This is a genomic window from Neglectibacter caecimuris (assembly GCF_034335015.1).
Classification (GTDB): Bacteria; Bacillota; Clostridia; order Oscillospirales; family Acutalibacteraceae; genus Acutalibacter; species Acutalibacter caecimuris_A.
This window is the reverse complement of the sequence record NZ_JAWXXK010000003.1, coordinates 1-57,671: the sequence shown is the minus strand read 5'-3', so window position 1 is coordinate 57,671 and position 57,671 is coordinate 1. Positions and strand designations below refer to the sequence as shown.

48 protein-coding genes are annotated in these 57,671 nt (G+C 54.9%); 33 read left to right on the top strand and 15 right to left on the bottom strand.

Going from position 1 to position 57,671, the window contains the following annotated elements; all coding sequences use genetic code 11:
* Positions 1-310: 310 nt before the first annotated feature.
* From U8T64_RS03450 to U8T64_RS03410, 9 genes are all read left to right on the top strand, one after another.
* Entirely contained in the window at positions 311-2,293 is a 1,983-nt protein-coding gene (locus U8T64_RS03450) for a DNA gyrase/topoisomerase IV subunit B (RefSeq protein WP_322180987.1), read from the top strand.
* Positions 2,294-2,350: 57 nt separating this feature from the next.
* The gene (locus U8T64_RS03445) at positions 2,351-2,749 is read left to right on the top strand and encodes a GNAT family N-acetyltransferase (protein ID WP_322180985.1); all 399 of its coding nucleotides are present in this window, start codon (positions 2,351-2,353) and stop codon (positions 2,747-2,749) included.
* Positions 2,750-2,841: 92 nt separating this feature from the next.
* On the top strand, positions 2,842-3,447 hold the full coding sequence (locus U8T64_RS03440; RefSeq protein WP_322180983.1) for a DUF1349 domain-containing protein: 606 nt from the start codon (positions 2,842-2,844) through the stop codon (positions 3,445-3,447).
* A gap of 17 nt (positions 3,448-3,464) precedes the next feature.
* Positions 3,465-5,696 carry a DNA gyrase subunit A gene (locus U8T64_RS03435; protein WP_322180981.1) on the top strand — a complete coding sequence of 744 codons (2,232 nt, stop codon included), beginning with the start codon at positions 3,465-3,467 and terminating at the stop codon, positions 5,694-5,696.
* A 241-nt stretch (positions 5,697-5,937) separates the two neighbouring features.
* Positions 5,938-7,170 (top strand): aminopeptidase P family protein, encoded by a 1,233-nt coding sequence (locus U8T64_RS03430; RefSeq protein ID WP_322180979.1) that lies wholly within the window; start codon positions 5,938-5,940, stop codon positions 7,168-7,170.
* Positions 7,171-7,269: 99 nt separating this feature from the next.
* A complete protein-coding gene (locus U8T64_RS03425) occupies positions 7,270-8,478 on the top strand; it encodes an aminopeptidase (protein ID WP_322180977.1) in 1,209 nt (402 codons plus the stop codon).
* 79 nt (positions 8,479-8,557) lie between these two features.
* Positions 8,558-9,910, top strand: a complete 1,353-nt coding sequence (locus U8T64_RS03420) for a glycoside hydrolase family 27 protein (RefSeq protein ID WP_322180975.1) — start codon at positions 8,558-8,560, stop codon at positions 9,908-9,910.
* Positions 9,911-10,073: 163 nt separating this feature from the next.
* Positions 10,074-11,057, top strand: a complete 984-nt coding sequence (locus U8T64_RS03415) for an alanine racemase (RefSeq protein WP_322182009.1) — start codon at positions 10,074-10,076, stop codon at positions 11,055-11,057.
* Positions 11,058-11,151: 94 nt separating this feature from the next.
* Positions 11,152-11,616, top strand: coding sequence for a RidA family protein (locus U8T64_RS03410; RefSeq protein ID WP_322180973.1), 465 nt, complete (start codon positions 11,152-11,154; stop codon positions 11,614-11,616).
* Positions 11,617-12,103: 487 nt separating this feature from the next.
* Here U8T64_RS03410 and U8T64_RS03405 read toward each other — a convergent pair whose 3' ends face one another.
* On the bottom strand, positions 12,104-15,268 hold the full coding sequence (locus U8T64_RS03405; RefSeq protein WP_322180971.1) for a glycosyl hydrolase family 2 protein: 3,165 nt from the start codon (positions 15,266-15,268) through the stop codon (positions 12,104-12,106).
* Between the two features lie 439 nt (positions 15,269-15,707).
* Between U8T64_RS03405 and U8T64_RS03400 the strand changes: the two genes are divergently transcribed.
* A complete protein-coding gene (locus U8T64_RS03400; RefSeq protein ID WP_322180969.1) occupies positions 15,708-16,334 on the top strand; it encodes a matrixin family metalloprotease in 627 nt (208 codons plus the stop codon).
* A gap of 23 nt (positions 16,335-16,357) precedes the next feature.
* Positions 16,358-17,191, top strand: coding sequence for a hypothetical protein (locus U8T64_RS03395; RefSeq protein ID WP_322180967.1), 834 nt, complete (start codon positions 16,358-16,360; stop codon positions 17,189-17,191).
* A 110-nt stretch (positions 17,192-17,301) separates the two neighbouring features.
* On the opposite strand, the gene U8T64_RS03390 is transcribed toward U8T64_RS03395, so the two are convergent.
* From U8T64_RS03390 to U8T64_RS03380, 3 genes are all read right to left on the bottom strand, one after another.
* Positions 17,302-18,096 carry an ABC transporter ATP-binding protein gene (locus tag U8T64_RS03390; protein WP_322180965.1) on the bottom strand — a complete coding sequence of 265 codons (795 nt, stop codon included), beginning with the start codon at positions 18,094-18,096 and terminating at the stop codon, positions 17,302-17,304.
* Positions 18,089-19,042, bottom strand: coding sequence for an ABC transporter permease (locus U8T64_RS03385; protein ID WP_322180963.1), 954 nt, complete (start codon positions 19,040-19,042; stop codon positions 18,089-18,091). The genes U8T64_RS03390 and U8T64_RS03385 overlap by 8 nt, the downstream gene beginning before the upstream one ends.
* A 236-nt stretch (positions 19,043-19,278) precedes the next feature.
* The gene (locus U8T64_RS03380) at positions 19,279-20,322 is read right to left on the bottom strand and encodes an ABC transporter substrate-binding protein (RefSeq protein ID WP_322180961.1); all 1,044 of its coding nucleotides are present in this window, start codon (positions 20,320-20,322) and stop codon (positions 19,279-19,281) included.
* An 871-nt stretch (positions 20,323-21,193) separates the two neighbouring features.
* Between U8T64_RS03380 and U8T64_RS03375 the strand changes: the two genes are divergently transcribed.
* Positions 21,194-21,727, top strand: coding sequence for a QueT transporter family protein (locus tag U8T64_RS03375; RefSeq protein WP_322180959.1), 534 nt, complete (start codon positions 21,194-21,196; stop codon positions 21,725-21,727).
* 24 nt (positions 21,728-21,751) lie between these two features.
* Entirely contained in the window at positions 21,752-23,140 is a 1,389-nt protein-coding gene (locus tag U8T64_RS03370; protein WP_322180957.1) for a TrkH family potassium uptake protein, read from the top strand.
* Between the two features lie 187 nt (positions 23,141-23,327).
* Here U8T64_RS03370 and U8T64_RS03365 read toward each other — a convergent pair whose 3' ends face one another.
* The 3 genes from U8T64_RS03365 to U8T64_RS03355 all read right to left on the bottom strand — a co-directional run bounded on the left by U8T64_RS03365 (position 23,328) and on the right by U8T64_RS03355 (position 24,879).
* The gene (locus U8T64_RS03365; RefSeq protein WP_322180955.1) at positions 23,328-23,852 is read right to left on the bottom strand and encodes a VanZ family protein; all 525 of its coding nucleotides are present in this window, start codon (positions 23,850-23,852) and stop codon (positions 23,328-23,330) included.
* A 384-nt stretch (positions 23,853-24,236) separates the two neighbouring features.
* Complete coding sequence (locus tag U8T64_RS03360) at positions 24,237-24,416, bottom strand: hypothetical protein (protein WP_322180953.1); 180 nt, start codon at positions 24,414-24,416, stop codon at positions 24,237-24,239.
* 94 nt (positions 24,417-24,510) lie between these two features.
* Positions 24,511-24,879, bottom strand: a complete 369-nt coding sequence (locus U8T64_RS03355) for a metal-dependent transcriptional regulator (protein WP_322180951.1) — start codon at positions 24,877-24,879, stop codon at positions 24,511-24,513.
* A gap of 161 nt (positions 24,880-25,040) precedes the next feature.
* Here U8T64_RS03355 and U8T64_RS03350 point away from each other — a divergent pair, with 161 nt between their 5' ends.
* The 3 genes from U8T64_RS03350 (at position 25,041) to U8T64_RS03340 (ending at position 26,564) form a co-directional block, all read left to right on the top strand.
* Positions 25,041-25,454: a DUF3783 domain-containing protein gene (locus U8T64_RS03350; RefSeq protein WP_322180949.1), complete on the top strand. Its 414-nt coding sequence runs from the start codon at positions 25,041-25,043 to the stop codon at positions 25,452-25,454.
* A gap of 83 nt (positions 25,455-25,537) precedes the next feature.
* Complete coding sequence (locus tag U8T64_RS03345; RefSeq protein ID WP_322180947.1) at positions 25,538-26,239, top strand: transglycosylase domain-containing protein; 702 nt, start codon at positions 25,538-25,540, stop codon at positions 26,237-26,239.
* A 49-nt stretch (positions 26,240-26,288) separates the two neighbouring features.
* Complete coding sequence (locus tag U8T64_RS03340) at positions 26,289-26,564, top strand: DUF2087 domain-containing protein (RefSeq protein WP_322180945.1); 276 nt, start codon at positions 26,289-26,291, stop codon at positions 26,562-26,564.
* Positions 26,565-27,154: 590 nt separating this feature from the next.
* On the opposite strand, the gene U8T64_RS03335 is transcribed toward U8T64_RS03340, so the two are convergent.
* The 3 genes from U8T64_RS03335 to U8T64_RS03325 form a co-directional block, all read right to left on the bottom strand.
* Positions 27,155-27,325 carry a hypothetical protein gene (locus U8T64_RS03335; protein ID WP_322180943.1) on the bottom strand — a complete coding sequence of 57 codons (171 nt, stop codon included), beginning with the start codon at positions 27,323-27,325 and terminating at the stop codon, positions 27,155-27,157.
* 122 nt (positions 27,326-27,447) lie between these two features.
* The gene (locus U8T64_RS03330; protein WP_322180942.1) at positions 27,448-30,015 is read right to left on the bottom strand and encodes an alpha-L-rhamnosidase; all 2,568 of its coding nucleotides are present in this window, start codon (positions 30,013-30,015) and stop codon (positions 27,448-27,450) included.
* A gap of 45 nt (positions 30,016-30,060) precedes the next feature.
* Positions 30,061-30,438, bottom strand: coding sequence for a cytidine deaminase family protein (locus tag U8T64_RS03325; protein ID WP_322180941.1), 378 nt, complete (start codon positions 30,436-30,438; stop codon positions 30,061-30,063).
* 196 nt (positions 30,439-30,634) lie between these two features.
* On the opposite strand from U8T64_RS03325, the gene arfA reads away from it, so the two are divergent.
* Complete coding sequence (arfA, locus tag U8T64_RS03320) at positions 30,635-32,155, top strand: arabinosylfuranosidase ArfA (RefSeq protein ID WP_322180940.1); 1,521 nt, start codon at positions 30,635-30,637, stop codon at positions 32,153-32,155.
* A 163-nt stretch (positions 32,156-32,318) separates the two neighbouring features.
* Here the strand turns inward: arfA and U8T64_RS03315 are convergent, their stop codons facing one another.
* Entirely contained in the window at positions 32,319-34,130 is a 1,812-nt protein-coding gene (locus U8T64_RS03315) for an S-layer homology domain-containing protein (RefSeq protein WP_322180938.1), read from the bottom strand.
* Between the two features lie 405 nt (positions 34,131-34,535).
* Between U8T64_RS03315 and U8T64_RS03310 the strand changes: the two genes are divergently transcribed.
* From U8T64_RS03310 to U8T64_RS03285, 6 genes are all read left to right on the top strand, one after another.
* Positions 34,536-36,287 (top strand): S-layer homology domain-containing protein, encoded by a 1,752-nt coding sequence (locus tag U8T64_RS03310; protein WP_322180936.1) that lies wholly within the window; start codon positions 34,536-34,538, stop codon positions 36,285-36,287.
* Positions 36,288-36,832: 545 nt separating this feature from the next.
* On the top strand, positions 36,833-39,457 hold the full coding sequence (locus tag U8T64_RS03305) for a valine--tRNA ligase (protein ID WP_322180934.1): 2,625 nt from the start codon (positions 36,833-36,835) through the stop codon (positions 39,455-39,457).
* Between the two features lie 10 nt (positions 39,458-39,467).
* Positions 39,468-39,818 carry a VOC family protein gene (locus tag U8T64_RS03300; RefSeq protein WP_322180932.1) on the top strand — a complete coding sequence of 117 codons (351 nt, stop codon included), beginning with the start codon at positions 39,468-39,470 and terminating at the stop codon, positions 39,816-39,818.
* Positions 39,819-40,001: 183 nt separating this feature from the next.
* Positions 40,002-40,319, top strand: a complete 318-nt coding sequence (locus U8T64_RS03295) for an anti-sigma factor antagonist (RefSeq protein ID WP_322180930.1) — start codon at positions 40,002-40,004, stop codon at positions 40,317-40,319.
* Positions 40,320-40,323: 4 nt separating this feature from the next.
* The gene (gene spoIIAB, locus U8T64_RS03290; RefSeq protein WP_322182006.1) at positions 40,324-40,755 is read left to right on the top strand and encodes an anti-sigma F factor; all 432 of its coding nucleotides are present in this window, start codon (positions 40,324-40,326) and stop codon (positions 40,753-40,755) included.
* Positions 40,756-40,757: 2 nt separating this feature from the next.
* Positions 40,758-41,426: a sigma-70 family RNA polymerase sigma factor gene (locus U8T64_RS03285; RefSeq protein ID WP_322180928.1), complete on the top strand. Its 669-nt coding sequence runs from the start codon at positions 40,758-40,760 to the stop codon at positions 41,424-41,426.
* Between the two features lie 329 nt (positions 41,427-41,755).
* On the opposite strand, the gene U8T64_RS03280 is transcribed toward U8T64_RS03285, so the two are convergent.
* Positions 41,756-42,649: a LysR family transcriptional regulator gene (locus U8T64_RS03280; protein ID WP_322180926.1), complete on the bottom strand. Its 894-nt coding sequence runs from the start codon at positions 42,647-42,649 to the stop codon at positions 41,756-41,758.
* Positions 42,650-42,806: 157 nt separating this feature from the next.
* Here U8T64_RS03280 and U8T64_RS03275 point away from each other — a divergent pair, with 157 nt between their 5' ends.
* From U8T64_RS03275 to U8T64_RS03245, 7 genes are all read left to right on the top strand, one after another.
* Positions 42,807-43,049 (top strand): hypothetical protein, encoded by a 243-nt coding sequence (locus tag U8T64_RS03275; protein WP_322180925.1) that lies wholly within the window; start codon positions 42,807-42,809, stop codon positions 43,047-43,049.
* A 17-nt stretch (positions 43,050-43,066) separates the two neighbouring features.
* Positions 43,067-44,203, top strand: a complete 1,137-nt coding sequence (locus tag U8T64_RS03270; RefSeq protein ID WP_322180923.1) for an aldo/keto reductase — start codon at positions 43,067-43,069, stop codon at positions 44,201-44,203.
* 32 nt (positions 44,204-44,235) lie between these two features.
* A complete protein-coding gene (locus tag U8T64_RS03265; protein WP_322180921.1) occupies positions 44,236-45,849 on the top strand; it encodes an aldo/keto reductase in 1,614 nt (537 codons plus the stop codon).
* The gene (locus U8T64_RS03260) at positions 45,812-47,050 is read left to right on the top strand and encodes an MFS transporter (protein WP_322180919.1); all 1,239 of its coding nucleotides are present in this window, start codon (positions 45,812-45,814) and stop codon (positions 47,048-47,050) included. The genes U8T64_RS03265 and U8T64_RS03260 overlap by 38 nt, the downstream gene beginning before the upstream one ends.
* 103 nt (positions 47,051-47,153) lie before the next feature.
* The gene (locus U8T64_RS03255; RefSeq protein ID WP_322180917.1) at positions 47,154-48,143 is read left to right on the top strand and encodes a uroporphyrinogen decarboxylase family protein; all 990 of its coding nucleotides are present in this window, start codon (positions 47,154-47,156) and stop codon (positions 48,141-48,143) included.
* 150 nt (positions 48,144-48,293) lie between these two features.
* Positions 48,294-48,503 (top strand): 50S ribosomal protein L31, encoded by a 210-nt coding sequence (gene rpmE / locus U8T64_RS03250; RefSeq protein WP_322180916.1) that lies wholly within the window; start codon positions 48,294-48,296, stop codon positions 48,501-48,503.
* Positions 48,504-48,757: 254 nt separating this feature from the next.
* On the top strand, positions 48,758-49,384 hold the full coding sequence (locus U8T64_RS03245; protein WP_322180914.1) for an IMPACT family protein: 627 nt from the start codon (positions 48,758-48,760) through the stop codon (positions 49,382-49,384).
* A 322-nt stretch (positions 49,385-49,706) separates the two neighbouring features.
* Here U8T64_RS03245 and U8T64_RS03240 read toward each other — a convergent pair whose 3' ends face one another.
* The 3 genes from U8T64_RS03240 to U8T64_RS03230 are packed head-to-tail and all read right to left on the bottom strand — an operon-like array spanning position 49,707 to position 53,000.
* Positions 49,707-51,707, bottom strand: a complete 2,001-nt coding sequence (locus U8T64_RS03240; protein ID WP_322180911.1) for a hypothetical protein — start codon at positions 51,705-51,707, stop codon at positions 49,707-49,709.
* Positions 51,682-52,584: an ATP-binding cassette domain-containing protein gene (locus U8T64_RS03235; protein ID WP_322180909.1), complete on the bottom strand. Its 903-nt coding sequence runs from the start codon at positions 52,582-52,584 to the stop codon at positions 51,682-51,684. Before U8T64_RS03235 ends, U8T64_RS03240 begins: the two co-directional genes overlap by 26 nt.
* A complete protein-coding gene (locus tag U8T64_RS03230) occupies positions 52,581-53,000 on the bottom strand; it encodes a GntR family transcriptional regulator (protein WP_322180907.1) in 420 nt (139 codons plus the stop codon). Before U8T64_RS03230 ends, U8T64_RS03235 begins: the two co-directional genes overlap by 4 nt.
* 196 nt (positions 53,001-53,196) lie before the next feature.
* On the opposite strand from U8T64_RS03230, the gene U8T64_RS03225 reads away from it, so the two are divergent.
* From U8T64_RS03225 to rpoD, 3 genes are read left to right on the top strand one after another with little or no spacing between them, the layout of a single operon-like run.
* Positions 53,197-54,198: a deoxyguanosinetriphosphate triphosphohydrolase gene (locus U8T64_RS03225; protein ID WP_322182004.1), complete on the top strand. Its 1,002-nt coding sequence runs from the start codon at positions 53,197-53,199 to the stop codon at positions 54,196-54,198.
* A gap of 44 nt (positions 54,199-54,242) precedes the next feature.
* A complete protein-coding gene (gene dnaG / locus U8T64_RS03220; protein WP_322180905.1) occupies positions 54,243-56,000 on the top strand; it encodes a DNA primase in 1,758 nt (585 codons plus the stop codon).
* 57 nt (positions 56,001-56,057) lie between these two features.
* Complete coding sequence (rpoD, locus tag U8T64_RS03215) at positions 56,058-57,155, top strand: RNA polymerase sigma factor RpoD (RefSeq protein ID WP_322180903.1); 1,098 nt, start codon at positions 56,058-56,060, stop codon at positions 57,153-57,155.
* The last annotated feature ends 516 nt before the right edge of the window (positions 57,156-57,671 follow it).

The following is a 57,671-nucleotide window of genomic DNA, read 5'->3' as shown; positions in this document are numbered from 1 at the left end:
CTGCAAATTCCAATTTATCGTTCTGCCTATGGTCGGGTCAGAAACCGGTTTCCCGCACCAAGCTGCTTCACGAGTTGGTGCAGCGGCACGCTGCAAATTCCAATTTATCGTTCTGCCTATGGTCGGGTCAGAAACCGGTTTCCCGCATCAAGCAGCTTCACGAGTGGTCGCGGCGCCTCGCCGCAAAGTCTTGACAAAATCCGGAAAAATGGGTTACAATATATAGGTATGCGAAGCTTTGTGGACCACAAGAGATCCCCAAAAGAAAGCAGGGAAGAAGAAAGCTGAAGGAAAGGAAATCAGGCGCTTTATGGCAAAAAAACAGGATTACGGCAACGACAGCATTCAAAGCCTGAAGGGGGCGGACCGTGTCCGTCTGCGGCCCGCGGTCATTTTCGGCTCAGACGGTATCGACGGCTGCCAGCATTCCATTTTTGAAATACTCTCCAACTCCATCGACGAGGCCCGGCAGGGCTTCGGCAAGGAAATCACCATCACCCGGTTTTTGGATCATTCCGTTCAGGTGGAGGATCACGCCAGAGGCATTCCTGTGGATTACAATACCAAGGAAGAACGCTATAACTGGGAACTGGTGTTCTGTGAAATGTATGCCGGCGGCAAATACAATAACGATTCCGGCGAGAACTATGAGTATTCCCTGGGCCTCAACGGACTGGGCCTGTGCGCTACCCAGTACGCCTCCGAGTATATGGACGTGGATATCCGCCGGGACGGCTTCCGCTATACCCTGCATTTTGAGCGGGGCGAAAATGTGGGTGGCCTGCAAAAGGAGCCCTATGCCAAAAAGGATACCGGCTCCGTGATCAAATGGAAGCCTGACCTTCAGGTGTTTACCGATATCGCCGTAAATACGGAGTATTATCTGGATATTTTGAAGCGTCAGGCAGTGGTCAACGCCGGGATCCATTTTTATTTCCGCAATGAGACCACTCCGGGAAAGTTCGAGACCGCCGAATTCTGCTATGAAAACGGCATTCTCGATCATGCCAGGGAGTTGGCCGGGGAGGATTCCCTCACTCCGGTGCAGCTTTGGCAAAGTGAAAAAAAGGTGCAGGATCGGGAGGATCTTCCCGCCTATAACACAAAAATCAACGTGGCGGCGGCTTTTTCCAACCGTACCTGCGTAGCGGAATACTATCATAATTCCAGCTGGCTGGAGCACGGCGGCGCGCCGGACAAGGCGGTGCGAAGCGCCTTTGTAGGCCAGATCGACGCTTACCTGAAGCAGAACAACAAATACACCAAAAACGAAAGCAAGATCACCTTTCAGGACGTGGAGGACTGCCTGATCATTGTGATCTCCTCCTTTTCCACCCAAACCTCCTATGAAAACCAGACCAAGAAGGCCATCAACAACAAGGGCATTCAGGAGGCCATGACGGAGATGCTCCGCCACAATCTGGAGATCTATTTTCTGGAAAACCCCATGGACGCGGAGAAGATCGGCAACCAGGTGCTGGTCAATAAGCGCAGCCGGGAGGACGCGGAAAAGACCAGGCTGAACCTGAAAACAAAGCTCACCGGAAAAATGGATATCACCGGCAGGGTGGCAAAATTTGTGGATTGCCGCAGCCGGGACGTCAGCGAGCGGGAGCTCTTCATCGTGGAGGGCGATTCCGCTCTGGGCGCGGTGAAGCAAGCCAGAGATTCCAACTTTCAGGCCGTTATGCCCATTCGCGGTAAGATCTTAAACTGCCTGAAGGCGGATTACGACCGCATTTTCAAAAGCGAGATCATCACCGATCTCATCAAGGTGCTGGGCTGCGGCGTGCAGGTGAAAACCAAAGCCAATAAGAACCTGAACGCTTTCGATATGGAAAACCTGCGGTGGAGCAAGATCATCTTCTGCACCGACGCCGATGTGGACGGCTTCCAGATCCGGGTGCTGCTGCTGACCATGGTGTACCGCCTGGCTCCCGCTTTGATCGAGGCGGGCAAGGTGTATATTGTAGAATCGCCCCTGTATGAGATCACCACAAAGGACGAAACCTATTTTGCCTATGACGAAACCGAAAAGGCGGAGTTCCTGAAAAAGCTGGAGGGGCAGAAATATACCATTCAGCGCAGCAAGGGGCTGGGCGAGAACGAGCCGGATATGATGAATCTGACCACCATGAACCCCAAAACCCGGCGGCTCATTAAGGTGCTGCCCGGCGATGCCCAGTACGCGGCGGAAATGTTCGATATCATGCAGGGAGACAATATCCAGGGCCGTAAGGATTATATCGCCGAGCACGGCGGCGAGTATACCGATGAACTGGACGTCAGCTGAGCCGTTGTCAGTGGTAAGCGGTTAGTTGTCAGAAAGGAAAAAAGAATGGTCGAATATATGGAACAAAAAATCTCCGCTGAGGCCTTTAACGCCCTGACCGATTCGGTGGGCTGGGGAACAAGAGACGCGGCGGTGGTGGAGGAGGCCCTTGACCATACCCTTTACTCGGTCTGCGCCCTGGCGGACGGCAGGCCGGTGGGATATGCCAGGCTCATCGGCGACAAAACGATTTTCCTCTATGTGCAGGACGTAATGGTGCACCCTGATTTTCAGGGAAGAGGGATCGGTACGAGGCTTATGGAGCTGCTGGTTCAAAAGATTTTGGAGTATAAGGCTGCCAGCCCGGATTTAAGAGCCTATCTGGGCGCTTCCAGGGGGCGGGAAAGCTTTTATAGACGCTTTGGGTTTCTCACCCGCCGGGAAGCGGAGCTGGGAGAAGGCATGGTGCTGCTTTAGAAGCCGCCGATAAGCTCAGGCTGGCGGCGGCTTGCCTGTATATACTTCGCCATAGCGCACAGCTTTTCCAAAACAAAGGAGGGTCTGCAGAAATGCTTTTTACAGATTTTCAGTGGACGAGGGAGCCGGAAAGCTGCCGGATAGAAGGAGACAGCCTGGAAGTACTTACAAAGCCGCATACGGATTTATGGCAGCGTACCTATTATCACTTCCAAAATGACAACGCCCCTGTGTTTCAGATGGAAACGGAAGATCAATTTTTCAGCTTTGTGGTAAAAACGGACTTTTCCGAAAGCAATCACCGCTTTGACCAGTGCGGTATTGTCATGTATCTGGATAGCGAAAACTGGCTGAAGGCTTCCGTGGAGTACGAAAACGAGGAATATCAGCATTTGGGCAGCGTGGTGACCAATTTGGGATATTCCGACTGGGCGACTACCGCAATTCCCGCTTCCGTGAAATCCATGTGGTATCGGCTGAGCCGCAGGGAAGACGATTACTGTGTAGAGTGCTCATCGGACGGAATCAGCTTCAGCCAGATGCGGATCTGCCATATGCATAAAGGCGGCGGACTTATTCGCTTTGGCCTGTACGCCTGTTCTCCGGAGAATTCCTCCTTTCGGGCGGTGTTCTCCGAAATGCGGCTGCTGGAATGCCAATGGAAGGCCCATGACGGCCAGCCGCCGGATACGGACTGAGAAAAAGGAGAAAGACAATGCCGAAAAGAGAGAAGAAAAGCAGTGAAAAACAGCCGAAAATGAGGGGCTATATTGCCGGGGCGGGTGAGATCGTAGAGCAGGATGTGGGCGATACCGTCCGCAAAAATTTCATGCCCTATGCCATGAGCGTGATCTTAAGCCGGGCAATTCCGGAGATCGATGGCTTTAAGCCCTCCCACAGAAAGCTTCTGTACACCATGTACAAAATGGGGCTTTTGACCTCCGGCCGAACCAAAAGCGCCAATATTGTGGGTCAGACCATGAAGCTGAATCCCCATGGCGACAGCGCCATTTACGATACCATGGTGCGCCTGAGCCGGGGCTATGAAGCCCTTCTGCACCCTTTTGTGGATTCCAAGGGCAACTTCGGCAAGGCCTTCTCCCGGGATATGGCCTGGGCCGCCTCCCGGTATACGGAGGCAAAGCTGGACAGCATCTGTAAGGAGCTGTTTCAGGATATCGACAAAGACACGGTGGACTTCGCAGACAATTACGACAACACCATGAAGGAGCCCACCCTGCTGCCCGCCACCTTCCCCACGGTGCTGGTAAACGCCAACACCGGTATTGCGGTAGGTATGGCCAGCAATATCTGCCCCTTTAACCTTTCGGAGGTGTGCGCCACCACCATTGCCCTGATGCGGGATCCGGAGGCGGATCTGTTTCAAACCCTTCAGGCGCCGGATTTCCCCGGCGGCGGCCAGCTGATTTTCGACCGGGAGCAGATGGGGAAGATCTATGAAACCGGCAGAGGCAGCTTCCGGGTGCGCAGCCGCTATACCTATGACAAGGCAGAGGGCTGTATCGATGTGACGCAGATCCCCCCTTCCACCACAGTGGAGGCCATTGTGGAAAAGGTGGTGGAGCTGGTCAAGCAAAATAAACTCAAGGAGATCGCGGATATTCGGGACGAAACGGATCTGAATGGCCTGAAGATCACCATTGACCTGAAGCGGGGCGTAGACCCGGATAAGCTCATGCAGAAGCTTTTCCGGCTCACCACCCTGGAAGACAGCTTCGCCTGTAATTTCAACGTGCTTATCGGCAGCGTGCCCAAGGTGCTGGGCGTGCGGGGGCTTTTGGAGGAATGGACGGCCTTCCGGGTGGAGTGCGTTCGCCGCCGCACTTATTACGATCTGCAAAAAAAGAAGGAAAAGCTGCACCTGCTGCTGGGCCTGCAGGCCATTTTGCTGGATATTGACAAGGCGATCCGCATCGTTCGGGAAACGGAAGAGGAAAGCGAGGTTGTTCCCAACCTGATGATCGGCTTCGGCATCGACGAGGTGCAGGCCGAATACGTGGCGGAGATCCGTCTGCGCCACCTGAACCGGGAATATATCTTAAAGCGTACCGAGGAAACGGACGATCTGAAGCGGGAGATCGCCGAGCTGGAAAGCGTCCTGGGCTCCAAGGCTAAGGTGAAATCCATCATTATCCGGGAACTGGAGGAGGTAGCTAAAAAATACGGCAAGCCCCGCCGCACCATGATCCTCTACGCCGACGAGGTGGAGGAAGCGGAGCCGGAGGAGGAAGTGCCGGATTATCCCGTGAACCTGTTCTTTACGGAGGAAGGATATTTCAAAAAGATCACGCCTCTGTCCCTGCGCATGAGCGGCGAGCAGAAGCTGAAGGAGGGGGATCAGGTCACCCAGCAGCTGGAGGGCATGAACAACATGGATCTCCTGTTCTTCTCCGATCGCTCTCAGGTCTATAAAATAAAAGCATCCGATTTTTCGGACACCAAGGCAAGCGTTCTGGGCGAATATATTCCCGCCCGGGCCCAGATGGACGAGGGCGAGCGCGCCGTGTATCTGGCAGCCACCACCGATTACGCGGGCTTTGTGCTTTTCTTCTTTGAAAACGGCAAGGCCGCCAAGGTGGAAATGAGCGCATATGAAACAAAGACCAACCGGAAAAAGCTCATCAACGCCTACAGCGATAAATCGCCTCTGGTCAGCGCCCTGTATATCAGGGAGGATTGCGAGGTGCTGCTGACCGCTTCCTCCGGCAGAATGCTGCTGTTCCACACAGGACAGATCCTGCCGAAAACTACGAAAAACACCCAGGGCGTGCAGGCTATGAACCTGAAAAAAGGCCAGCGCCTGATTTCCGCCAAAGCCTATGAGGAAGGCATGCTGAAAAACCCCGCCCGGTATCAGAAAAAGCTTCCCGCCCTGGGCGCCTTGCCCAACGAAGAAGAGGCGGGAGAGCAGATGAGCCTGGGGTGAGATGAATGAGCAATGAGCAGTGAGCAGGGAGCAATTATAAAGGGCACAAGCGCTGCAAGCAACACAAGTGTTGCTGCAATGCTCGATAAAGATTGCCCGCTTACCTTCCACCTGTCATTCTGAGCCGTAGGCGAAGAATCTCGCCCTTAAACCCTGAATAAAAGCGCAAGGACGAGATTCTTCACTTCGTTCAGAATGACAGGTGAGAGGAGAAACCCCAAAACCAGAAAGGAAGAGAGCTGTGAATTACAAAGGCAGAAGAGAACGGGTTTTTGAGCAGATGGAGGAGCGGTCCGCGCTGGTGCTGTTCTCCGGCACGGAGCTCCATGTCAGCGCCGATGAGTATGCTCATTTTGAGGCGAACCGTAACTTTTTCTATCTTACCGGTCTGCGCCGGGAGCACATGATCTTGGTGATGGTGAAAAACGGCGCCGCCCCCAAGACTATGCTTTTTATCGAGGAAGCAGATCCCACTGCAGTGCGCTGGACGGGAAAGCGCGTCAGTGTAGAAGAGGCGAAGGAGCTCACAGGTATTGAGGAGATCCATTTTCTGGATTCCTTTGTGGGCCAGGTGAACCGCCTGATGGGCGGCGGCCTTACCACCCTTTATTTTGATTGCAACCGCTACCAGTGGGACGACCTGCCCGATTACAACGCTGTAAAGGCCAGAGAATTTGCGGCCAGGTACCCCGGCGTGCCGATCCGGGATATTTACCCCACCCTGGCAAAAATGCGCATGCAAAAGGACGAGGACGAGATCGCCGTCATGCGGGAGGCCATTGAGGTAACGGACAAGGCCCTGCAAAACGTCATGAGCCGCCTGAAGCCTGGCAAGAAAGAATATCAGGTGCAGGCGGATTTTGAGTATACCGTTCACTCCCTGGGGGCGGACGGCGTGGCGTTCCCCACTATTGCGGGCAGCGGGGCAAACGGCACCATGCTCCACTATGGGACCAACCGGGACACCTGTGAGGATAACACCTTGGTGCTGCTGGACCTGGGGGCCAAGGTGCGGGGCTACTGCGCCGATATTACCAGAACCTACCCGGTAAACGGCAAATATTCTCCCCGCCAGCGGCAGGTGTATGAAATCGTGCTGAAGGCTAACCGGGCGGTGGTTCAGGCAGCCAGGGCCGGGGTGCGCCTGAGCGAGCTGCAAAAGCTGTGCAGCGATGTGCTGGCCCAGGGCTGTATGGAGCTGGGTCTCATTGAGAAGCCTGAAGAAGTGCGGAAATACTACATGCACGGCGTTTCCCACCACCTGGGCATCGACGTGCACGATGTGACCGCCGGGCAGGATCTGCCCCTTTCCGCCGGCGCGGTGATCACCGATGAGCCCGGTCTTTATATCGACGAGTGGGAGATCGGCATTCGCATTGAGGACGACCTGCTGATCCGGGAGGACGGCTGCGAGGTCTTGTCTGAAGCGATCATTCGGGATCCCGATGAGATCGAAACGTTTATGAAGCAATAAGAACTTGTGCACAGGCTTCAGCGGCGCAGGTTTTGAACACTGCGCCCGGGAGAGTGTGGCTTTCCGGGCGCTTTTTCAAACAGGAAGGAGGAGTTTTTTATGACCTTGGAGGCAATGAAGCATAAATACGCCTATGCGCTGGCGCGGGTGGGCCTGAATGTGCAGAAGGGGCAGACTGTGCTGGTAGAGGCCAATATCGCGGGCTATGAATTTGTCCCGATCTTCGCGGAAGAGTGCTATAAGCTGGGCGCGGGCAATGTGGTGGTGCACTATCTGGACCTGGCAAATCAGAAAATCGCCGCTCAGTACCGCTCCGATGAGGAGATCCGCCGGGTAGAGCACTGGCAGGAGGAAATGCACCAGGTGTATCTGGACAAGGGTGCCTGCTATGTTCGCCTAGAAAGCGAGGACCCCAAGTTGATGGAGGAGATCAGCGAGAAGCACTCCAACGCGATCTTTGCCCATGTGGACGCCATTCGGAACATCATGCGCCGGGCAAGCCGGGAAAAGCATTGCCAGTGGCTGATCGCCATGATCCCCACCAGAAACTGGGCGGAGTACATTTTGGAGCAGACCGGAGAAGAAGCGGAAAAAGCTCTGTGGGAGCTGCTGTTCAAACTCTGCTACATCAACGAAACAAATGATGTGGTAAAAGCCTGGGAGGAAAAGGATAAGCTTACGGCGGAGCGCGCCCGCAAGGTGGACGCCCTGCGATTGACAAAGCTTCACTATACCGCCGGGAACGGCACGGATCTTGTGGTGGGGCTTACCCCCTGGTCCCGGTTCGGCCATGACGGCGCTTCCCTGCCCGAGGACAGGATTCCCTTCCACGCCAATATGCCTACGGAGGAGATCTGCACCACGCCGGATAAATTTGAAACCAGCGGTGTGGTATACGCTTCCAGGCCCCTGGTGTTAGGCGGCAAGAAGATAGAAAGCTTCGGCTTCCGCTTTGAAAAGGGAAAGGTGACCGAAGTGCTGGCGAAGGAAGGCAAGGAGATGCTGGAGGCGCTGATCCACACCGATGAGAACGCCGGGTACCTGGGAGAGGCCGCCCTGGTGGAATACCATTCCCCCATCAGCATGAGCGGGGTGGTATTCTACACCACCCTCATCGATGAAAACGCCAGCTGCCATTTGGCACTGGGTCGGGGTTTGGCAGCCGGGCCCGAAGAGGCCGCCGGCCGTTTTAACGATTCCACCATTCACGTGGATTTTATGATCGGCACCCCCGACCTGAAGATCACCGGTACAACAGAGGACGGCAGAGAGGTGGAGATCTTCCGAAACGGAGATTTCGCACTGTAAACCGCAAGCGGCCGGGAGCATTCAGACAAGGCATTCGGAATTTTCCGGAAAAGCAAACTGAGAGAAACGAGGGCTTTTTATGAAAAAAGATCGTTGCGCGCTAACTCCGCCTATGGGCTGGAACAGCTGGGACTGCTACGGCAACGCCGTCAACGAGGAGCAGCTTTTGGGAAACGCCAAATACATGGCGGAGCATATGAAGGAATATGGCTGGGAATATGTAGTTTGCGATATTCAGTGGTCTGAGCCCACAGCCGGAACGGAGCGCCCGGAATACGTGCCCTACGCCTGGCTCACCCTGGACGAATACGGCAGGCAGTTTCCCGCCCCGGAGCGGTTTCCCTCGGCGGCTGGCGGGAAGGGCTTTGCCCCCATTGCGGAGCAGGTCCACAGCCTGGGCCTGAAATTCGGAATCCATATCATGCGGGGCGTTCCCAGGCTGGCGGTGCACCGGCATCTTCCGGTAAAGGGAACGAATACCACCTGCGATAAGATCGCCTGCGACAATTCCGTTTCCCGGTGGAACACGGACATGTACGGGATCGACGGGTCAAAGGAGGGGGCCCAAGCCTATTACGATTCCATTTTTGAGCTGTACGCTTCCTGGGGAGTGGACTTTGTCAAGGTAGACGATATCTGCAACACCAACGCCTATCCTACCCGGCCCTATTCCGCCGAACAGGAAGTGGAAATGATCCGCCGTGCCATCGATCACTGTGGCAGGGAAATGGTGCTGAGCCTGTCTCCCGGCCCGGCGGTGATCGAAAAGGCCTGGCATCTCCGGCAGAACGCCAATATGTGGCGGATCACCGATGATTTTTGGGACGATTGGGAGCTGCTGCTGGCCATGTTTGAGCGGTGCGAGGTATGGGAGCGCCAGGTTTCCCCCGGCTGCTGGCCGGATTGCGATATGCTTCCCTTAGGCAGTATCCGCCTGAATCTCAAGGCCTTTGAAAAGGCCCATGGCAGGGAGTTTCAGGATGACTGGACGAAGTTTACCCCGGAAGAGCAGAAAACCATGATGTCCCTCTGGTGCGTTTTTCGCTCCCCATTGATCATGGGCGGCGAGCTGCGCAACAACGATGAGGCCACTCTGGCGCTGCTTACCAACAAGGAGATCCTGCGAATGCACCGCCGGGGCGAAAACGCCCACCAGGTGTATCGCACGGAAAAGGCCTGCGTCTGGAAAAGCCACGATAGGGAAGACGGCTCTGTCTATGTGGCCCTTTTCAACCTTGCGGAAACCGAGGCGGAGGTATCTGTCGGCTTTCCGGAGCTGGAGCTTTCCGGCGAGTATTCGACAAGGGCGCTGTGGGAGAAGCGCGACCTGGGAACCGTGCGTTCAGTGCTTTCCGCAAAGCTGCCTCCCCACGGCGCGGGGGTGTACCGGCTGCAAGCGGGCTTAAATGAGCAAGAGGAGAGAAAAGAATGAAAACAGCCTTTGAGCTGGTGCGCGGCGGAGAGCTTCTTCTGCCCGAAACGCCTGGTATTTTAGTAGACAGCCAGCTGGTACAAAAAAATATCCAACGTATGTAGTCCGCAGTATCAGCCTATGGCTGCAAGCTGCGGCCTCATTGCAAGACCCATAAAATGCCCTGCTTTGCCAGCAGCAGCTGGCTGCCGGAGCGGACGGGATCACCTGCGCCAAAGTCAGCGAAGCGGAAGTGATGGCACAAGGCGGCGTGGAGGATATTTTTATTGCCTATCCCATGGTGGGAGAATTTCGGCTTCAGAGGGCCCTTCAGCTGCAAAAAAAGCTTCGCCGCCTGATCTTGGCGGTAGATAGCAGGGAAGGCGCTCTGGCCTTAAACCGGGCGGCGGCAGAAGCGGGAACGGTCTGCGAGGTGCGTTTGGAGGTCGATACCGGCGCAAAGCGTACCGGCGTGCGCGGAGAACAGTACCTGGAGCTGGGAAAGCAGGTGGGCGCATTGCCGAACCTGCGCCTGACCGGTATTTACACCTTCAAAAGCCTGATCCTCCACGGAGCTCCAACGGAAGATAATGAAGCCGCCGGCCAGGAGGAAGGAACGCTCATGTGGGAAATGGCCCAGGCCCTGAGAGAAGCCGGGGTGCCCATCAAGGAAATCAGCGCGGGCTCTACGCCCACCGGCCTTTCTGTGGCGAAGACCGGTTTGGTAACAGAAGTGCGGCCAGGTACCTACATTTTCGGGGACTGGATGCTCACGAAGGAGCACTGCGCCGCTTTTGAAGAGATCGCGGTACGCCTGTACGCTACTGTGGTCAGTACCCCGGCCCCGGATTATGCCGTGATCGACGGCGGCACAAAAACCTTTCCCATGGATATCCCGCTGGATACGCCTCCCGCAAACTACCCCGGTTATGCCATTCCCATTGGTTCCAATGGATTGCCCGAAGAAAATTTGCGGCTGCGCCGCATGAACGAAGAGCACGGGATCATTACCGCCCAAAACGGCGTGACCGGCCTGCGTGTCGGCCAGCTGCTGGAGCTGGTTCCCGTCCATGTGTGCACGGCGATCAATCTGCAAAACAGCGTTTTTGTGTGGGAAAACGGCGAGCTTCAGCGGTTTCCCGTAGCAGCCAGGGGCATGAGCGTGTAAACGGTCTTTTCCTTGACTTCCACACCCTCGTGGCGTAAGATACGAACAGTACTAAAGGGTGTTTATCAATTCTGTAAAGTGAGGGATTTATACAATGAGCAAGGTGGAAGAAAAGCTTCAAAAGCTGGGAATGAGCCTGCCTCAGCCTCCCGCAAAGGGCGGCCTGTACGCTCCGGCAAAGCGCTTTGGCGGCAGTTTGCTCTATATTTCCGGCTGCGGGCCTTCTTTGGACGGTACGCCTGTCACGGGAAAGCTGGGAGAGGGTGTTACCGTGGAACAGGGCTATGATCACGCCAGAGACTGCATGCTCAATGTGCTGGCAGTACTGAAGCGGGAGATCGGCGATTTGGATCTGGTAAAAAGCGCGGTAAAGGTTATGACCTTTGTGGCCTCCACGCCCGATTTTACGCAGCAGCCTCAGGTAGCAAACGGCGGCACTCAGCTTTTAATGGATCTGTTCGGAGAAGAAGCGGGCGCGCCTTCCCGTTCCGCCGTTGGCATGAGCGTTTTACCCGGCAATATGCCTGTGGAAACGGAAGCGATTTTTGAATTACAATAAAAGAAGCTTTCCAGAAAGCCCTCCCACGGCGCGGGAGCGTACCGGCTGCAAAAGAAATGAGCAATTAAGAGAGCCAAGGGAACAGGCGCTGCAAGCAACACAGACGCTGTAACCGATGCCTGCTAAATTGGAATTTGGTGGTTATCCACTCACCTCCTTCCTGTCATTACTGAACAGAAAGCAAGGAAGCCTTGCTTTCCCGGTGAAGAATCTCGTCCTTTGTCCTTTTGCCTTGGAATTAAGGGCGAGATTTTTCGTCAAGAAAGCTATAGCTTTCTGTGTTCCTCAGAATGATAAAGGAGGGGCTTGTTCTTCTCAAACGACTAGCGACTAACAACTAGTTCGTTAATCCATAATTTATCGAACTTTGCCCTTCATTGCTAACGGCTCATTCCTCATTGCTCATGATATCCACCGTCTAGCATTTAAAAGTGCGCGCTGCAGTTTTTTCTGCAGCGCGCACTTGCTGTGGGTTCTCTTTGTCCTGTCAGCTCCGGTCCTCCATATGCCTTTGCTGCCCCGGCGTCATGCGCCGCCGTCCCTGCTTGTCCAGAAAAAAGGCGTTGTACAGTTCGGGGGATTTCAGGATCCCCATGGGCTTGAAGCGGTACTCGTAGCTCCATTGATCTCCCGCGCTGCGCCAGGAATTGGGGCTTTGATAAAAATAGATCCCCTGGGTGTGGTGCAGTTGCCCGAAGCCGTTTTGCCGGGTACCGTAAAGCCGCAGCTCCACGGTGTGCTCACCCGGCTGGGCCTCGATCTTTAACGCATAGGGAGAAAAGGCGATGTAGCCGGCATCTCTTCCGTCTACCAGCACTCTGATCAGTCCGCCCCGATATTGGGGAACCCGCAGGGTGAAGCTGTTTTCTGCGGAAACTATCCGGAACCGGTACAGCAGATTTCCGGTGTAGAAGGGAAGTCCCTGGGAAACGATATCGCCCCAGCCCAGCTCCCGTACCGGAGCGGTAAGCGTTTTCCGGCAGCCCTGTACGGATACGCCGAAATCTCCCAGAAGATAAAAAGCCTCCAAATTGGTACGTTTTCCAATGGGAACCCGTACCTCCAGCAGGTTTTCCCCGTAAACCAGTGGAGGAAGCGGAAGAGTTTCAATGCATTTATCCACGTACCAGCCTACGGGCTGCGGGGAAACAGGCTGGCCGTTCAGCGTGATCGCAGCGTGCTCCGGCTCTTCCAACCCCAGAAGCGCTCCCTCCAGGGCAAGCTCGCTCATAAAACGAAACCGCAGTGTTAAAAAGTCTGTGGGAGTTTCGGGGGAAAGCAGGTAAGGCTGTACGATCTCCTTGATCCTCGGCGGCAGCCCCAGCTTTTCCCGGGCCCCATTGTCGATGCGAAGAACCTCCTCCTCCGAATAGAATTCGCCTCCGTTTATGGAGAATTCCGCCAGATCCAAAAGCAGCAGGTTCGGCTCTTCCAATACAATCTTCACAGGCTCCAGCAGCACATCAGCGGCACCAAGATTCGTTTCCTGAGGCACCGCCTCGGAAAAGCGGCCCGGAGAAAGGCGAAGCAGCAGGCTGTCGTGCATATGCCATATGCGGCTGAACACGGTGTTTCCCCGCTCATAACGGGCGGGCAGTCTGCTGATTTTTCCGCTGAGCGTATCGAACAGCTCCAACGCGTATTCTCCCTGCAGCCGGAATTGAAGCCTGGGGGCGGGATCTACATCGGGGCTGACAGGTTTTTTGCCGCAGCAGAGGAAAAGCCACTTCTTTTCTTCGTCCTGCCGTAATTGAGATAAAAGGGTATCACAGCGTTCTCCGCTTTCCTTTCGGATCTCCAGGAACCGTTCGGACTCCAGCGCAGTCAGGATCGCCTGGGAATCAAAGGGAAGTCTCTCAGAGCGCTCATACAGCGGGCGGGCTTCCTCCGAGGGGCACGCGTCAATATGGTCAGGGCATTCTCCCAAAAACAGCAGTCGGCCGCCCTGCTGTTGAAAAGCCTCCAGCCTTTGCAGCGTAGAGCTTCGCAGCGTTCGAACCGGAGGAATGAGAATGGTTTGATAGGCCATTTCTCCGACCGCCAAGGGGAAGCCGCCCGCCGGGCACTGCCGGGGAAGAGCCGCCTCACACAGATAATCAAAATCGATCCCGCCAAACAGCAGCAGCTCTGCCAACTCCGCGAACTGCCGTTCCATAAGTCCGCGTGTCCCGGCGGTCTGATCCGCCGGCCCCCAGCAGAGCCAATAGGTTTCAATGGGGTGCAGAACGCCTACGGAGACAAGACCTTTTCCACGGGTCAGGGCGGTATTGATCCTGGCAAAATGTTCCTCAATCACAGAGAACTGCTCCCACCAGGGGGATTGATAGTGAATAGAGGCGGGATAATCCCGCTTTGCCTCGCCCTTCATGGTCATCCAGGAAAGGTGGGGGACCCGAAGGGTCACGCCCAGGGCGGCTTGCCAATCCCCCTGAAGCTTGTAGCCCCGGAAATCATAGTCCCAGCCCGTTACGCCGTACAGTTCGGAAAGCATACCCTCGGCCCCGTTTTGCCGCGCCATGGACTGCGCCTGCTTTGCCGTGGTGTACTCGTGAAAATCGCAGAGCATGTCGATGCCGGGCAGGCCGAATTCAGGGTAACAGCGCATGGCGTCTCCCACCGCCTGGGTCTGGCTTTCCAGAGTGGGCTCTCCCATGACGTGCCCGGAAAGCAAAAGCCCGTTTTTCCTGCACCAGTCGCCGATTTGGCGGCAATAGGAGGAAACGAACAGGTCTGAAACCAGGTTTTGAAACTGCCACCTGGTTTTGGAAAGCCTTCCCTCCGGCAATTCCCAAAGCAGCTCCGGCACGTGATCCAGCAGCTCTTCCCGGTAGCGTTCCCGGTATAGCTTGGGCAGCTCGGTGGTCCAGGAAAGAAAAACGTCCTTTTCCTCTGCCGCAAAGCGCAGTGTGTCCTTGGGCGCGAATTGGGGCTCGTCTGTAAAAATGGCCGGGATCACCCCGCCGAAATAGTCCCCCACCGTTTCCCGGTATTTCTCGTGGGTAGAGGAAAGAAATTCCCGAATCGCTTGGGGGTTCAGCGTATCCACATAGGCCTGATCGTTGAACCAGGGGTCCGCCGTGGCGTGCTCCTGGTAAGCGTACCAGACCGTGCCCCGGGCGTCATCCTCCGGGGAAAGCCTGCGGCCCGAAAGCAGGCGGCCAGCGGGATCCAGAACGATATCGTACCTCGCCAACAGAACTCCGTTATCCTGCCGCACGCTTTCCTGGCCCCGCCCCGGCTCCGGGCGCTCATTTCGGTGGGGCCTGTCCGGTGTATAGGGCCGGGTGGTCAGCAAAAGCGTTTTTCGGGCGTTCTCCGGTTTTCCCGCGGTGACCTGGCCCCCCGCCGTGCCGGAGGGCCAGCGGTCTTCATCGTAAAGCCAGGCGCGCAGCTGTTCCCGCTCTGCGGTCTGCACGCAGAACTTGATAAGCTCCATGAATTCCCGGCCGAGATAGGGGGTATCCATACCTGTGCGCACATGCATGTGAAAACCGCCCATTCCCATTTTTTTGAAAATCAGGATCTGCTCCTTCAGCTCCTCCTGAGAAAGCCTTCCGTTCCACGCCCAAAAGGGAGCGCCCCGGTATTCGCAGGAGGGGCTTTGAAACAGTTCCGGCGATAATTCACTTTCCTTGCTTTTGGGATACAGCATAAGGGTGCTCCCCGTCCTTCCGAAAAGTTTTTTCGTTCTGATTTTCCGATTATAGCATGCTTCTCCGGGGCTGTAAACAGGGTGTTGTGTAGCTATGCGGGAGAATTACCGGGAACCGGAATGAGGAAAAAGCGTCTTGACGCAGAGAAGCCCGTAAACTTTCTTTGCTTCGAAAGCAATATCACAAAATTGATAGAAACTATTAGAAATCAATATAATTAGAGCCGGAAGGGGTACCTCCCCCCCTGAATTGTCAAAAATCCGGGAAAAAGCCTGACGTGTGAAAGACTGCCCGGAACATCCCATAATAGTTGGAATAAGTATTTAGAATGGATGTATCAAAAAAATGGCAAGATTCTTTTTAACGCTTGACAGAACCGATATTGCGCACTAAAATAGACATAAAAGATAACTTCTTTTAGTATAAGAAGTGTTACATATGAAGAAAACAATTCTATCAAAAATTATAAAGGGTGTAAGCGGAATTCTTATCCTGTCTTTTCTATTGCTTATAGCGCCGAATTGTATGGCATATACAAGGAATTCGGAAAGAAATTACGTAAGCGGCGCTCTGCAGTTTATCCCTCATAAGGATTTTGGCGCAACATCGATCAGCCATATGAACGAAGCCTTGTATCAATGGAATAAAATCGGAAATAAGAAATATGCGCTGTTGCGTTCTCCTACAGAGAGGCATTCTACTACCGGCTTTTTTGCAGGCTGCTCATCCGGTGTATATAGCTTTAATAAGGACGGAAGGAACTATATCTATCGCGAATTTAGCACAACCTTTACCGCGCCGGGGTATACAAAATTCAGAATGAACGCTTCCGGAAAGGTGCTGGAAGCAGGTATCTGTATCAACGTATCCCGTCCTTTCGCAAACGGTGATTTACCGGATCGATATGATACCTGGACGGTGTTTATTCACGAAGCCGGTCATGCTTTGGGTTTAGATCATCCCGCCAATAACGCATACGCCGTAATGAATGTGTATGCTCCGGGAACTATTCTGCGATATCCCCAAACAGACGATAAAAACGGAATCAATGCCATTTATGTCTAGTCTTTCAGAAAGGAGTTCGAAATATGAAAAAGAGAAATATCATCATGGTCAGCGCGGCATTTTCGGCTGCTTGCTTAGCTGCAGGCTGGTTTGCTCTGAACGGTCAGGCCGTCTCCGAAAGCGCCGGGCACAAGACTGTTTATTCAACGGCTGAAGAGTCCGTTTCCATCTCAGAGTCCGTTTTGCGGGAGGTCAGTGTAATACGCGCCTATGAGGAGCCCTGGCCCATAGAAAAGCTGATGGAAAAATCCACGCTGGTCATCCGGGGAACAGTGGAGAGTGCCGATGTGTTGGAGATCAGCGGCGTGCGGGGCGGCACTCTTACCATGACGGAATATCAGGTCAAGGTATCTGAGGTTCTCCGCGGGGAAGAGAAGGCTTCTGTTTCAGTGCTGCGAATTGGAGATCCTGCTGATGAGCAGGTATTTTTTGAAGCGGAGCCTGTTTTGGAGCAGGGGAAGGAATATCTGCTTTTCCTGCAAAGCAGGGATCTAGGCGGCGATTTCAATTTCTTGGGAGACCATTACAGAGTATTGGGCGATAGGCAGGGCGTGTATGAAAGCAGCGCGGCTGTCCCGGCCAGAGAAGGCGAGGCTGCTTTTTCTAATCAAAAAGAGCTTGCGGCGGTTGGGACGGAAGAGGCGCCGGAAGCTGTTTCCTATACTCAGGTGCAGGAAGAGCTGAAACAAGTAAACGTGGAAACGCCTCCCGATCCGGATCTGTTCCGCAACGAGTATCTGGAGGCCTTAAAAGGAAATCTGGAAACAGGCTTCATCACAGAGGAAGAATACGCGGCGGCAACCGCGGAGCTCGATCAATACGCGGAGGTGATTTCCCGGCGGCCACTGTGGGAATAGAAGCATATAGAATATAAAAAGGAACATCTGCCCGGATCATCGATCCGGGCAGATATTCTCTTTATCAGTTATAAGGCAGTAGTTTTCGATATTGCCTTTCTAAACAGAAATTACCCCAGCAAAAGCTTATCGTCCGCTTCGTCGGAGCCGGTGGCCTGTCCGAATTTCTCCAGTAGCTCTTCCACGGTAAGCTTTTTCTTGTCCTCCCCGGAAATATCCAGGGCAATTTTGCCGTCGTACATCATAACGAGTCGGTTGCCGTGGGCAATGGCGTCCCGCATGTTGTGGGTGATCATCAGGGTGGTCAGGTGGTCCCGCTGTACGATCTGTTCCGTGGTTTCCAGCACCTTGGCGGCGGTTTTGGGATCCAGCGCCGCGGTATGCTCGTCCAGCAACAGAAGTTTCGGCTTTACTAAGCTTGCCATTAAAAGAGTAAGGGCCTGGCGCTGGCCGCCGGAAAGCAGGCCCACCTTGGAAGTCATGCGGTCTTCCAAACCCAGATCCAGCAGCTTCAGCATTTCCCGGTACTCTTCCCGGTCCTGCCGGGTGATGCCCCGCCGCAGAGTGCGCAGCTTGCCCCGCCGGGCGGCCAGGGCTAAATTTTCTTCGATCTGCATGGTGGCGGCGGTGCCCAGCATGGGGTCCTGGAAAACTCTGCCGATGTATTTGGCCCGCTTGTGCTCAGAAAGCCGGGTCACGTTAACGCCGCTGATCGTAATAGTGCCTCGGTCCACCGGAAATACACCGGCCACCGCATTTAATAAAGTGGATTTTCCCGCGCCGTTGCCACCGATCACCGTGACGAAATCGCCTTCCTTCAGCGTAAGGGAAACATTGTTTAGCGCGATCTTTTCATTGACAGTGCCGGAGTTAAATACCTTTGTCACTTGGGATAATTCAAGCATGCTCGCCCGCCCCTTTCTTTGCCGATTTCGAGAAGTATTTTCCCTTCCAATAGGGCACGGACAGGAATAGCGCCACCAGCAGGGCAGAGATCAGTTTCAGGTAGTTTGTATTGATGCCGCTGAGGCTGACCACGGCCTGAATGACCACATAATAGATCACCGCGCCAAGGGAAACACTGAGCAGACGAAGGGCAAAATTCCGGAAGATCCGGGAGAAAAGCACTTCTCCGATAATGACCGCCGCCAGCCCAATGACGATAGCGCCCTTGCCCATGCTGGAATCCGCAAAGCTCTGGAACTGGGAAAGCAGCGCGCCGGAAAGGGCCACCAGGCCGTTAGAAAGCATCAGCCCGATCACCTTTGCCACGTTGGTGTTGATCCCCTGTGCCCGGGACATGCTGGCGTTTGCTCCGGTAGCCCGAAGGGAGGCTCCCAGCTCTGTGCCGAAAAACCAGTACAGCAGGGCGATAATGACCGCCGTAAACAGCCCTACTACAAAGATGGGGTGCTGATAGAAGGGCCGTGTTCCCTTGGAAACGTCCTGAACGAACCGCAGAGAGACCAGCAGGCGATTCAGGCTGCTTTGATCGATCACATTGATGGCCACATTGGACTTCATGGACATGATGGCCAGATTCACTGACCACAGCCCGAGCTGGGTCAGAATTCCCGCCAGAATACCGGGAATACCGCAGAAGGTATGGAGCAGCCCGGTGACAAGCCCTGCCAAGAGCCCCGCCGCAAAGGCGGCAAGCATTGCCAGCCACAGATTTACCCCGGAGGCAAACAGCACCACGAAGGTGGCGCCGCCGGTACAGAAGGAGCCGTCTACCGTCAAATCGGCGATATCCAGCAGCTTGTAGGTAATGTACACGCCGATAGCCATGATCCCCCAGATCAACCCCTGGGAAACAGCCCCCGGCAAAGCGTTCAAAAAATCAGCCATAAGAAAAGGAACCCCCACAACAAAAAATAATACGAGCCTCCATTTTGGGCAAGAGAAATGGGGCGTAAAAAGTAGAATATGAAGCAGCAAAAGCGCTTTCTGCTCTTATGCCCTTTATTTGGAATCTAGTATCCAGCATCTAGAATTCAGCGTCCAGTATAGCATAAAACAGCGGAAAAGGGAAGTTCCTTTTCCGCTGTGCAGATATCTCATAGCTTGCGGCGCTGTTCGGGAGCTTATTCGGTGGCAATGGCCTCGTAGCCCTCGGGCGGCGTTACGCCCAGCTCATCACAGATGGCCTGGTTGTATTTGGGCGTAAAATTGGCGGCGTATTCTATGGGCATTTCGGAAACATTCGCCTCGCCCTTCAAAATTTTGATCGCCATTTTTCCGGTGGCCACGCCCAGGTCATAGTAGCTGATGGAAAGGGTAGCCACGCCGCAGCCCCTGGCAATGCCCTCCTCGCCGCAGAATACAGGGATCTTGGCGGGACGGCAGATGTTGTCGATAATGCCGGTGCTGGAGGCGCAGGTGTTGTCTGTGGGAACATACAGGATATCGCTGTTGTCGGCGGCGTTTTGTGTTACAGCGGCCATGTCGTTGGAATCGGAGAAGGGATACTGAGTACAGGTGTAGCCCAGGCCCTCCAGATAGCCCTGTACGGTATCTACCTGGTACTGGCTGTTATTCTCATTGGAGCAGTAAAGCAGGCCCACGGTTTTGGCGTTGGGGTACCAGTCCTTGATCATCTGCGCCTGCTGGTCCAGCGGGGCCAGGTCGGAGGTGCCGGATACGTTGCTTCCCACCGTGCCGGAGAAATTCTCAATCCCCAGGGCCACACCGTATTCGGTAACAGAGGTGCCCAAAACCGGAATATCGCTGGTGGCGGTGGCGGCAGCCTGCACGGCAGGGGTGGCGTTTGCCAAAATCAGATCCACCTTGGAGGTGACAAATTCATTGGCAATGGTGGCGCAGGTGGCGGAATCATTGGCGGCGTTCTGCTCGTCAAAGGTCACCTTGTCGCCGAATTCCTCCGTAAGGGTATCCCGGAAGCCCTTGGTGGCGGCGTCCAGCGCCTCATGGGGGGTCAGCTGACAGATACCCACCGTGTAGGTTTTGCCGTCTGTGTCAGGGGTTCCGGCAGTGCTTCCAACACTGGCGGTACTGCTGCCGGATCCGCTGGGGGCCTTGCCGGAATCACCGCCGCAGGCAGCCAGCGTCAGCAGCAAAAGGACACTCAAAGCTCCGGCAAGCAGCCGGAGGGAAAGCTTTCTGTTCATAGATTTCGATCCTCCTAATAAATAGTACGGGGCAAAAGGCGCAGCCGCGCCAAGCCACGCTTGTGCGATTTTGGTTTGTACAGCTTTACAGTGCTAAAGCGCAACCGCATTCCCTATTATAAGCAGGTTGTTCCAAAATGTCAAGCACAGTAGTGGCTGTGAGGAGTCAGTTATTAGGGCAATTAGGAATGAGCAATTAGCAATTAAGGGCAAGATTCTTCGTCAAGAAAGCGATAGCTTTCTGTGTTCCTCAGAATGACAAGAGGGCAGTTAGTACGATAAATTGGAATTTGGCGGCGAGGCGCCGCTGCCACTCGTGAAGCTGCTTGGTGCGGGAGGATAGCTTCCGGCCCGACCACAAGCAAGCAGGTAAATAGGAATTTGTAGGGCTAACGAACAGCAGAAACTTCTTGCCTCCCCTGAAAGGGGAGGGGGACCACCGTTAGGTGGTGGAGAGGTTCCAGCTCGCTATAAACCAGTATAAAATCTGCGTTTTTCAGCTTTCTGTCAGAACCCCTCAGTCACGGCTTCGCCGTGACAGCTCCCCTTTCAGGGGAGCCAGGAGTGACTGCTTACAATTTACCAAGCATTGGTTACAACGCTTGTGCCCTTTGCCTTTCATTTCTCATTCCTCACTGCATTCTAAATAGCGCTCCTCTTCCTCCTTGATTTTTTTTCAAAAAAGGAGTATTCTAACTGTTGCGGCGCGGGGTGCTTACTCTTGCCGCGGTCAGTCGCAAAATCCTGACCTTAAAAAATACTAGGGCTGGTTTTTGAAAGACGGGAAAAAGCCTTTTTCTCATTCTTGGGCGGGGAAAAGGGCCTTGCTTTGCTTTTTCAAAAGCGCAGTCCCGCAGAAAGGATCTTCTCTATGAAAACATCTAAACAAGTTCGGTTTCTCGCCCAGGGCGCTGTGATCGCGGCGCTCTATTCTGTCCTTACCTATGCGGCGGCAGCAGTGAATTTAGCCTATGGCCCGGTGCAGTTTCGATTTTCCGAAGCCTTAACGGTACTGCCGGTATTTACTCCCGCCGCCATTCCGGGCCTGGCGCTGGGCTGCTTTCTTTCCAATCTGGCAAGCCCCCTGGGGGTCGTGGATTGGATCTTCGGAACAGCGGCTACGCTTTTAGCGGCTTTTGGAACAAGAGCCGCCGCAAAGGTGGAGTGGAAGGGCCTTCCGCTTTTGGCCCCGCTGCCTCCGGTGCTTGCCAATACGGTCATTGTTGGGCTGGAGGTGGCCTGCCTGTCCGACGCGGGCTTTGCCTGGGCCAATTTCTCCTGGGCTGCGTTTGGAGCAGGAGCTTTATCGGTAGGGCTTGGAGAACTGGCGGTCTGCTACGTGCTGGGACTGCCGCTGTTGATTGCCCTGCGCAGAACCGGCGCGGCGGATAAGATTTTTGCCTGATCAAAGAAAAAGGAGCGAAACGGCATGAGAAAGCCTGTGGGAAAGGAAAAAAAGCTGGGAGAGCGGATCAGAAACGCAGCTCCGGTGCGCATCATTGTGGTCAGCTTTCTGTTGTTGATTCTTCTGGGAACGCTGCTGCTTACGCTGCCGTTTTCCTCTCAGGAGGGGGCCACCGATCCGTTAAACGCTTTTTTTACGGCCACCTCCGCCACCTGCGTGACAGGACTTTCCGTAGTGGATACCACCGCACACTGGTCGGCTTTTGGACAAGGCGTGATCCTGTTTTTGATCCAGCTGGGCGGCCTGGGTTTTTCCACCTTTGCCATTGGTTTTACCCTGTTGGTGCGCAGAAAGCTGGGCCTGCGGGAGCTCATGCTGGCCAGTGAGTCCACCGGCGGCAGTGCTTTAGACGCGGTATCGCTGATGAAGCTGATGCTGGGCTTTACCTTTTTCTGTGAAGCGCTGGGTGCCGGGCTTCTGATGCTTCGTTTTGTGCCGATGCTGGGAACAGAAGGAATTTGGCCCGCCGTGTTTGTGGCGGTGTCCGCCTACTGTAACGCGGGCTTTGATATTTTGGGAAACGTACCGGGAAATTCCAGCATGACCGCCTTTGCCGGAGACCCCCTTGTCAGCCTTACCGTGTCGGCGCTGATTATCATCGGCGGCCTGGGCTTTGTGGTGGTGCAGGATATTTACCAGTGCAAGCTCCTTTCCCGGTTTCAAAGGAAAGAGCCTGCCCGCCTGCGCTTTTTCTCCCAGATCTGTCTGCGGGGCACCGTGGTGCTGCTGGTGCTGGGCACCCTGAGCTTCCTGCTGCTGGAATACAACAACACCATGAAGGGCCTGAACTTCTTTGAAAAGCTGAATGCGGCCTTTTTTCAGTCCGCCAATACCAGAACGGCAGGCTTTGCCTCGGTAAATATTGCCGGAGAAAAAGATTTCACCAAGGTGCTCACCTGTATTCTCATGTTTATCGGCGGCTGCCCCGGTTCTACGGCGGGAGGCATCAAGATCAGCACCTTTGTGGTGTTGTTTGTGACTGTGCTTTCCACGATGCGAGGCAGGGAAGAGCCGGTGGTGCTCAAGCACCGGTTTTCCGTGAGCATGGTGCATAAGGCCCTGACTGTAATGCTGCTGGGCCTTTTGCTGGTATTTGTAGATGCCGGCGTTATCAGCAATATGAACCCGCCCATTCCGTTTTTGGACTGCCTGTTTGAAGCGACCTCCGCCTTTGCTACCGTGGGGCTTTCCGCCGGGGTGACGCCCAGGCTGGAGCCCATTTCCAAGCTGTTGCTATGCTTTACCATGTTCGTGGGCAGAGTGGGGCCCGTTTCCTTTGGGCTTTCAATTTTGATGCGCCGCCGGGGAGAAGGAGACTCCGTTTTGCCGGAGGGCCGCATGCTCATCGGCTGAGCCGTGTGTTTTTTGTGCAGACAAGGATAAAGATATCAACAGGGCGTGTTCCCACAAGCAGTGGAGAACACGCCCTGTCGCTGTCTCTTTTTCCCGAGACAGGTTTCTCAAGAGAACATTTATCAGGGGGATTTCACCCAAAAGATGAAATCCCCCTGATAAATGGAAATTACTGAAAAGCAGTCCGTTATTTTGTTTTTAAGCGTTCCAAGACCCAGAAAGTGATCGGCTTAAAAATAACATAAAGGCCATAGCCCAACGCTCCGCCGATCACATTCGTAATCAGGTCCGTGATGTCAGAGGAGCGGTCAAAGAACGGCTGTAAGAGTTCGATACCCAAGCTCATCAGGAAGCAGGAAAACACTGTCACGCCGAACTTGGCCCTTTTGTCCCGGGTTAGAGGAAATAGAAAGCCGAAGGGGAGAGTCATAATAACATTCAAGACCACTTGCCTGAAAAAATCCCCTCTGCCCAAAGAAACGTCAATAAACGGCACCAGATTCATAGGCTCATAGGGATGGTTTAACACAAATGGGATGGATGCGATCACCGGCATCATGGTAAAAAAGAGCACTAACGAGAGATAGGCGTACATGAGCGTATTGACAAGGAGGACACCTTTGCCCTGGGGCCTCCACTTTCTAAAAAAGATGAACGCATACAGCAGCGCCAACACCATAAAATCTATACAATGTTCTATCAAATATTTCATTGCGGCACTCCTTTCCACTTACGCCCCTTTCCGAATTCTCGTTTGTCGAATAGGCATGAGCAAAGTATACCATCATTGCAGACGGCTTTCAACCCTCTTTTATAAGCGCTGACAGTAGTAGCAAGCAATGTCCCGGTATATATTATCCGGTGCAGCTCCGCCCGATGCACAAGCCGCCGGTGGCGTCTGCTCACCTGTCCATACTAGGCAGAGAGGGCTGACAAAGAGAACGGAGTGCCCAGGTTATCCCCGGACGCTCCCGCTTCAGTTCCCTCCTGCTGGTAAATCACCACACCTCCGGCCTGTGTCATTTTGCCATAAACGAACCTCAGTCAACATAATAGTAGTGGTCTGGTTTTATACATTACCTCTCACGAATTTGTTCTAAACAGCTTTCCAGTACCGCATGAGCACCGCCGCAACTTCGGCACGGGAGGTCAGGCCCTTCGGATCAAGGCGCGCGTTCTCCATGATCGCCTCCTCGGAATACTCTGTAAAAATCACACCTGTTACAATGGAGTTTGTGATACGCACATCGGAAGCGGATATCATTCTGTTTACCACACTGCGCCGCCACCGTTCAGCATCCAGTATCTAAAATCTAAAAGGGCGCATTGCAGTTTTTTCTGCAATGCGCCCTCTTTGAAAAGTGCATGCCTTAGCATTTCCCAGCGTGCTTTTTAATGGCCTGAAAGGTCTCTTCACTGATCACATGCTCGATCCGGCAGGCGTCTTCAGCCGCGGTGCGGGGCGCCACTCCCAGACCGATCAGCCACTCTGTGAACAGGGTATGCCTTTCGTAAACACTTTCGGCGATTTGACGGCCCTTTTCCGTCAGGGAGATCTGCCCGTTTTCGTCCACGGTGATACAGCCCTGCTCCCGCAGATTTTTCATGGCTACGCTGACGCTGGGCTTGCTGAATTCCAGCTCCGCCGCGACATCAATGGAGCGTACAGAGCCGTTTCTTTGATTCAAGATCAAAATAGTTTCCAGGTAATTTTCCGCAGATTCCTGTATTCTGGGCATAGCAAGGCTCCCTCTTTTCCGAAACGATGTTTTCTACTTTTGAAAGGTTCACTGTGCTTATTATAGCTTTTCAGAATGGGGATTGCAAGGCACGCGCTGCCGGGACCTTGCAAAAACCATGAAAAAGTGGTATTCTTGCCGGGAGAAAGGTGGTTTTCCTCATGACGGCCCCAACGGTACTTCTTTATAATTTAGATTCGGAAAAGGGCAGAAGGATCAAGCTTTTGTGTCTTGCTATGAAGCTGCGTGTGAGAAACGTTTCTCCGGCTGAATACGGAATTCCCTTAAAACAGCTGCTGCAGGGCGGGGGAGAAAAGGCTTCTTCGGAAAGCACAGGCTTTTCTGAAGAGATGCTGGTACTGGCCCATCTGTCCAACGGACAGTTGGACGATTTTTTGCGTGGCTTTCGCCGGAAAAAGATCGCGCCGGTGGCCTTGAAGGCCGTTCTCACCCCGTCAAATTCCGCCTGGGACTCCCTTACGCTGCGGCAAGAGCTTTTACGGGAACGGGAAGCAACAGAGAAACAGTCTGCGGCGCAAGCTTTCAAAAATGAAAGTCCCGCTGGAAATTCGTAAGAAATACCGCCGGGATTTCGCAAGGACTTTTTTCTACGATGAGGACAGTCAGCCGCTGGGCTGCCGGGAAGGAGAGAGGTTCTGTGAAAAAATTTCTGAAGTTACTTCGCAATTTATTGATAATTCTCTTTGTGGCAGGGCTGTGTACCGTTGGCGTTTTGGTGTTCCAGGGGTATCAGCTGTACAGGGACGCTGTGGAAAAAACGCCCTTAGAGGCACGGGTTGCCGAGGTGCGGTCACAGGCGGATTATACAGCCTTTTCTGAGCTGCCGAAAACCTACCGGGACGCGGTAGTGGCGGTGGAGGACCATCGTTTCTATGAGCACGGCGGGGTGGACCCGATTTCTATTGCCAGGGCGGTATGGATCGACCTCTGCACCATGTCCTTCGCCGAGGGCGGCAGCACCATCACACAGCAGGTGGCGAAAAACCTTTATTTTACCCAGGAAAAGAAGCTTACCCGGAAAATCGCCGAGGTGTTTGTAGCCTGGGATCTGGAAAAGCTCTGTGAAAAGGACGAGATCCTGGAGCTCTACGTCAACAGCATTTATTTCGGAAATGGCTGCTATACTGTGAAAGCCGCTTCGCTTTCCTATTTTGGAAAAGAGCCCGCCGCCATGACGGATTATGAAAGCACGCTGCTGGCGGGAATTCCCAATGCGCCCTCCGTGTATGATCTGACGGAAAACCCCGATTTGGCCGCGCAAAGGCAGCGGCAGGTAGTGGCCATGATGGTGGAGCATGAATATTTGAACCCCCAGGAGGCCGCGGCAATTTTCAAATAAAGCTGTGCAAAAAGCCGTGCTTTTCGTGAAATGAGAGGAGATATCTACTGTGAAAGAATTGGAACCTTTTTTAGATGAGCAGGGCCGCTTGACGGCGCTGCCTGTAAAGCAGGGAAAAAAGCAGCTGGCTATTGCGTACCTTGCCGGAAAATTTGAGGCGGGAAAAAGGTATTCGGAAAAAGAAGTGAACGCCCTGTTAAAGGAATGGCACACCTTTGGAGACCCCGCCACCTTGCGCAGGGAGCTTTACAACCGCTTTTTTCTGAACCGGGAGCCGGACGGCTCCGCCTATTGGCTGGAAGAGCCTGAGAAACCAGAGAAATAGCCGCTACTAACCAGGCGATCAGAGAACGGCAAACGGCACAAGAGCAGGGGACTGTTACGAAATGTATCAGTTCCCTGCTTTCGTTTTTTATGCCGGATACTGCTGGACGGGAAACGGAATGAGCAATGAGCAATGAAGGGCAAGGATAAAGTGATAAACAATAGTTTAGCATGTTAGTTGTTAGGAAAGAGCCCATTTCTGTCATCCTGAGGAACGTAGTGACGAAGGATCTCGTCCTTTGATTTTGGCAAGGAATTGAGGGCGAGATTCTTCGCTTCGCTCAGAATGACAGAAGGAAAAGGCGTGTTTCGCCGTTAACTTCCAATTTATCGAGCTTCGCTTCTGTCCTTCAATTTCACATTGCTTATTCCTCATTTCTAATTGCCATTGCCCCTCTCGGCCCAAAGTTTTTTCACTCTTTTTGAATTTCTTGTAGTCTTCTTCTAAATTGTTAACAAATATTTACCATTTCTTGAGTGAGTTTAAGGGAAATGTAAAAAACGGAAAAAGTTTTTGTAATAAACTGGAGGTAAGCTCAATAACGATATAAGGGCCGAAAAAACCAAGTGCAAAATTTTTGGCCCTGCTTACTATATCAAATCAAAGAAAAAGGAGAAACTCAAAATGAAAAAGGTAATTGCGGCATTGATGGTTTTGGCCATGGCGTTGACTATGGCGGCTTGCAGCGGCGAGGGCAATAGCTCCGCAGGCGGCACTTCCTCCACAGCGGGTCCCTCCTCCGCTGTCGGGTCTTCTTCCACGGCGGGTCCCTCCTCCGCTGTCGGGTCTTCTTCCACGGCAGCTGAATAAAAGTTCAGGTTTGCTCAAAAAACAGTCCGGCCCATTTTATATGGGCCGGACTGTTTTTTGGAGAAAATTTGCTTTAGAAGTGATAGATGCCCGCCGGCAGGGTATGGATCTCACCGTTTGGCAACAGTAGGGTAGCCTCGCAGTCAAAGGGAACTGTGATCTCATAGTGGAGCGCTTCTCCGTCATAACGCCATTCTACCTCATACCGTCCGGCGGCGGAATCCAGGCGCAGCCTGGCAAAACGAATGCGGGGATCCGGCATGGGGCAGATCACAGCTTTTTTGTAGCCGGGAGCCTCCTCACAGGGGTTCAGGCCGCAGAGGTTCCGGTACATCCAGTCGGCGATAGAGCCATAGGCATAGTGGTTCAGGCTGTTCATGCCCGTGCCGCTGATGGAGCCGTCCGGCAAAATGGAATTCCAGCGCTCCCACACGGTGGTAGCCCCCATCTTCACCTCATAAAGCCAGCTGGGGTAGTCGTTGTTTAAGAACAGATCATAGGCGGCTTTGTTCGCGCCGTTATCGGACAGGGCGCGGCACAGGAAGGGGGTGCCGCAGAAGCCGGTGTTCAGGTGCATTCCGTTCTTTTCCAGCAAGCCGGTGAGGGTGCTCAGCACCTTATCGAGGCAGCCCTCCGGATACAGGCCGAAGAACAGGCTCAATACACAGGCGGTCTGGGTCTCCGGGATCTTCAAGGCGCCGTCGGCGTGGAAGTATTCTTGCAGAAACGCTTTTTTGATTTTTTCGCCGAGGGCCTCATATTCCTTTTGATCCTCGGAAAGCCCCAGGGCCTTGGCGGCCTTGGCGGTCAGGGTGGCAGAATACCAGTAAAAAGCGGTAGCGGTGTAGGGCAGGCTGGTAGCGCCAAAGGGATTTTGCGTATCGCCGTCCTCACGGTCCAGGGCCAGCCAGTCTCCCAGCTGATTGCCCCGAAGCCACAGCCCCCGGTCTCCGTCTAACCGGTCGTCCCGGCGGATCCGCTCTACCCAGGTTTTCATCACCGGGTATTCCCGCCGAAGCAGGGCCAGGTCGCCGTAATTTTCATAAACCGCCCAGGGCATCATGGTGGCAACATCGCTCCAAATCGCACAGCCGGAGCCGTTATCCTTGACCCAGGAAAATTCCTTGTCGCTTTCGTCCACATGGGGCGCGGGGACAAAGAAAGGAACCGATCCGTCATAATACGCCTGCTCGTGGGCTATGTTTTCTACAAAATGGTGGAAGAACGCCGGCATGTAGATGTTTTTGCAGGCAGTGGCGGAGATGATGGCGGCGTCTCCCGTCCAGCCCAGGCGCTCGTCCCGCTGGGGACAGTCGGTGGGGATATCCAGGAAATTATCGAACTGGCCCCACATGGCGTTTTGGAATAGCCGGTTTACCAAGGGGTTGTCGGTTTCGATCCAGCCGATGGGGTCAATATCAGAGCGGATATGGCAGGCGGTAAAATCCTCAGCCCGCGCGGTTTTCACTCCCTCCACCTTGACAAACCGGAACCCGTAAAAGGTGAAATGGGGACGCACCCGAGCTGCCTTTCCATCGGAGAGATAGCGATACTCTGCCTTGGCGGAGCGCAGGTTATCCCGGTAGAAGCAGTCGTTCTGCATCACCTCGCTGTAGGTGAGCTTTACCTGGGCGCCAGCGGGCTCCCGGCAGGTGAATTCCACCCAGCCGGTCATGTTCTGCCCGAAATCCAATACGGTTTCCCCTTTGGGCGTGTGTAAGATCTCCACCGGGGCAAATTCCCGTTTCTTTACGATTCTCGGTCCCATTCTGGCAACGAGCGGGCGGGGCTCCTCCCGAAGCACTGTCTGCTTTGCCGGAGCTGCGCAGCCTGGCTCAGACCACCCGGGGATCTGCTTTTGAGCGTCATACTCCTCACCGTCGTAAATATTGCTGAACAGTACGGGAGAGGGGTAGCTTTTCCAGCTTTCATCGGAGATGACGACCTGCTCTGTGCCGTCCTTTTTCAGAACATGCAGCTCGCAAATGGCCTGCATGGTGTCGCCGTACAGATCGTGATAGCGGTCAAATACGATATCTCCCTTGTACCAGCCGGGGCCCAGGGCCAGGCCGATGGTGTTTTCCCCGGCCCGCAGCAGCTCGGTGACCTCAAAGGTCTGATACTCCAGATTGGAGTCGTAGCAGTGGTAGCCGGGCAGCAGGTATTCGTCCCCGGCCTTTTTCCCGTTTAGAGTAAGCTCATAGATCCCCAGCCCGCAGGCGTATACTCTGGCGGAGGCGATCTCTCCGTCTAGAGTAAAATCCTTTTTCAGAAGCGGGTGGGTTTCCCGGTCCGCAAAGTCGGCAGCGATCCACTTTGCTTGCCAGGGCTCCGCCTCCTTGGCAGTTTCAAACCAGGAGGAGGCGCTGGCGCTGTCTCCGTTATCCGCCCAAACGGTAACGGTCCAGGTGTAGCGGGTGCGGGGCGCAAGGGGAAAGTCGGCTTCAAAGCCCAGGGAGGAAATATCCTCCCGCTTCCCGCTGTCAAAGACCGGGCTGCCCCCACTGTCCTTTACTGTAATTTGGGCGGCGGCTTGCTTTTTCGCTTCGGTTTCCTCCGCCACCCAGGAAAAAATGGGCTTGCCCAGCAGCATGCCCAGCGGCTCTGTTACGTGGTTTGTGCGCAGATGAATCAGCTTCAAAACAATCTTCCTTTCCAAAGTTGAATTTGAGAGATAGCCTTAAAATCAGTCGGTTTTCCAATAACAGGGAAGAAGCTCTTTGAGGGGAACAGCCCTTTCTTCCTCTACCAGAACCTGACAGTCCGGGTTTCCAAGCTGCATTAAAAATTCCCGGCAGCGCCCGCAAGGGGGCATGATCTGGTGATCCCAGCCTACCGCTACGATCTTTTCCACCCGGCTTTCCCCGGCGGTGATCATGGCGGCAATAGCGGCATGCTCCGCGCAGAAGCCCATACTGCAGGCGGTATCGATGCATACGCCCCGATAAACGGTCCCCCGGTCTGTTACAAGGGCGGCGGCCACTCCGCCGGCTTCAATATCCTCCGAAATTTTCCGGGGACTCAAAACCTCCAGCGCGGCGGCTTTTAGCTCGGTAAACTCCATTTGACCAGCTCCTTACCTACGATTTCAATGAAATAAGCATAGCGCACTTTTTCCGAAAAAGAAAGCACTGGATTTTCCAAAAATAGTCTTGCTTTTTTGGCATATTTTACAAAACATGAATTGACTTTTGGAGATTTTCCGGCTATGATTAGGAAAAGAAAAGCCACAGTATCACAGGGAAAGGAACATAAATTTTATGGAGAAAAAATTTGCCAGGATCACCTTGGACAAGGATTTTCAAATCAGCCGGGTCGATAAACGTATTTACGGCTCTTTCATCGAGCACCTGGGCCGCGCGGTGTACGGCGGCATCTATCAGCCGGAGCACCCCAGCGCCGATGAGGAGGGCTTCCGCAAAGACGTGCTGGAGCTGGTAAAGGAGATCGGCGTGCCCATTGTCCGCTACCCCGGCGGCAACTTTGTTTCCAATTTTTATTGGGAGGACAGCGTCGGCCCGGTGGCGGAGCGTCCCCGCAGGCTGGAGCTTGCCTGGAGAAGCACGGAGCCGAACCTGGTGGGCGTCAACGAGTTTTCCAGCTGGGCGAAAAAGGCCGGAACCGATGTGATGATGGCGGTGAACCTGGGCACCCGAGGCATTGAGGCCGCCTGTAATCTGCTGGAATACTGCAATCACTCCTCCGGCACGAAATATAGCGATCTGCGCATTTCCCACGGCGTTTCAGCACCCCACAACATCAAGGTGTGGTGCCTGGGCAACGAGATGGACGGCCCCTGGCAGACAGGGCATAAGACCGCTCTGGAATACGGCCGCCTGGCAGACGAGACCGCCAAGGCCATGAAGCAGATCGATCCCTCTCTGGAGCTGGTGGTGTGCGGCAGCTCCAACACCGGAATGCCCACTTACCCCCAGTGGGAGGCTACCGTGCTGGAAGAAGCCTATGACAGCGTGGATTTCATTTCCCTGCATACCTATTACGGCAACCGCTTCCACGATACCGCCAATTTCCTGGCCCAGTCTGACGATATGGATCACTTTATCAAAACGGTGATCTCCACCTGTGATTTTGTCAAGGCGAAAAAGCGGGCCAAAAAAGATATGATGCTCAGCTTTGACGAGTGGAATGTGTGGTTCCACGCCAACGCCGAGGACGACGATACCATGAAGAACCGCCCCTGGGCGGTGGCCCCCCACCTTTTGGAGGATCAGTATGACTTTGAGGACGCTTTGCTGGTGGGTCTGATGCTCATCACCATGCTGAAGCATTCCGACAGGGTGCGCATGGCCTGTCTTGCCCAGCTGGTAAATGTGATCGCCCCCATTATGACGGAGGAAAATGGCCCCGCCTGGAAGCAGACCATTTTCTATCCCTATCTTCACGCCTCCCAATACGGCAGGGGCGTGGCGCTGGATACGGCTCTTCGCTCTTCCCGCCACGATACCATGGATTTCACCGATGTGACCGATGTGGAATCCGCGGCGGTGTGGAACGACGAAGGGGAGGAGTTGACGGTATTTGCCGTGAACCGTGATCTTTCCGAGAGCATCACGCTGGAAACAGATTTGAGAAGCTTCCCCGGGTATCGGCTCACAGAGCATATCGTGCTGGAGCATCCTGATTTCTTCGCGGTAAACTCCGCGGAAAACCAGGCAGTCACGCCGAAAACCGTAACAGACCGGGATCAGCAGGACAACGGCCTTCTGAAGAGCCGTCTGGCTCCCGCTTCCTGGAACGTGATCCGTTTGAAAAAGAGCTGAGAAGAGCGTACCATATCAGGGTATAAAAGAGCCGCCGGAGCTTCCGGCGGCTCTTTGCCGCTTTAAGTGATAATTGAGATGATTTACTAAAAAAACCGCGCCCGCCGGATCACTCCGGCGGGCGCGGTAAAAAGGAGAATCAAACTATGAAACTTTTGTAAACTCAGCTGTTGTAGTACCTGGTGGTGATCACACAGGCTTCCGCCCGGGTAGCGGTTCCCTTGGGGTCGAATTTATTGCCGCCCACACCGCTGATCAGGCCGTTGTCCCGGCAGGCGTATACAGCCTCTTTCGCCCAGGAGCTGATTTTTTTGTCGTCCGCGAAAGCGGCGGAGGAAGCGCTTCTCTCCAGCCCAGCGTACTGGGCCAGGATCACGCACATCTGCTCTCTGCTGATCACGGCATTGGGACGGAAGGTGTTGTCCGTAAAGCCGTGCACATAGCCCATTTCAGAAGCCCAGGCGATAGCCCTGGTCATTTGCGAGGCTGGGTTCTTCACATCGGTAAAGCTTGTCCCTTTGTCGTACAGGGAAAGATCCACCCGGTCAAGATTCGCCAGGGCCATTACAAACTGTGCCCGGGTGATCTTGCCGTTGGGAGTAAAGGTGCCGTTGCCGTTGCCCCGGAAGATCTGCGCCTCTACCGCCTTGTCCACCGCGCTGTAGAACCAGTCCTTGGTGGTAAAATCGGTGAACACGCTGCTGTCGGAAAGAACGGTAGCGGTGGAAACGGGAGTTTTTACGCCGCTTTTCATGGCTATGGCCTTGTAGGTACAGCCGGTCATATAAATGGGCCCGGTATAGGGCGTGGAATTCTGATCGGGCTGGGTGTTGTCCACCGTGTAATAAATATCCGCGCCGGCCCCGGCTGTCATGGTGACATAGCCGCCCGCCGCTTCGATCACGGGAGCGCCGGAGGCGGGAACATTGGAAACGCGCTCCGCGTAAAGAGAGCAGACATAGCCGGAAAATCCGCCGGAGGTAATGACGGAATACCATTTATCGGTGGAAACACCGTCTGCCGTGACCTTTTCTCCGGTGACCTCGTCAAGAATATCTACGCCAGTACCCTTGGAGAGCGTGGTGACGATCTCCGATTTTGTAGTGGCCGCCTGCCGCAGGCGAACGCTGTTGGCGGTGATCTTACCGTTATAGGCGGCGGGCTCATCATTGCCCTGAGAGCCGCCGTAGATCAATTCATAGGTGCTGTCCTTGCCGCTGTACCTGGCGCGCAGATAAGCGGCCACCTGAGAAGCGGAGGCGTAACGGGTGCTGAGCGTTACGCGGTTTACGGGAACATATTCCCCGGCGGCGGTATAAGCGTACCCATCGCTGCCGATTCGATAACCGTCTACCGTGGTATCGGTGTCGTACTCATAGCTGGTATAATGGACAAGCTTTCCGTCCAGCTCGTACCAGCCCTCCACCGGGTATTTCATGCCGTTGTCAAAAACATGCCAGGCGGTCCAGTTTCTGCCGCTGCCCACCACCGGCTCCCGGCGCATATTGTACTGCGAATCGCTGTTATCTGCGGCTTCGTTATTGCCGATATAAATGCCGATGTGCCCGTAAATGCCCGTGCCGGGATCGTAATAATCCGGCATGGTCAGTGCCAGGCCGTGAATGTTGGGAATTCCCTCGCTGATGTCGTTGGAAAAAACGCAGTTGTCCTCCACCTGGCTGGTGGCGCCGCCCCGGCAGTTACCCAAGGCCCCTGCATCGGAGAAATAGGCGTAGAGCAGGCCAGCACAGTCCGAACCCCTGGTATTGCCCACCGTCTGACCCTTGCCGCCGGAAATGTAGAGCCAGCCGTCCCGATGGGCCTTGATGCCGTGGGCGGCCATTCCCAGAGAAGTGGGCGTCTCCGCGGCGGAGGCGCTTTGACCGGGCAGCAGCCCGGCGGCACATACCAGCGCCAGTACCAGAAGAAGACAGAGGCTTCTGAGCGTTCCTTTTTTTGTCAAGCTTCGTATCATGGGTGATTCCCTCGCGTTTCAAAAAATATAGAATGAGTTGAATAAGCTGCGGCTGTCCCGCTTCTTTATTCAAGAAGGGAGAGGGACAACCAAAAGGTTACAAATTGGTTACATTCTATCACGCCTTGTTTCATTTTGCAACCCGCTTGGAAAAAATTCACAATTTCTTTGCGTTTTTCCGGAAACGCAGGTTTCCGGAAATCCAGGGAATTCCTGAGAGAAAAGGAGTTTTCCACTTCCCTTGCCAATTTCTTCCCCTTACCGAAATACCTTGCTTTTGATCTTTGAACATCCTGCCCGGGCGGCTTTTGGTGAAAAAGGAAAGGAGCGGCTGAAAAATTGAGATTGACTTTACCCCGGGATTCATAGATAATAAAAGCATATAGGGAAAGGAAGGCGCTGCATGTGAAAAATCTGAAACTTCAGTTGATGAGCCTGCTGCTTGCCGCCGCGCTGCTTCTCAGCATGGTGCCGGTAAGCGCACTGGCCTGGGAAAATGCGGAGGCTCTGCCCGTGGAGGTAGAGGTTCAGCGGACAGAGGATGGAGAGGGCGGCTATGATGCCGTGCTGGAAAACCGGGAAACGCTGGGAGGCGGCGACCCGCTTCTCAGTGACGAAAGAGCATTCCGCGCGCCCGCCGTTTCCTATGACGGCGGAGATATGTATGGGCAGCTCACCGCCCGACAGAAAGCCTGCTATGACGCGCTGGAGGCCATTACAATAGACCGTCTGCTTTCTTCCGCTCAGGTACAGCACAACAATATGATATATTATAGAGTCCTCACACGGGTCCCGGAGCTGACCGGGGTCTCTATCGCGGGTTCTTTTTCCAAAGGGAAATTTGTCCCCGCCAAAGCGGCGGCTTCCATAGAATCCGGCATCTATACGGATCTGTGCGCCGCCATCGTGGCCCTGCGCTACGACAGGCCGGACGCTTTGTGGCTTGCCCATTTGCAATACGGCTATAAGGTGATCCAGTCCGGTTCCGCCGCTGCCAAGGTCACCGATGTGATTTTTGATTTCCATTTAGAATATGGCGGGCTGGAGCGGGATATGCACAACGACATGCTGAAGCGGGCGGAGGAGATCGCCGCGGAGGCAAAAAACGCCCCCAATACCTACAGCAGGGTAAAAGCCGTCCACGATCTGCTGGCCCAGGTCAACACCTATGGAGATCCCAAGGAAAACCTGGCCCACACCGCCTACAGCGCCCTGATCCAGGGAGACGCTTACGAACCTGTCTGTGACGGGTACGCCAAGGCATTTAAAATTGTCTGCGGCCTGCTGGATATCCCCTGTGCCCTTGCTTCCAGCGCCACCCATATGTGGAACAATGTGAAAATGGACGATGGGGAATGGTACAATCTGGATCTCACCTGGGACGATAGCCAGGCGGACGCTGTTGGCTACGATTACTTCCTGGTCGGCTCTCAAACCGTAGTAGAGGGAGAGGCCTTCTCCAGGCAGAAGGATCATCTGGAGGAAAATCCCTACAATGTTTATCTGGAAGGGGATAAGGATAAGCTTTTGAAGCCGGTGTCACTTTCGTTCCCCGCCAAAAGCAAGCAGGCCTATACCTATCAGGGAGAAGATTACCCGTCTCTTACCTTCCCGGACGTAAAACGCAGCGCTTGGTATTATGAACCTGTGGAAAAGGCTTATCAGTTGGGCCTGTTTCAAGGAGATACCAACGGGCTGTTCCAGCCCTCCAAAAATATTACCAGGGCGGAATTCGCTCTGGTCACGGCAAACGCGCTGGGCGTGGAACTCAGCGAATACGGCGGCTCCGCCTTTACCGATGTGCCGGAGGGAAAGTGGTTTTCCCCGGCGGTGGCCTGGGCAAAGGAGGCCGGCGTCATGCGGGGAGACGGTAACGGGAAATTCCGCCCCAACGCGCCCATCACCCGGGAAGAAATGTGCGTGGTGATCTCTCAGGCCCTGGAGGCCCACAAAGAGCTCGAAAGCTTTACCTTCCCGGATCACGCCTCCATCTCCCGCTGGGCCAGAAACGCCGTCTATGAATGCTATACGCTGGGACTGGTCAAGGGGGACAACAAGGGCTATTTCTCCCCCAAGGGCAACACCCTCAGAAGCGAAGCGGCAACCGTGTTTACAAAGTTTGTAGAGCTGGGCGAGCCCTACCTGCCTCAGAAATAAAGTGAAAGCATATCCAAAGAAGGCCGCCCGTTCAGGGCGGCCTTCTTTTCTGTTGTCAGCCATACGAGTAATGAGAAATTAGCAATGAGCAATTTTAAGGGCGAAGTTTAATAAATTCGGAATTTAGCGGTGAGCGAAAGCCTGCCCTTGCTTGCAAGGGGAGGGGGACCACCGTTAGGTGGTAGAGGGGATCGTCACACGCAGAAAGCGGGATAGAATCGCCAGTTTCAATCCCCTCAGTCAGCCTTCGGCTGACAGCTCCCCTTACTTGCGTAAGTGGAGCCTAAGGGTGCTAAACTATAATTTACCGGGCGTTGCCCTTAATTGCTCATTGCTAATTCCTCATTGCCCTGGTATTCCCCAGCATCTCAAAAATTTCCCGAACAGGTTTTTCTTCTCTTTTTTATTGACAAAATCCACGCAAAATAAGATAATAAAAGTTCAGGACGTGCGGAGCTGTGATACGCCGTGCGCCTTTTGTGAAAAAATGGAAAAATCGCCGGCAGGGGTTATCCTGATCCCGGCATAAAACAGGAGTGAGGAACGTGAACACAGAGCTTGCCAAGGCATATGAGCCTCAGGAAGTGGAAAAACGAATTTACGATTTCTGGATGAAGGGCGGCTGGTTCCATGCGGAGCCGGATCCCGAAAAGAAGCCCTACACCATTGTGATCCCGCCGCCCAATATCACCGGGCAGCTGCACATGGGACATGCCCTGGACGAAACCATGCAGGATATTCTGATCCGCTGGAAGCGCATGCAGGGGTATTCCGCCCTGTGGCTTCCCGGTACGGACCATGCTTCCATCGCCACAGAGGCCAAGATCGTGGAGGCCATGCGGGAGGAAGGGATCTCGAAGGAGAATCTCGGCAGAGAGGGCTTTTTAGAGCGGGCCTGGGCCTGGAAGGAAAAATTCGGCGGACGAATCATTGAGCAGCTGAAGCTTTTGGGCTCCTCCTGCGACTGGGACCGCCTGCGCTTTACCATGGACGAGGGCTGCTCCAAGGCGGTGCGCCATGTGTTTGTAAAGCTTTACAAGCAGGGGCTCATTTACCGGGGAGAACGCATCATCAACTGGTGTCCCAACTGCCGTACCGCGATTTCCGACGCCGAGGTGAATTTCGAGGAAAAGGAAGGCTCCTTCTGGCATCTGCGCTATCCCCTGGCGGACGGCTCCGGCTTTATTGAGCTTGCCACCACCCGGCCGGAAACCATGCTGGGCGATACGGCTGTGGCGGTGCACCCCGCGGACGAGCGCTACCGGCATCTCATCGGCAAAACGGTGATCCTGCCTTTGGTGGAAAAGGAGATCCCCATTGTTGCCGACGAATACGTGGAAATGGATTTCGGCACCGGTGTGGTAAAGATCACCCCCGCCCACGACCCCAACGACTTCGAGGTGGGCAAGCGCCACGACCTGCCGGTCATCAACGTGATGAACGAGGACGGCTCCATCAATGAAAACGGCGGAAAATACGCGGGCCTGTCCGGCATGGAGGCCAGAAAGCAGATCGTGAAGGACCTGGACGAGGGCGGCTATCTGATCAAAATCGAGCCCCTAAAGCACAATGTAGGCACCTGCTCCCGCTGCCACACGGTGGTGGAGCCCCGGGTGTCTACTCAGTGGTTCGTGAAAATGGAGCCCCTGGCGAAGCCCGCCGTAGACGCGGTGAAAACCGGTGAGATCAAGTTCATTCCGGAGCGGATGGACAAGGTCTATTATAACTGGATGGACAATATCAAGGACTGGTGTATTTCTCGGCAGCTGTGGTGGGGCCATCGGATCCCCGCCTGGTACTGCGAGGATTGCGGGGAGATCATTGTTTCCGAAACAGACGCCGAAATCTGTCCCAAGTGCGGCAGCCGCCATCTGCGGCAGGACAGCGATACGCTGGATACCTGGTTCTCCTCCGCCCTGTGGCCCTTCTCCACGCTGGGGTGGCCGGAAAATACAGAAGAGCTGAAGTACTTCTATCCCACCGACACCCTGGTTACCGGGTACGATATCATTTTCTTCTGGGTGGCCAGAATGATCTTCTCCGGCCTGGAGCACATGGGAGAGGCTCCCTTTAAGACCGTGTTTTTCCACGGCCTTGTCCGGGACGCCCAGGGCAGAAAAATGAGCAAGTCCCTGGGCAACGGCATTGACCCCGTGGAGGTCATTGACCGGTACGGCGCGGATGCCCTGCGCTTTACACTGGTAACGGGAAACAGCCCCGGAAACGATATGCGCTTCTCTGATGAAAAGGTGGCCGCCAGCCGGAACTTTGCCAATAAGCTTTGGAACGCCGCTCGGTTCATTCACATGAACATCGATGGAAAAGACGTGCCCTGCGCCCTGCCGGAAACGCTTTCCCTGGAGGATAAGTGGATCCTCAGCCGTTTTATGTCCGTCACAAAGGAAATGACGGAAAATCTGGAGAAATTTGAGCTGGGCATCGCCGTGGCGAAGCTTTACGATTTCCTGTGGGACGATTTCTGCGATTGGACCATTGAGCTCGCCAAGATCCGCATGAACGGCGAAGATGAGGCGGACGCCCAAAATACCCGGCAGGTGCTGGTGTGGGTGCTGAGCAATACCTTAAAGCTGCTGCACCCCTTTATGCCCTTTATCACGGAGGAGATCTGGCAAAGCCTGCCCCACGAGGGAGAGGCTCTGATCGTTGCTCCCTGGCCGGTTTATGACAAGGCTCTCTGCTTCCCGGAGGAGGAAGCGGAAATGGCCAAGGTCATGGAGCTGATCACCGCTGTGCGTACCCGCCGCAGTGAAATGAATGTGCCGCCCTCCAGAAAAGCCCATCTGTATGTGGAAACCGCTTCCCCCGCCGCCTTTGAAACAGAGCGGGAGGCCATTCTCCGCCTGGCCTATTGCAGCGGGCTGGAGATCGGAGAAGCCTTCTCCGTGGACGGCGCGGTCACAGTGGTCACCGCCGCCTGCAAGGGCTATCTGCCCATGGACGACCTGGTGGATAAAGCCGCCGAGACCGCCCGGCTCCGGAAGGAGCTGGAGGGCGCGAAAAAGCAGCTCGCGAATGCCGAAGCAAAGCTTCAAAACGAAACCTTTATCGGCAAAGCCCCCCAGAAGGTGATCGATGGAGTAAGGGACAACGCCGAAAAGCTTCGGGAAAAAGTGCGCCTGATTGAAGAGTCTTTGAAAGCGTTTCAGTGAGGGACGGTCCATGAATTGCAAAATAGGCTCTCTTTACCTGTGCGTGAAGGATATGGATCGAGCGATTGAATTTTACGAAAAATTTTTTGAAATGTCTGTTACGATAAAAGATGAGGTCTACAGCGATTTTCACGTCGGCGGTTTTCAGTGGGGCCTTTTCGCCTATGAAAAAATGGGGGAAGAGCACACTTTTGGCAGTAATTGCCTGCCTAGTGTTAAGGTGGAAAACCTTGAGACGCTGAAAAGAAAGCTGAAGGGCTTGACGGTTTGTTTCCCCCTGACAAAAATCGGGGATAACTGGGTCTCGGAATTTGTAGACAGCGAGGGAAATCATGTAGAGCTGACTGCTCCTGCCGGATAGACGAGGAAAAGCGGAAGGAACTTTTCTTTGCCTTTGACATGCTTCCCCAAAATATTTGTGTTTCACACAGTAAAATAGTCCTGAAAAGAGCGGACAAGCCGTTCTTTTCAGGACTTTCTTTTTTGCGGAACATCACGAAGCTCTGCCATCTGAAAACTAAAATTTTGGAAGGAATGTGATCGTATGAACGTGCAGCTCAGTTACAAGGACGGCGTGCTTACCGCCCGGCTCAGCGGGGAGATCGACCACCACAACGCCAGGGAAATGCGGGAGCAGATCGACGATACCTCTCAAAAGCTGAAGCCCTATTGCCTGCGTCTGGATTTTTCGGACGTGCCCTTTATGGACAGCTCCGGCGTAGGGCTGATTCTGGGAAGAGTGCGTCTGTACCGCTTTTGGAAGGGCCATGTGGTGCTGTGCGGGTTGTCCCCCTACCTGAATAAGATGGTGGAGCTTTCCGGAATAGAATCCATTGCCGCAATAGAAAGGAGGGCGGGATAACATGATGAAGCCGGTGAATCAAACGCAGATCTGCTTCCCCTCCAACTCCGTGAATGAGAGCTTCGGCCGGGCGGCGGTATCGGCCTTTCTCGCCCAGCTGGACCCCACGGTATCCGACCTGACGGAGCTGAAGACCGCCGTTTCCGAGGCGGTGACAAACGCCATTGTACACGGCTATCGGGAAAAGCTCGGAATGGTTTACATAACTGTGAAACTTTTTGAAAACGGCAAGGCGGTGGTACGCATTCGGGATAAGGGCTGCGGCATTTCGGATATCCGGCAGGCCATGGAGCCCCTGTACACTACCGGCGGCGAAGAACGGGCGGGCCTGGGCTTTTCCGTGATGCAAAGCTTTTGCGACAGAGTGCGGGTGAGCTCTGCGCCCGGCAAGGGCACCAGCGTCACCCTGACAAAGCTCTTTGAGACAAAGGCATAGCTATGCTTGTCTGCCAAACGAAGCATTGCTCCGACGGCTTTGTGGAAGAAAACATGGGCCTTGTACACCTGTGCGCCCGGCGTTTTTCCGGAAAGGGCGTGGAGTATGAGGATCTGTTTCAGGCGGGCTGTGTGGGGCTGATCAAAGCGGCCGAGCATTTTGACTGGGAACGGGGCGTGAAATTTTCCACCTATGCCGTGCCGGTCATTTTGGGGGAGATCCGCCTGCTGTTTCGCGTTGGGCGGCCTGTTCGCGTTTCCCGGGGCATGCAGGAGCTGGGAAAAAAGGCCCGGGAGGCGGAGGAGGCTTTTCGGGAAAAAGAGGGAACAAGCCCCACGGTGGCCCAGGTGGCGAAGCTCTTGAGCGTGCCAGTGGAAAAGGCGGCGCTGGCGCTGGGCGTTTCTCAAGCCCCCGTTTCCCTCAGCGGTGATGAAAGCGGAGAGCTGGAGATCCCGGTGGAAGCCCCGGAGGAAAAAATGACAGAGCGGCTTACCCTGTACGAGCTGCTCCACACCCTGGAGGAGCGGGACAAAAAGCTCCTCGAATACCGCTATTTTCAGGGAAAAACACAAACGGTCACCGCCGGCCTGCTGGGAATGACCCAGGTGCAGGTCAGCCGAAGAGAAAAAAAGCTGCTGCTCTATCTGCGGCAGGAGCTTATGGAAAAGTAAAAGCCGGGCGATCCGCGTAAAATGTGGAGCCCGGCTTTTACTATACAATAGAGGAATTGGGAATGAGCAATGAGAAGGAGCGAGGGCCGTCGCTTGCTAAATTGGAATTTAGCGGTTATCTGCACACCACCCTCTTGTCATTCTGAGCGAAGCGAAGAATCTCGTTCTTTGCCCTTTTGCCCTGGAATTAAGGACGAGATTCTTCGTCACTTTGTTCCTCAGAATGACAAAAAAGAGAACTTTCCCTTTTCTAACGACTAACAACTAACAGCTAACGACTAGTTCATTAAACTAAAATTTACCGCCCTGTCTCTCCCTGATTCCCCATTTCACGCGGAAGCGCATTTGCTCTTCAGCCTTTCCAGAAAGGCCTCTGCGGCGGCGGAAAAGACCTGATGCCTTTTCCACACAAGGCTCAGCCCCGTTTCCAGCTTTGGCTCTAAGGGGCGAAAGGTCAAAGCGCTTTCCGGGGAGATATTTACCAGCCTGTCAATGGTCAGGGCGCAGCCCAGCCCGGCTTCTACCATAAGGGCGGCGTTGTAAACCAGGTTAAAGGTGGTGGAAATATTCAGCGCTTCAAAGGACTCTCCAAACCAGCGGGCATAGGCGTTGTCGCGCCCTGCCTCCATGGCCTGCCGGGAAACGATCAAGGGCTGATCCGCAAGCTCCTCTCTGCGGACGGCCTTTTTTTGCGCCAGGGGATCGTCCTTGCGTATCACGACTCCCCAGCGCTCTTTCTCCGGAAGCTCCAGGCTTTCATAGCGGGAAAGGTCGGCGGGGTGGACAAAAACCCCGAAATCCAGAAGCCCCTTTTCCAGCCGCTCGGCAACGTCCTGAGAATTTCCGCTGTAAAGGTGATAGCGCACGCCCGGGTATTCCTCCCGCAGCTCCCTGGCGGTTTGGGCAATGAGGAACAGGCCGCGGGTCTCGCCGCCGCCGATATACACGTCTCCGGCAATTTCCGTGTCTATGGCGCTGAACTCTCCCTCTGTTTTATCCACCATGGAAACGATCTCCTCCGCCCTTTTGCGCAGAAGCATGCCGGCCGGTGTCAAGGATACCCGGTGGCTGCCCCGAACCAGAAGCTTCTGCCCCAGCTCCTGCTCCAGGTCATGGATCTGCCGGGAAAGGGTGGGTTGGGTCACATGCAGCAGATTTGCCGCCCCTGTGATCGTCTCCTCTCTGGCCACCGCCAGAAAGTATCGCAATACTCTCAGCTCCAAGGCAACGCCCTCCCAAATGCTTTCTATACATGTGATTGTAGCAAAGTGTGATATGCCTGTCAAGCATTTCATGTATAGAAACTAAGCATTTGCGATATCTTATGCGGCGTGCTAGAATTTCAGCTGTGAAGAGCGGAGAAAGGCGTGTGAAGGCGGCATGGAAGAAAAGCAGGCGTCCCGGGAAGCGGTGATTCAGATTTTGCAGGACGCCGGGTGTGAAAGCGAGTTGATCGAACGATATCTGCGGCTGCGTTCCCAGCATGCCTTCCGGGAGCAGAAAAAGCTGCTGAGAAAGCACCGGGCCGCCTTGCTGGAGGCGATCCACGGGGAACAGAAAAAACTGGACTGCCTGGATGACCTGCTGTATCTGCTGGAAAAAGAGAAAAGGGAAAATCCATAGAAACGGAGGAAAATACAATGATTTATAAGGATTTTCAGGGGAAAAAGCTTTCCGCCCTGGGTATGGGGGCCATGCGGCTGCCTACCAAAAACGGAGACGACGGCGTCATTGACACGGAGGCTGTGAAAGAAATGGTAGCCTACGCCATGGAGCAGGGGATCAATTACTACGATACCGCCTGGGGCTATCACAACGGGAATTCGGAGACCGTGCTGGGAAAGGCCCTGTCAGGTTATCCCCGGGAAAGCTTCTTTCTTGCCACCAAATTTCCCGGCTATGACCTTTCCAATATGCCGAAGGTTCAGGAGATTTTTGAAAAGCAGCTGGAAAAATGCGGCGTGGAATATTTCGATTTTTATCTCTTTCACAATGTTTGTGAAATGAATATCGACGCTTATCTGGACGAAGAGGCGTATGGGATCTATTCCTACCTGACGGAGCAGAAGAAAAAGGGAAGGATCCGCCATCTGGGCTTTTCGGCCCACGGCGGCTATGATGTGATCAAACGGTTTCTGGAGGCTTACGGAGACGGAATGGAGTTTTGCCAGCTTCAGCTGAACTATGTGGACTGGATCCTGCAGGACGCCAGGGCCAAGGTGGAGCTGCTGAAGGAATACGGGCTTCCCCTGTGGGTCATGGAGCCGGTGCGGGGCGGCAAGCTGGCGGCGCTGCCGGAAAGCGCGGAAAAAGCCTTAAAGGCCCTGCGCCCGGAGGAAACGATACCGGCCTGGGCCTTCCGATTCCTGCAAACGGTTCCCGGCGTAACGGTGACGCTTTCCGGCATGTCCAATTTCCGGCAGCTGCGGGAAAACATTGCCACCTTCTCGGAGGAGAAGCCCCTTTCGGAAACGGAATGGAACGCCCTTCTTTCCATCGCGAGCGGCATGATGGACGGAATCTTACCCTGTACCGCCTGCCGCTACTGTACCGGTCACTGTCCCAAGGGGCTGGATATCCCCTCGCTTTTGAGTCTTTACAACGAGCACAGCTTTACAGGCGGCGGATTTATCGCGCCCATGGCGCTGCAGGCGGTACCGGCGGAAAAGCAGCCCTCGGCCTGCATTGGGTGCGGAAGCTGTGAAAAGGTTTGCCCACAGCAAATTAAAATTTCGGAAGCGATGAAGGATTTTCAGAAGAAGCTGAAGCTTTCCTGAAAACAGTATTTTGAAAGAGAGGAATGCGGTTTATGAAAAGAAGGATCGCCTTGCTTTTTCTCCTTGCACTGCTGCTGCAAAGCACGGCATGCGCTTCGGGACTGAACGGAGGCAGGAAAGCGGACGGCTCGCAAAGCGTTCTTTCCGAACAGACCGTTTCTCAAAACACGGAAAGCGCTTTGCCGGAAAGCCGGGAAACTGGAGCCTCCGATGTTTTTGGCAGCGCTTTTTCCGATGTTCCCGCCGGGAGCTGGTACGGGGAGGCGGTGACCTATCTGCGGGAACAGGGACTTATGTACGGAACGACAGATACCACCTTTTCTCCCAACAGCTCTATGACCCGCGCCATGCTGGCAGCGGTGCTTTACCGTGCAGCGGGAAGCCCGGCGGTAACCGGAAGCTCCGGGTTTACGGATCTGCGGCCGGGAGCCTATTATGTAAACGGGATCTCCTGGGCGGCGCAGCGGCAGATCGTGGCGGGCTTCGGCAATGGGCGCTTTGGCCCGGAAGAGCGGGTCACCCGGGAACAGACGGCGGCGATCCTGTGGCGGTACGCGGGCTCGCCCAAGCCGGAAAACGCCCGGGCCTTCGCGGACGCCGCCTCCATTTCAGCCTGGGCGGCGGAGGCGGTAGGCTGGGCCAGAGAGCAGGGGATCGTCAGCGGGCGGGGACAGAACCATTTTGTCCCCAAAGCCCCCATTACCCGAGGGGAGCTGTGCGTTATGCTGTATCGTTATCTGAAGCCGGAAACGCCGTCTCCGTCTCCCGGAGAGAAGGAAGAGCCCGGGGCGCCGGGACCCTCCGCTGATAAAGCGGGCGGCTTTGATTTGGAAACGGGAACCGTGCTGCTGAACAGCGGCTATTCCATGCCAGTAAACGGGCTGGGAACCTACAGCCTTCACGGCGATACCTGTGTGAATTCCATCAAGGCCGCGCTGAAAAGCGGCGTCCGCCTGATCGATACGGCCTCTGCTTACGGAAACGAGGCGGAGGTGGGCCGGGCGATCCGGGAGGCCATGGCAGAGCAGGGGATCGAGCGGGAGGAAATTTTTGTGACCACAAAAATCTATCCCGGCACGGAAATGGCGGATCCGGAGCGGTTTATTCAGGCCTGTCTGGATCGGCTGGATATCGGTTATGTGGATCTGATGCTTCTGCATCACCCGGATCCCAACGACGTCAAGGCTTACCGGGCCATGGAAAAGCTGGCGGCGGAGGGGAAGATCCGCTCCATCGGGCTTTCCAACTGGTATGTGGAGGAGCTGGAAAGCTTCCTGCCCCAGGTTACCGTTACGCCCGCGCTGGTGCAGAATGAGATCCACCCCTATTATCAGGAAAATGACGTGATCCCCTATATCCAGGAAAAGGGGATTGTGGTACAGGGCTGGTACCCGCTGGGCGGGCGGGGCCATACGGCGGAGCTGCTGGACGATCCGGTGATTTCGGAAATCGCCCGGGCGCACGGGAAGTCTCCGGCCCAGGTGATCCTCCGCTGGAATCTGCAAAAGGGCGTGGCAGTGATTCCCGGCTCCTCTGACCCAGACCATATTCAGGAAAATACGGAGCTGTACGATTTTGAACTGACAGAGGAAGAGATGCGGCGTATTAATGCCCTGGACAGAAACGAAAAACACGATTGGTATTGAGGAGATAGTTATGCATTCCACCATGTTTTCCCGCGGATTGTGGAACCGGGATTTTGTACTGGTGCTGCTGATCAGCACCCTGGCTTCCTACCCCAACAGCATTTTCATTTCCCTGCTGCCGGTGTATGTGCTGGATCTGGGTGGAACCAACGCCCTGACCGGGCTGATGATGACCGGCCTTACTGTGCTGGGCATGGTCACCAGGGTGATCATAGCGCCCCTGATCGACAGGCTGGGGCGAAAAAAGCTGCTGGTGCTGGGCAGCGGGCTGTATGCCTTAAACGCTGTTCTCTTCTGCTTTACGAAAGATCTGAACACTCTGTTTTTCCTGCGGGTGCTGTGCGGGTTTACCCAGGGCGTGTTTTTCCCTGTGCCGCCCGCTATGGTATCGGACATTGCCCCGGAGGATCTGATGGTGGACGCCATCGGTTTTTTCGGCGTGTCCAGCTCCGTCACCTTTGCCGTTGCCCCCACGATCGGGCTTTGGGTTTACAATACCTTCGGCGCGGTGACTATGTTCCTTTCCGCTGCTGTGCTGGGGCTGACTGCCTTTATGCTGTCCTTCTTTGTCCGGGATCATTATCGCCGCCCGGAAAGCAGGGGAGAAGAAAGGAAGCCAGAGCGGGAGAAGACAGGCTCCGGGCTGAAGGGAAGCCTTTTGGTCCTGATTTTGCTGCCCTCCGCCGTGAATCTTTTTGCCTTGACGAGTAAATCCGCTATAGACAGCTTCCTCACTCCCTGCGGCCTGAGCCGCGGGCTGGAGCAGATCAGCCTGTACTTCCTTGTGAATAACCTGACGGTGATTTGCGCCCGGCTGCTGATGGGACGTGTGATCTCGCGCTTCTCCAAGCGTGCCTGCGTTTTCACCGGCCTGCTGCTGGCGGCGGGCGGAACCGCTTTGATCGCGGTTTTCCACCGCATGCTGCTGATGCTGATTTCCGCCGTTTTGACCGGCGTCGGGATCACGGCGGTCACCCAGCTTTTGCAGGCGGAGGTGATGCTCACCATTCCCGGAGAGCGCCGGGGCGTTGCCAACACGGCCTTTATGCTGGCGGGCGATATCGGCGGAGGGATCAGCGTCATGCTGTGGGGCGTTCTTTCCGCAAGCGCCGGGTATACGGCGACCTACCTGGCGGCCGGGGGAACCGTCCTTTTCGGATTTCTGTTCCATGCCGCATACTGGAAAAAACGAAAGCTCTAAATTTTTCGAAAACTTTGTGAAAGTGGCTTGCTTTTCTTTGCTCAGTTGGTATAATAGCCTCGTATCTCACCCGGCCTGACCGGGAGATTTGGAGAGGAAGCCTATGACACATCGCGAGCGTTTTATTAAAACCCTGAGGTGCGAGCCCATCGGCGGCCAGGTACCCACCTTTGAGCTGGTGTTTTTCCTGACCATGGAGGCCTTCGGCAAGGTGCACGATTCCCAGCGGCATTACGCCCAGTGGAAGCAGATGAGCCGGACAGAGCGGAACCTGCACATGAACGAAATGGCCCAGCTCTATCTCGATATCGCCAAGCGGTACGATCACAGCGCCATCTTCGTGCAGCCGAACCCCGGAGACCTGGAGAGCACCCAGTGGCTTTTGGAGCTGATTCGGGAAAAAAGCGGAGACGAGTATTACATCATGATGCACGGCGACCCCACCTGGTCCATTCCCGATGGGGACCACATGATGGAATTCTCCGAGCAGATGTATGAGGAGCCGGAAAAGCTCAATGAGATCTCCAAGCGCCGGCTGGAGGAGTGCCTGGAAACCGCCGCGAAGCTTCATCAGATGGGACATCTGGTGGACGGCTTCACCATGTGCGCCGATTACTGCTTTAACACGAACCCCTTCTTCAGCCCGGAAAAATTTGATGAGCTGATCGTTCCCTACCTGCGGGACGTGATCGCCGGGTATCGGGAAATGGGCTATTACACCATCAAGCATACCGACGGCAACATCATGCCCATTGTCAAGCAGATGGCCGATTGTAAGCCCGATGCCATTCATTCCCTGGATCCCCAGGGCGGCGTGACGATCCCCGAGGTGCGGAAGATCGTTGGGCCGGATATTGCTTTGGTGGGTAACGTAAGCTGTGCTCTGCTGCAAACCGGCACGGACGAGGAATGCCGGGAAGACGTGCTGCGTTCTCTGCGGGAGGGTATGGCGAACGGCCGGGGCTATGTGTTCTCCACCTCCAACTGCGCCTATACCGGCCTGCCCCTGGAGCGGTATGAAATGATGATCGATATCTGGCGCAAGTATGGCAATTACGAGGATTACGAAAAAAATTTTGGACAGAACGATTGATGCAATTTCCTTTGAGAGACGATTTGAAAAGAATTTCTGAAAATTTTTCTTGCATTTTTTCGCAGAGTGTGCTAAAATTACTTAGTTCAAAGCCTGCAAAAGCTTAGCCTTTGAAATCAGAGTATCGTCCGTAAAGAGGTGAAACCCAGAATGAAGCAGAATATACATCCCGACTATCAGGAGACCACCATCACCTGCGCTTGCGGCAACGTGATCAAAACACGTTCCACCAAGAAGGATATCAAGGTCGAAATATGTTCAAAGTGCCACCCGTTCTTTACGGGCAAGCAGAAGCTGGTAGATACCAGCGGCCGCGTGGATATGTTTAAGAAGCGTTACGGCATGACGGACAAAAAGTAAGAAAAGTTGACGGGCGGCGCGATTTGCGCCGCCCGTTCAGGCTGTCGATAAACCCTCTAACCGTAAGAAACGGAAGGGGGAAGAGTGTGAGAGGGGACCATCAGGGTCCCTCTCTCGCGTTTCAATCAGAACTTCTTGCGGAAATCTTTGATTTCCGCAAGAAGTTTGAGCGTGGCGAAAAGCTTTTTTCGACACGCTCACGGGCGGCGCGATTTGCGCCGCCCGTTGTTCCGTAAAGGGAGGGGAAAAGCGCCATGGAGTATCTTACGGTAAAGGAAGAGGGGCGGGACGAGTTTGTGGAAAAGAAGTCCCGCTTTATCGGCTCCTGCCGCCCGGTAAAAACCGAGGAGGAGGCCCTGAGCTTTATCGCGGCCCTGAAAACGAAATATTGGGACGCTTCCCACAATGTGTACGCGTACATTCTCCGCGAAAGCGGCGTTCAGCGGTTTTCCGACGACGGCGAGCCACAAGGCACGGCAGGAATTCCTGTGCTGGACACCCTGAAGAAAGCGGGTGTCACCGATACGGTAGTGGTGGCCACCCGGTATTTCGGCGGTATTCTGCTGGGCGGGGGCGGCCTGATCCGCGCCTATTCCCATACGGCCTCCATCGCCCTTTCGGCGGCAAAAAAGATCACCATGCGGGAATGCCTGCTGCTGTCCGTCTCCTGTGACTATTCCTCTTACGGCAGAGTGCAGGGCGTGATCCCGGAAAACGGCGGTGTGATAGACGATACGGAATTTCTGGAAGACGTTACCATTCGGTTCCACCTGGCCCCGGAGTCCCTGGGGGCCCTGGAAAAACGCCTGGCCGACGCCACCGCTGGAACCTGTGTGCTCCGGGAAGAGGGAAAGCGCTTCTTTGAATTTACCGAAGCGTAAGGGCGATGAGAAATGAGCAATGAGCAATTAAAAAGGCAAAAGCAGAGTCGCTGAATTGGAGTTGGCGGCGGGGCACGCATTTTCCTTCTGTCATTTTGAGCGAAGCGAAGAATCTCGCCCTTATAACGAAAAGCAAAAGACGAGATCCTTCGTCACTGCGTTCCTCAGGATGACAATGGGGGACTGTGTGCAAAACTATCATTTACCCCTCTATCCCTGCCCTTCATCCAGCATCTAGAATCTGGCATCCAGCAGCAAAAAGGGTTCCTTGCAGAAAACTGCAAGGAACCCTCTTTGCTGCATTTCCAAACGTGGAAACGCTCTATTTCGCCAACGTGCTTTCCAGCAGAGCATAGGTCTCCGTCATTTGGGGCCATATCCGGAGCACCCAAGCCTCGGCGTACTCGGAATAGAGTCTCAGCTCTTTTCCTTTGGCGGGCTCCGCGTGATCCAGCACGCCGCCCCGGGCGGTAAAGGGGGCTCCGTAAGCGTATCGCAGCTCATAAACCTGCTGAACGCCTTTTTCCTCTTCAAGCCGGTTGAAATCCTTCCAAGTGGGCAGCCTTTCATGCTCCAGGTCACTTCTCAAGGCCGCTTCCAGCTTCTCTGGAAAGTTCTTTGGCAGGCTGGAAACGCGCACCGGATTTTCCCCAGGCTTTCTGGTTTCATAGCTCAGCCTGGTATAGGTCGCTTCCATGTTTTGATAGCCGTGAAGCTCGGTCTCCTTCTGCTCGGCGGCCGGATCCAATTTGATTTTTTCTATGCCGCTCAGGGCGTCGATGGCGCATACCGGCAGCATGCCGCTGATCAGCTCCTCTGAGGTGGCGAGCTCATTGGCCAGGGCAGCGCATTCCTCATACAAAGCGTCTGTCTCTTCTGTGTGCCGGCCTTGATAGGAGCAGTTCCATGTGGAGATATCCCTTGTGCCGTAAAGAGTAAGGGCAAAGCCGTTTCGGCGTTCGTAGGCTCTGCGGCCCGGCAGGTAGGGGTACTGGTTGGCCCGTTCCAGCGCGATCCATTTTTCCTGTAAGTTTTTTACCTTTTCCAGCAGCTCCGGGCTGTATGCTTCGGCTTCAAATCTGTAACAGGCGGCCGAAGAGAGATCTTCCCGGGATACCTCCCCTGTTTCGGCCAGCATGGAGTAAGTGTGGAAATCGTTTCTCCCAAAGAATTCTCCCTCTAGGCGAACCGCGTTGACGGCTTCCATTTCGGTAGGCATATCCAGCCCCAGGCCGGTAGACACCGCCCCCAGGGCGCAAACGGTGACCGCCAGGGGAACCAGCAATGCCGGAAGGTGCTTTTTCAGCCGTCTGACGCTTCTGTGGTACAAAAGCTCGGTGAAAAGCCACGCAAAAAGCAGGGCCAGGGCAATAGAGCCCAGTACCAGGGGAATCCCGAAGGTACCGAAAAATCCGTTGCCGCTGACATAGCCGCCCTCCAGCTCCACTTCCGGAATCCAATCTGTGGTGCTCATGCTCTCCACGGCCTGACCGATGAAGGCGGCCGCCAGCAGCGCCGCTTCCGTTCTCACTGCCAGCTCCAGAGGCTTGCGGGTAGAAAAGGTTCCAGTCGTTTCGCTTCCCCGGCGGCGGTACAGCGCCCGCCCGCCAAGGGCCAGCACCACGGCGGCCAGGGCCCAGTAAACCAGCTCCCAGATTAGCGGTTTGGAGATTCCGCTTTGGAACAGGGCTACCGGCGGGGACAAAACCTGAATCAGGCTCTTTTCCAGCAGACCGGGAAGAGAACCCACCGGCAGGGTGTGCGACATGAGAACAAGAAAGCAGGCGATTCCGATGGGCCAGCAGACGGAAAGCAGAAAGGTATTCACCGCATAGCTCAGTAGGCCGCCGCTGCCTGCCGCGATCAGGCAGAAAAACAGAAATACCGCCGCTCCCAGAAGCATCAGAGAAATTGAGAAGAAGCCCAGGGCGCCCAGATGCAGGCCGGTATCAGGAATGCACAGAAGCTGCCTTGTACTCAGGGAAAGAACCAGCGGCGCCCACAGGGAGATCAGCCCGGCCAGAAGGGCGGTCAAGTACCAGCTTCCCCTGGAAACCGGCAGGGCATACATGGTATCGGCCTGCCGGCGGCTGAAGCATTCGCCCAACAGCAGCAGAGGAGCTATGGCGGAAAAGGCAATGATCGGAACCGTCATGGCGATCAGATTATCTGAAACAAAGTGATGGGGAGGCCAGCAGCCGAAAATCATTTCCACCGCGGCATAGAGCAGCGTCAGGGGCAGGCATTTGCGCAGCTGCCACCGAAGCACGGTGAAAAATTCCCTTTTGGAATTGCTTTTATCCGAGAATATTGTCGATGTCATAACCGGCCGCCTCCATTTCACTGATAAATACCTCTTCCAGAGAGAGGGGTATGCTTTCCCGGAACGTGGGGGAGAACTGATCCAGGGCTTCCAGAATTTCCTCTTCCCGGCCCCGTGCCACAAAGGTCAGCATGGAGCCGTTCTTTTCACTGCTTGTAATACAGATCTTTTCCTTCAGCGCGGAAATCTCCGGCATTTCCCGAAACACCGCCTGGAACCGGTGCAGGCACAGGCTCATTTCGTCCAGCTCCTGCTCCAGCACCAGCCCGCCCTTGTGCAGCAGCGCCAGGGAATCGCAGAAGTCTTCCATTTCCCGCAGGTTGTGGGAAGCCAGCACCACCGTCATTCGGCGGTCTGCCACCTCGTCCGCCAGCACCTTTTTCGTCAGGTGCCGTACCACCGGGTCAAGCCCGTCGAAAAGCTCATCTAAAAGCAGGAGCTCCGGCCGGGAGCCGAGGGCCAGAAGGATCCCCGCCTGACGGCGGTTTCCCTTACTCAGCGTGCCAAGCCTTGCTTTTTCATTTACCGGGAACAGCTTGCACAGCCGCCCGAAATACCCTTCGTCCCAGGTGGGATAAAGCCCGGAAAAGCGCTTTCCCAGCTCCAAAATTGAGCTTTGCGGGGGCAGCCACAGATCGTCCGCTAAAAACCGCAGCCGCGCTTTCAGCGCCTGGTTTTCCCATACCGGCTGGCCATCGACCAGCGCTTCTCCAGCGGTAGGCCGGTATACGCCCGCCAGAATTCGCAGCAGGGTGGATTTTCCCGCCCCGTTGGAGCCGATCAGCCCGAAAATACTGCCGGTATTCACAGAAAGCGTAAGTCCGTTCAGTGCCAAAATATCGCCAAATGCCTTTTGCAGGCCTTTGAGTTCTATCATTTCCCGTTCCCTCCTTTATGGTCGTTTTCGGAAAGCTGTTCCGGCGCTTCCGAAACAGCCGAAAGGGCCTTTTTTACCGTTTGGTTGATCTCCTTCGGTGAAACGCCGCACTCCAAGCCCTCCAAAAGGGCGCTTTCCAGTTTTTCCAGTGCTTCCCGGCGGCGTTTCTCCTGAAGGCTTTCGCCGCTTACGAGAAAGGATCCCTTTCCCGGCAGGGAATGGATGATCCCGTCCCGCTCCAGCATGGAATACGCTTTTTGAACCGTGTTGGGATTGATCCCCAACTCCCGCGCCACCCATCGCACAGAGGGCAGCTGCCCGGTTTCCCCAAAAGCGCCGGCGGCTCCCAGCTTCACTACGCTGCGGCAGATCTGCTCGGAAATAGGTATTCCGCTTTTATAATCAATGGAAAACACCGCGTCACCTCCATCTGTATTATTTGTACTAGTACAGTTGGATTATACGCCCTGCTTTTTAGGCTGTCAAGGGGAAAGGAGAAAAAATTGAAAAAATTTCAGCTTTGGAAAAGTATTTTTCCCGAAAAAAGCGTATAAAGAAACAGAAAGGCTGAGAAGAATCACAACAGCAAAACGCCGGAGGGGAGGCTGCATGATGACGGTGCGTGAGGAAACACAAAGGTTGGAGCGGGAAACATTGTCGCCCTGGGCGGCCTTTTCCGACGCCACAAAGGGCAGGGAACGCCCGGAAGAGGAATGCCAGCTGCGCACTCCCTACCAGCGGGACCGGGACCGGATCATTCATTGCAAGTCCTTTCGGCGCTTAAAGCATAAAACTCAGGTGTTCCTGGCTCCCGAAGGCGACCATTACCGTACCCGGCTTACCCATACCCTGGAGGTTTCGCAGATCGCCAGAACCATCGCCAGAGCTCTGCGGCTCAATGAGGATCTCACCGAGGCCGCCGCTCTTGCCCACGATCTGGGGCACACGCCTTTCGGCCATGCCGGTGAGCGGGCGTTAAACGCCGTGATGGACGGGGGCTTTCGCCATTACGAGCAAAGCGTCCGGGTGGTGGATCGCCTGGAAAAGGACGGCCGGGGCCTGAACCTGACCTATGAGGTGCGCAACGGAATTTTGTGCCACACCGCCGGTACAGAGGCCGATACCGCCGAGGGGAAGATCATTCGCTGGGCGGATAAGATCGCCTACATAAACCACGATATTGACGACGCCATTCGGGCGGGAGTCATGCGGGAAAGAGATATTCCCCGGCGCATTACCAGGGTGCTGGGAGATTCCAAAACAAAGCGGATCACCACCCTGATCAAAGCTGTGGTGGAAAACAGCTTTGATGGACGCGTCGATATGGACGAGGAAACCTTTCAGGCCTACGATGAGTTGAGCGCCTTTATGTTTGAGGCGGTCTATCTGAACGAGTACGCCAAGAAAGAGGAAAAGAAGGTTCCCCATATCGTCCAAAGCCTGTTTGCCCATTTCCTGAACCCCGACCATCTGCCGGATTATATGAAGGAGATCGCCGAACGGGAGGGAAAGGAAACGGCCGCCTGTGATTATGTGGCGGGTATGACTGACCACTATGCCGTGGCCTGCTATGAGGATCTCTTCATTCCGAAAGCCTGGAATTTATCGGATTAAAATGTAACATCCAGTATCTAAAATCAAGCAAAGGAGGAACTGATATGCCCTTCCCGCCGGAATTTCTGCGGGAACTGGATTCCCGCAGCCCCATTGCCGATATCGCTTCCTCCTATGTGGATCTGAAGCGGCGGGGGAAAACACTTTTGGGGCTGTGCCCCTTCCACAATGAGAAAACGCCCTCCTTCAATATTTATCCGGAAAATAATTCCTTTTACTGTTTTGGCTGCAATAAGGGAGGGGGCGTGTTCCAGTTCGTCATGGGCGTGGAAAACCTGGCCTTTCCCGACGCGGTGCGGTGGCTTGCCCAGCGGGCGGGCATGACCGTGCCGGAGGACGGCGTGGACGACAGCATGTCCCGGCTGCGCACCAGAATTTTGGAAATCAACCGGGAAGCGGGCCGCTTCTTTTATAAAACACTTTCCACGCCGGAGGGAAAGGCGGGGCTTGCCTATTTGCGGGGCCGGGGGCTGGATCCTCAAACGATCCGCCGGTTCGGCCTGGGTTATGCGCCGGACAGCGGTTTCGCTTTAGTAAACCACCTGAAGGCAAAGGGCTATACCCAGGAGGAAATGACGGCGGCGGACGTGGCCCGGATTTCCCAGCGGGGCCACCCATACGACAGATACCGGGGCCGCGTGATGTTCCCCATTTTTGACCTTCGGGGAAACGTGGTGGCCTTCGGCGGCCGGGTGCTTACCGATGAAAAGCCCAAATACATCAATACCACGGACACGCCGGTGTATCACAAAAGCAGCGGGCTGTTCGCCATGAACTTGGCGAAGGATTCCGGCTCCCGGCAGCTGATTCTGGCGGAGGGCTATATGGACGTGATCGCCCTGCACCGGGCGGGTTTTTCCAATGCCATCGCTTCCCTGGGCACCTCTCTCACGGAGGAACAGGCCAGGATCATTCGGCGCTACGCGGACGAGGCGGTGATCTGCTACGATTCCGACGAGGCGGGGCAAAGGGCCACCCAGCGGGCGATCCCCATTTTGAAAAACACCGGGCTCCGGGTGCGGGTGATCACGGTGCCGGGCAATAAGGACCCGGACGAATTCATGAAAACCTACGGCGCGGAGGGACCCCTTCGTTTCAAACAGCTTCTGGAGGCGGGCGGAAACGATACGGAGTACCGGCTGGAAAAAATAAAGGCGAAATACGATCTTTCCACAGAGGACGAAAAGCTTCGCTACCTGCGGGACGCCTCGGAAAACGTGCTGGCAAAGCTGGACAAAATGGAGCGCGATGTGTACGCGGGCCGGCTTTCCCAGGAAACCGGGGTGGGAAAGGACAGTATTTTGGATACCGTCGGGCGGCTGGCGGCCCAGGAAAATCGAAAAAAGAAGCGGGAGCTGATCCGTTCCCAGCAGCAGGTCACGGCCGCCCGTTCCGCGTTAAACACGGAAAAAGAGAAAAATTTGAAAGCGGCTTTGGCGGAAGAGAGCGTGATCGCGTTTTTGTTCCGGCATCAGGATAAGGCCCGGGAGCTGCGGGAAAAACTGCCGCCGGAAAAGTTCGTGACAGACTGGAATCGCAGAGTATACGCCATTTTGTTGGGGAAAACTATATATGGCGACGTTTCTCTCACCGATTTTTTTGAGGAGCTCACCCAGGATGAGGTATCGGAGCTGACCCGCATTTTGACCGAGCGGAGCGATGCTCCTCCTACCTGGGCGGATGTGGAAGAATATATGCGGATCATTTTGCACGAGCGGGGCTTTTCTGACCCGAAGAAAGTACAAAACGCCTCACCAGAAGAACTGAAACAGTATTTCGATGAGTTGAGAAAACAGAAGTGAGAAACGGAGCCCCGCGGAAAGCGGGGCGGCCGGGGAAATTAGAAAGGAATGGTAATAATGGGAGCACAGCCGGATAAGAAAACGGTGATCAGAGATCTGTTGGAGATCGGAAAAAGCAAGGGCCAGCTCAGCACCAAGGAAATTCTGGACGCGTTGGGCGAGTTGGAATTTGACCCGGAGCATATTGAGAAATTTTACGATACGCTGGAATCACAAGGCGTGGAGATCGTGGAGGATTTTGATGATATCCAGCTGGACGACGCGGAGCTGGTCAAGGAGGTGGAAACCACCGATGTGTCCGATCCCGGCCTGGGAGTGGACGGCGTTTCCATCGGAGACCCGGTAAAGGTCTATTTGAAGGAGATCGGGCGGGTGCCGCTGCTCACCCCGGACGAGGAGGTAGAGCTGGCGGTGCGCATCTCTGCTGGAGATGAAGCGGCCAAAAAGCGGCTGAGCGAGGCGAACCTCCGCCTGGTGGTCAGCATTGCCAAGCGGTATCTGGGCCGCGGCATGCAGTTTCTCGACCTGATCCAGGAGGGCAATCTGGGTCTGATCAAGGCGGTGGAGAAATTTGACTATACCAAAGGCTTCAAGTTTTCCACCTACGCCACCTGGTGGATCCGCCAGGCCATTACCAGGGCTATCGCCGATCAGGCCAGAACCATTCGGATCCCCGTGCATATGGTGGAGACGATCAATAAAGTAAAAAAGGTATCCAGCCAGCTGCTGCACGCTAACGGCAGGGAGCCCAGCGCTGAGGAGATCGCCGAGGAGCTGGACATGCAGGTGGAAAAGGTGCGGGAGATCATGCGGGTAGCCCAGGAGCCCGTTTCCCTGGAAACCCCCATCGGCGAGGAGGAGGACAGCCACCTGGGAGATTTTATTCCCGATGACGACGCCCCCGCCCCGGTGGACGCGGCCTCCCATACGCTGCTGAAGGAAACTCTGAACAACGTGCTGGATTCCCTGACCCCCCGGGAAGAAAAGGTGCTCCGCCTCCGGTTCGGTCTGGAGGACGGGCGCTCCCGCACCCTGGAGGAAGTGGGGAAGGAGTTCAATGTGACCCGAGAGCGGATCCGGCAGATCGAGGCCAAAGCCCTCAGAAAGCTGCGCCACCCCAGCCGGAGCAAGCGGCTGAAGGATTTTCTGGACTAAGCCGCTAATTTGTGAATGAGCAATGAGAAATTGAAGAGCAGGGTCAGAGTTCGCTAATAAATTGGAATTTGGCGGACTAATAATTAGCACTAACTTCTTGCCTTTCTCGCCTGTCGGCTCGGTTGCTGTGCCCCGGTGGGGCACGCCCAGCAACGACCGAAGCGACAGCTGAGAACGGTTCGCACCAGCGTCCCAGTGGGACGCGCTCACCCCTGAATAGGGGAAGAAGGTTGCTTTGCAACCTTCTGGGATCACCGTTAGGTGGTGGAGAGGTTCCAGCTCGCTATAAACCAGCACAAAACCTGCATTTTTCACCTTTCTGTCGGAACCCCTCAGTCACGGCTTTGCCGTGACAGCTTTCTACGCTTCGCTTCGGTTGCTGTGCCCCGCCGGGGCACAGCTCCCCTTTCAGGGGTGAGCGCGTCCCGGTGGGGGGAAGGTCTCCAGTGGAGAACTCAGCTGTCGCTTCAGACATTGCTGAACGTGCCCCACTGGGGCACAGCAACCGCTCTGACC

What these genes read in the sequence shown, in the direction of transcription:
- U8T64_RS03255 (WP_322180917.1), top strand. Translation starts at nt 47,154, where the DNA reads ATGACACATCGCGAGCGTTTTATTAAAACCCTGAGGTGCGAGCCCATC.
- U8T64_RS03375 (WP_322180959.1), top strand. Translation starts at nt 21,194, where the DNA reads ATGAAAACATCTAAACAAGTTCGGTTTCTCGCCCAGGGCGCTGTGATC.
- U8T64_RS03440 (WP_322180983.1), top strand. Translation starts at nt 2,842, where the DNA reads ATGCTTTTTACAGATTTTCAGTGGACGAGGGAGCCGGAAAGCTGCCGG.
- U8T64_RS03315 (WP_322180938.1), bottom strand. Translation starts at nt 34,130, where the DNA reads ATGATACGAAGCTTGACAAAAAAAGGAACGCTCAGAAGCCTCTGTCTT.
- rpoD (WP_322180903.1), top strand. Translation starts at nt 56,058, where the DNA reads ATGGGAGCACAGCCGGATAAGAAAACGGTGATCAGAGATCTGTTGGAG.
- U8T64_RS03285 (WP_322180928.1), top strand. Translation starts at nt 40,758, where the DNA reads ATGCTTGTCTGCCAAACGAAGCATTGCTCCGACGGCTTTGTGGAAGAA.
- U8T64_RS03245 (WP_322180914.1), top strand. Translation starts at nt 48,758, where the DNA reads ATGGAGTATCTTACGGTAAAGGAAGAGGGGCGGGACGAGTTTGTGGAA.
- U8T64_RS03405 (WP_322180971.1), bottom strand. Translation starts at nt 15,268, where the DNA reads ATGCTGTATCCCAAAAGCAAGGAAAGTGAATTATCGCCGGAACTGTTT.
- U8T64_RS03365 (WP_322180955.1), bottom strand. Translation starts at nt 23,852, where the DNA reads ATGAAATATTTGATAGAACATTGTATAGATTTTATGGTGTTGGCGCTG.
- U8T64_RS03275 (WP_322180925.1), top strand. Translation starts at nt 42,807, where the DNA reads ATGGAAGAAAAGCAGGCGTCCCGGGAAGCGGTGATTCAGATTTTGCAG.
- U8T64_RS03350 (WP_322180949.1), top strand. Translation starts at nt 25,041, where the DNA reads ATGACGGCCCCAACGGTACTTCTTTATAATTTAGATTCGGAAAAGGGC.
- U8T64_RS03225 (WP_322182004.1), top strand. Translation starts at nt 53,197, where the DNA reads ATGACGGTGCGTGAGGAAACACAAAGGTTGGAGCGGGAAACATTGTCG.
- U8T64_RS03355 (WP_322180951.1), bottom strand. Translation starts at nt 24,879, where the DNA reads ATGCCCAGAATACAGGAATCTGCGGAAAATTACCTGGAAACTATTTTG.
- U8T64_RS03235 (WP_322180909.1), bottom strand. Translation starts at nt 52,584, where the DNA reads ATGATAGAACTCAAAGGCCTGCAAAAGGCATTTGGCGATATTTTGGCA.
- U8T64_RS03425 (WP_322180977.1), top strand. Translation starts at nt 7,270, where the DNA reads ATGACCTTGGAGGCAATGAAGCATAAATACGCCTATGCGCTGGCGCGG.
- U8T64_RS03390 (WP_322180965.1), bottom strand. Translation starts at nt 18,096, where the DNA reads ATGCTTGAATTATCCCAAGTGACAAAGGTATTTAACTCCGGCACTGTC.
- U8T64_RS03450 (WP_322180987.1), top strand. Translation starts at nt 311, where the DNA reads ATGGCAAAAAAACAGGATTACGGCAACGACAGCATTCAAAGCCTGAAG.
- U8T64_RS03435 (WP_322180981.1), top strand. Translation starts at nt 3,465, where the DNA reads ATGCCGAAAAGAGAGAAGAAAAGCAGTGAAAAACAGCCGAAAATGAGG.
- U8T64_RS03445 (WP_322180985.1), top strand. Translation starts at nt 2,351, where the DNA reads ATGGAACAAAAAATCTCCGCTGAGGCCTTTAACGCCCTGACCGATTCG.
- U8T64_RS03240 (WP_322180911.1), bottom strand. Translation starts at nt 51,707, where the DNA reads ATGACATCGACAATATTCTCGGATAAAAGCAATTCCAAAAGGGAATTT.
- U8T64_RS03300 (WP_322180932.1), top strand. Translation starts at nt 39,468, where the DNA reads ATGAATTGCAAAATAGGCTCTCTTTACCTGTGCGTGAAGGATATGGAT.
- U8T64_RS03420 (WP_322180975.1), top strand. Translation starts at nt 8,558, where the DNA reads ATGAAAAAAGATCGTTGCGCGCTAACTCCGCCTATGGGCTGGAACAGC.
- U8T64_RS03370 (WP_322180957.1), top strand. Translation starts at nt 21,752, where the DNA reads ATGAGAAAGCCTGTGGGAAAGGAAAAAAAGCTGGGAGAGCGGATCAGA.
- spoIIAB (WP_322182006.1), top strand. Translation starts at nt 40,324, where the DNA reads ATGAAGCCGGTGAATCAAACGCAGATCTGCTTCCCCTCCAACTCCGTG.
- U8T64_RS03325 (WP_322180941.1), bottom strand. Translation starts at nt 30,438, where the DNA reads ATGGAGTTTACCGAGCTAAAAGCCGCCGCGCTGGAGGTTTTGAGTCCC.
- U8T64_RS03385 (WP_322180963.1), bottom strand. Translation starts at nt 19,042, where the DNA reads ATGGCTGATTTTTTGAACGCTTTGCCGGGGGCTGTTTCCCAGGGGTTG.
- U8T64_RS03395 (WP_322180967.1), top strand. Translation starts at nt 16,358, where the DNA reads ATGAAAAAGAGAAATATCATCATGGTCAGCGCGGCATTTTCGGCTGCT.
- U8T64_RS03260 (WP_322180919.1), top strand. Translation starts at nt 45,812, where the DNA reads ATGCCCTGGACAGAAACGAAAAACACGATTGGTATTGAGGAGATAGTT.
- U8T64_RS03380 (WP_322180961.1), bottom strand. Translation starts at nt 20,322, where the DNA reads ATGAACAGAAAGCTTTCCCTCCGGCTGCTTGCCGGAGCTTTGAGTGTC.
- U8T64_RS03400 (WP_322180969.1), top strand. Translation starts at nt 15,708, where the DNA reads ATGAAGAAAACAATTCTATCAAAAATTATAAAGGGTGTAAGCGGAATT.
- U8T64_RS03265 (WP_322180921.1), top strand. Translation starts at nt 44,236, where the DNA reads ATGAAAAGAAGGATCGCCTTGCTTTTTCTCCTTGCACTGCTGCTGCAA.
- rpmE (WP_322180916.1), top strand. Translation starts at nt 48,294, where the DNA reads ATGAAGCAGAATATACATCCCGACTATCAGGAGACCACCATCACCTGC.
- arfA (WP_322180940.1), top strand. Translation starts at nt 30,635, where the DNA reads ATGGAGAAAAAATTTGCCAGGATCACCTTGGACAAGGATTTTCAAATC.
- U8T64_RS03295 (WP_322180930.1), top strand. Translation starts at nt 40,002, where the DNA reads ATGAACGTGCAGCTCAGTTACAAGGACGGCGTGCTTACCGCCCGGCTC.
- dnaG (WP_322180905.1), top strand. Translation starts at nt 54,243, where the DNA reads ATGCCCTTCCCGCCGGAATTTCTGCGGGAACTGGATTCCCGCAGCCCC.
- U8T64_RS03270 (WP_322180923.1), top strand. Translation starts at nt 43,067, where the DNA reads ATGATTTATAAGGATTTTCAGGGGAAAAAGCTTTCCGCCCTGGGTATG.
- U8T64_RS03410 (WP_322180973.1), top strand. Translation starts at nt 11,152, where the DNA reads ATGAGCAAGGTGGAAGAAAAGCTTCAAAAGCTGGGAATGAGCCTGCCT.